Source organism: Myroides sp. N17-2 (assembly GCF_002286775.1).
In the GTDB taxonomy this organism is placed as follows: Bacteria; Bacteroidota; Bacteroidia; order Flavobacteriales; family Flavobacteriaceae; genus Flavobacterium.
Genome location: NZ_NSGJ01000007.1, coordinates 1 through 57671 on the forward strand (window position 1 = coordinate 1; position 57671 = coordinate 57671).

52 protein-coding genes are annotated in these 57671 nt (G+C 33.8%); 17 read left to right on the forward strand and 35 right to left on the reverse strand.

Annotated elements, in window-relative coordinates; translation table 11 throughout:
- Window positions 1–240: 240 nt before the first annotated feature.
- The 6 genes from CF599_RS04610 (at window position 241) to CF599_RS04640 (ending at window position 4700) form a co-directional block, all read left to right on the forward strand.
- The gene (locus CF599_RS04610; RefSeq protein WP_121964874.1) at window positions 241–1506 is read left to right on the forward strand and encodes a hypothetical protein; all 1266 of its coding nucleotides are present in this window, start codon (window positions 241–243) and stop codon (window positions 1504–1506) included.
- A 390-nt stretch (window positions 1507–1896) separates the two neighbouring features.
- Entirely contained in the window at window positions 1897–2415 is a 519-nt protein-coding gene (locus CF599_RS04620) for a hypothetical protein (RefSeq protein ID WP_121964875.1), read from the forward strand.
- Between the two features lie 2 nt (window positions 2416–2417).
- Entirely contained in the window at window positions 2418–2882 is a 465-nt protein-coding gene (locus CF599_RS04625; protein ID WP_121964986.1) for a transcriptional regulator, read from the forward strand.
- A 266-nt stretch (window positions 2883–3148) separates the two neighbouring features.
- The gene (locus CF599_RS04630; RefSeq protein ID WP_121964876.1) at window positions 3149–3379 is read left to right on the forward strand and encodes a hypothetical protein; all 231 of its coding nucleotides are present in this window, start codon (window positions 3149–3151) and stop codon (window positions 3377–3379) included.
- Window positions 3379–3657: a membrane protein insertion efficiency factor YidD gene (gene yidD, locus CF599_RS04635; RefSeq protein WP_121964877.1), complete on the forward strand. Its 279-nt coding sequence runs from the start codon at window positions 3379–3381 to the stop codon at window positions 3655–3657. The genes CF599_RS04630 and yidD overlap by 1 nt, the downstream gene beginning before the upstream one ends.
- Before the next feature lie 62 nt (window positions 3658–3719).
- A complete protein-coding gene (locus tag CF599_RS04640; RefSeq protein ID WP_121964878.1) occupies window positions 3720–4700 on the forward strand; it encodes a hypothetical protein in 981 nt (326 codons plus the stop codon).
- An 84-nt stretch (window positions 4701–4784) separates the two neighbouring features.
- On the opposite strand, the gene CF599_RS04645 is transcribed toward CF599_RS04640, so the two are convergent.
- The 3 genes from CF599_RS04645 to CF599_RS04655 are packed head-to-tail and all read right to left on the reverse strand — an operon-like array spanning window position 4785 to window position 8780.
- Window positions 4785–6380 carry a beta-carotene 15,15'-monooxygenase gene (locus tag CF599_RS04645; RefSeq protein ID WP_121964879.1) on the reverse strand — a complete coding sequence of 532 codons (1596 nt, stop codon included), beginning with the start codon at window positions 6378–6380 and terminating at the stop codon, window positions 4785–4787.
- A complete protein-coding gene (locus CF599_RS04650) occupies window positions 6370–7443 on the reverse strand; it encodes an HlyD family secretion protein (protein ID WP_121964880.1) in 1074 nt (357 codons plus the stop codon). The genes CF599_RS04645 and CF599_RS04650 overlap by 11 nt, the downstream gene beginning before the upstream one ends.
- On the reverse strand, window positions 7443–8780 hold the full coding sequence (locus CF599_RS04655) for a TolC family protein (RefSeq protein ID WP_121964881.1): 1338 nt from the start codon (window positions 8778–8780) through the stop codon (window positions 7443–7445). Before CF599_RS04655 ends, CF599_RS04650 begins: the two co-directional genes overlap by 1 nt.
- A 128-nt stretch (window positions 8781–8908) precedes the next feature.
- Between CF599_RS04655 and CF599_RS04660 the strand changes: the two genes are divergently transcribed.
- Window positions 8909–9697, forward strand: a complete 789-nt coding sequence (locus CF599_RS04660) for an AraC family transcriptional regulator (protein WP_121964882.1) — start codon at window positions 8909–8911, stop codon at window positions 9695–9697.
- A 40-nt stretch (window positions 9698–9737) separates the two neighbouring features.
- The gene (locus CF599_RS04665; RefSeq protein ID WP_121964883.1) at window positions 9738–10469 is read left to right on the forward strand and encodes a YARHG domain-containing protein; all 732 of its coding nucleotides are present in this window, start codon (window positions 9738–9740) and stop codon (window positions 10467–10469) included.
- Window positions 10470–10545: 76 nt separating this feature from the next.
- On the opposite strand, the gene CF599_RS04670 is transcribed toward CF599_RS04665, so the two are convergent.
- Complete coding sequence (locus CF599_RS04670) at window positions 10546–11469, reverse strand: hypothetical protein (RefSeq protein ID WP_121964884.1); 924 nt, start codon at window positions 11467–11469, stop codon at window positions 10546–10548.
- A gap of 262 nt (window positions 11470–11731) precedes the next feature.
- On the opposite strand from CF599_RS04670, the gene CF599_RS04675 reads away from it, so the two are divergent.
- The 4 genes from CF599_RS04675 to CF599_RS04690 all read left to right on the forward strand — a co-directional run bounded on the left by CF599_RS04675 (window position 11732) and on the right by CF599_RS04690 (window position 14912).
- A complete protein-coding gene (locus CF599_RS04675; RefSeq protein ID WP_121964885.1) occupies window positions 11732–11980 on the forward strand; it encodes a hypothetical protein in 249 nt (82 codons plus the stop codon).
- A 33-nt stretch (window positions 11981–12013) separates the two neighbouring features.
- The gene (locus CF599_RS04680; RefSeq protein WP_121964886.1) at window positions 12014–13753 is read left to right on the forward strand and encodes a tetratricopeptide repeat-containing sensor histidine kinase; all 1740 of its coding nucleotides are present in this window, start codon (window positions 12014–12016) and stop codon (window positions 13751–13753) included.
- The gene (locus CF599_RS04685) at window positions 13746–14417 is read left to right on the forward strand and encodes a response regulator transcription factor (RefSeq protein WP_121964887.1); all 672 of its coding nucleotides are present in this window, start codon (window positions 13746–13748) and stop codon (window positions 14415–14417) included. The genes CF599_RS04680 and CF599_RS04685 overlap by 8 nt, the downstream gene beginning before the upstream one ends.
- A gap of 156 nt (window positions 14418–14573) precedes the next feature.
- A complete protein-coding gene (locus tag CF599_RS04690) occupies window positions 14574–14912 on the forward strand; it encodes a hypothetical protein (protein ID WP_121964888.1) in 339 nt (112 codons plus the stop codon).
- 34 nt (window positions 14913–14946) lie between these two features.
- On the opposite strand, the gene clpX is transcribed toward CF599_RS04690, so the two are convergent.
- From clpX to CF599_RS04765, 14 genes are all read right to left on the reverse strand, one after another.
- Window positions 14947–16188 (reverse strand): ATP-dependent Clp protease ATP-binding subunit ClpX, encoded by a 1242-nt coding sequence (gene clpX / locus CF599_RS04695; protein WP_121964889.1) that lies wholly within the window; start codon window positions 16186–16188, stop codon window positions 14947–14949.
- A gap of 3 nt (window positions 16189–16191) precedes the next feature.
- Complete coding sequence (gene clpP, locus CF599_RS04700; RefSeq protein WP_121964890.1) at window positions 16192–16851, reverse strand: ATP-dependent Clp endopeptidase proteolytic subunit ClpP; 660 nt, start codon at window positions 16849–16851, stop codon at window positions 16192–16194.
- A gap of 92 nt (window positions 16852–16943) precedes the next feature.
- Window positions 16944–18266, reverse strand: a complete 1323-nt coding sequence (tig, locus tag CF599_RS04705; RefSeq protein ID WP_121964891.1) for a trigger factor — start codon at window positions 18264–18266, stop codon at window positions 16944–16946.
- Window positions 18267–18362: 96 nt separating this feature from the next.
- Complete coding sequence (locus tag CF599_RS04710) at window positions 18363–18719, reverse strand: phage holin family protein (protein ID WP_121964892.1); 357 nt, start codon at window positions 18717–18719, stop codon at window positions 18363–18365.
- A gap of 32 nt (window positions 18720–18751) precedes the next feature.
- On the reverse strand, window positions 18752–20374 hold the full coding sequence (locus tag CF599_RS04715) for a hypothetical protein (RefSeq protein ID WP_121964893.1): 1623 nt from the start codon (window positions 20372–20374) through the stop codon (window positions 18752–18754).
- Between the two features lie 18 nt (window positions 20375–20392).
- Window positions 20393–21646 (reverse strand): OmpP1/FadL family transporter, encoded by a 1254-nt coding sequence (locus tag CF599_RS04720; RefSeq protein ID WP_121964894.1) that lies wholly within the window; start codon window positions 21644–21646, stop codon window positions 20393–20395.
- A 1156-nt stretch (window positions 21647–22802) separates the two neighbouring features.
- Entirely contained in the window at window positions 22803–23582 is a 780-nt protein-coding gene (gene murI / locus CF599_RS04730) for a glutamate racemase (RefSeq protein WP_121964895.1), read from the reverse strand.
- A gap of 68 nt (window positions 23583–23650) precedes the next feature.
- A complete protein-coding gene (locus CF599_RS04735) occupies window positions 23651–24166 on the reverse strand; it encodes an OmpH family outer membrane protein (protein WP_121964896.1) in 516 nt (171 codons plus the stop codon).
- A gap of 44 nt (window positions 24167–24210) precedes the next feature.
- Window positions 24211–25563 carry an OmpH family outer membrane protein gene (locus tag CF599_RS04740; protein ID WP_121964897.1) on the reverse strand — a complete coding sequence of 451 codons (1353 nt, stop codon included), beginning with the start codon at window positions 25561–25563 and terminating at the stop codon, window positions 24211–24213.
- 31 nt (window positions 25564–25594) lie between these two features.
- A complete protein-coding gene (locus CF599_RS04745) occupies window positions 25595–28261 on the reverse strand; it encodes an outer membrane protein assembly factor (RefSeq protein WP_121964898.1) in 2667 nt (888 codons plus the stop codon).
- 12 nt (window positions 28262–28273) lie between these two features.
- Window positions 28274–29014 carry an isoprenyl transferase gene (locus CF599_RS04750; RefSeq protein WP_121964899.1) on the reverse strand — a complete coding sequence of 247 codons (741 nt, stop codon included), beginning with the start codon at window positions 29012–29014 and terminating at the stop codon, window positions 28274–28276.
- Window positions 29015–29728 (reverse strand): DUF6089 family protein, encoded by a 714-nt coding sequence (locus CF599_RS04755; RefSeq protein WP_121964900.1) that lies wholly within the window; start codon window positions 29726–29728, stop codon window positions 29015–29017.
- A gap of 136 nt (window positions 29729–29864) precedes the next feature.
- Window positions 29865–30755 (reverse strand): NAD kinase, encoded by an 891-nt coding sequence (locus CF599_RS04760; RefSeq protein WP_121964901.1) that lies wholly within the window; start codon window positions 30753–30755, stop codon window positions 29865–29867.
- Between the two features lies 1 nt (window position 30756).
- Window positions 30757–31425 carry a CBS domain-containing protein gene (locus CF599_RS04765; protein WP_121964902.1) on the reverse strand — a complete coding sequence of 223 codons (669 nt, stop codon included), beginning with the start codon at window positions 31423–31425 and terminating at the stop codon, window positions 30757–30759.
- A 93-nt stretch (window positions 31426–31518) separates the two neighbouring features.
- Between CF599_RS04765 and CF599_RS04770 the strand changes: the two genes are divergently transcribed.
- Both CF599_RS04770 and CF599_RS04775 read left to right on the forward strand, forming a co-directional pair.
- Complete coding sequence (locus tag CF599_RS04770; protein WP_121964903.1) at window positions 31519–32232, forward strand: pyridoxine 5'-phosphate synthase; 714 nt, start codon at window positions 31519–31521, stop codon at window positions 32230–32232.
- Entirely contained in the window at window positions 32232–33002 is a 771-nt protein-coding gene (locus CF599_RS04775) for an alpha/beta fold hydrolase (protein WP_121964904.1), read from the forward strand. The genes CF599_RS04770 and CF599_RS04775 overlap by 1 nt, the downstream gene beginning before the upstream one ends.
- A gap of 406 nt (window positions 33003–33408) precedes the next feature.
- On the opposite strand, the gene CF599_RS04780 is transcribed toward CF599_RS04775, so the two are convergent.
- The 3 genes from CF599_RS04780 to CF599_RS04790 form a co-directional block, all read right to left on the reverse strand.
- Window positions 33409–33918: a gamma carbonic anhydrase family protein gene (locus CF599_RS04780; protein WP_121964905.1), complete on the reverse strand. Its 510-nt coding sequence runs from the start codon at window positions 33916–33918 to the stop codon at window positions 33409–33411.
- 63 nt (window positions 33919–33981) lie between these two features.
- A complete protein-coding gene (locus CF599_RS04785) occupies window positions 33982–34986 on the reverse strand; it encodes a type IX secretion system membrane protein PorP/SprF (protein ID WP_121964906.1) in 1005 nt (334 codons plus the stop codon).
- 7 nt (window positions 34987–34993) lie between these two features.
- Window positions 34994–37663 carry a T9SS type B sorting domain-containing protein gene (locus CF599_RS04790; protein WP_254050239.1) on the reverse strand — a complete coding sequence of 890 codons (2670 nt, stop codon included), beginning with the start codon at window positions 37661–37663 and terminating at the stop codon, window positions 34994–34996.
- A gap of 114 nt (window positions 37664–37777) precedes the next feature.
- Here CF599_RS04790 and CF599_RS04795 point away from each other — a divergent pair, with 114 nt between their 5' ends.
- Window positions 37778–38677 carry a NifU family protein gene (locus CF599_RS04795; protein WP_121964907.1) on the forward strand — a complete coding sequence of 300 codons (900 nt, stop codon included), beginning with the start codon at window positions 37778–37780 and terminating at the stop codon, window positions 38675–38677.
- A gap of 127 nt (window positions 38678–38804) precedes the next feature.
- Here the strand turns inward: CF599_RS04795 and CF599_RS04800 are convergent, their stop codons facing one another.
- From CF599_RS04800 to CF599_RS04810, 3 genes are all read right to left on the reverse strand, one after another.
- A complete protein-coding gene (locus CF599_RS04800; RefSeq protein ID WP_143824790.1) occupies window positions 38805–40355 on the reverse strand; it encodes a hypothetical protein in 1551 nt (516 codons plus the stop codon).
- Between the two features lie 42 nt (window positions 40356–40397).
- Window positions 40398–41942, reverse strand: a complete 1545-nt coding sequence (locus CF599_RS04805) for a hypothetical protein (RefSeq protein WP_143824791.1) — start codon at window positions 41940–41942, stop codon at window positions 40398–40400.
- Window positions 41943–42528: 586 nt separating this feature from the next.
- Complete coding sequence (locus CF599_RS04810) at window positions 42529–44808, reverse strand: inorganic phosphate transporter (RefSeq protein WP_121964910.1); 2280 nt, start codon at window positions 44806–44808, stop codon at window positions 42529–42531.
- A gap of 260 nt (window positions 44809–45068) precedes the next feature.
- On the opposite strand from CF599_RS04810, the gene CF599_RS04815 reads away from it, so the two are divergent.
- On the forward strand, window positions 45069–47072 hold the full coding sequence (locus CF599_RS04815; protein ID WP_121964988.1) for a thioredoxin domain-containing protein: 2004 nt from the start codon (window positions 45069–45071) through the stop codon (window positions 47070–47072).
- A 3-nt stretch (window positions 47073–47075) separates the two neighbouring features.
- Window positions 47076–47843, forward strand: a complete 768-nt coding sequence (locus CF599_RS04820) for a mechanosensitive ion channel family protein (protein WP_121964911.1) — start codon at window positions 47076–47078, stop codon at window positions 47841–47843.
- 119 nt (window positions 47844–47962) lie between these two features.
- On the opposite strand, the gene tsaB is transcribed toward CF599_RS04820, so the two are convergent.
- From tsaB to cyoE, 11 genes are all read right to left on the reverse strand, one after another.
- The gene (gene tsaB / locus CF599_RS04825) at window positions 47963–48634 is read right to left on the reverse strand and encodes a tRNA (adenosine(37)-N6)-threonylcarbamoyltransferase complex dimerization subunit type 1 TsaB (RefSeq protein ID WP_121964912.1); all 672 of its coding nucleotides are present in this window, start codon (window positions 48632–48634) and stop codon (window positions 47963–47965) included.
- On the reverse strand, window positions 48631–49884 hold the full coding sequence (locus CF599_RS04830) for an efflux RND transporter periplasmic adaptor subunit (RefSeq protein ID WP_121964913.1): 1254 nt from the start codon (window positions 49882–49884) through the stop codon (window positions 48631–48633). The genes tsaB and CF599_RS04830 overlap by 4 nt, the downstream gene beginning before the upstream one ends.
- A 6-nt stretch (window positions 49885–49890) precedes the next feature.
- Window positions 49891–51330: a TolC family protein gene (locus CF599_RS04835; RefSeq protein WP_121964914.1), complete on the reverse strand. Its 1440-nt coding sequence runs from the start codon at window positions 51328–51330 to the stop codon at window positions 49891–49893.
- Window positions 51331–51423: 93 nt separating this feature from the next.
- The gene (locus CF599_RS04840) at window positions 51424–51654 is read right to left on the reverse strand and encodes a hypothetical protein (protein WP_121964915.1); all 231 of its coding nucleotides are present in this window, start codon (window positions 51652–51654) and stop codon (window positions 51424–51426) included.
- Between the two features lie 15 nt (window positions 51655–51669).
- On the reverse strand, window positions 51670–52209 hold the full coding sequence (locus CF599_RS04845; protein WP_121964916.1) for a DUF420 domain-containing protein: 540 nt from the start codon (window positions 52207–52209) through the stop codon (window positions 51670–51672).
- A 16-nt stretch (window positions 52210–52225) separates the two neighbouring features.
- Window positions 52226–52849 (reverse strand): SCO family protein, encoded by a 624-nt coding sequence (locus CF599_RS04850; RefSeq protein WP_121964917.1) that lies wholly within the window; start codon window positions 52847–52849, stop codon window positions 52226–52228.
- Window position 52850: 1 nt separating this feature from the next.
- Complete coding sequence (locus tag CF599_RS04855; protein WP_254050240.1) at window positions 52851–53510, reverse strand: hypothetical protein; 660 nt, start codon at window positions 53508–53510, stop codon at window positions 52851–52853.
- Window positions 53511–53587: 77 nt separating this feature from the next.
- Complete coding sequence (locus CF599_RS04860; protein ID WP_121964918.1) at window positions 53588–53944, reverse strand: cytochrome C oxidase subunit IV family protein; 357 nt, start codon at window positions 53942–53944, stop codon at window positions 53588–53590.
- 18 nt (window positions 53945–53962) lie between these two features.
- Entirely contained in the window at window positions 53963–54943 is a 981-nt protein-coding gene (locus CF599_RS04865; RefSeq protein ID WP_121964919.1) for a cytochrome c oxidase subunit 3, read from the reverse strand.
- Window positions 54944–54987: 44 nt separating this feature from the next.
- Window positions 54988–55572: a cytochrome c oxidase subunit 3 gene (locus tag CF599_RS04870; protein WP_121964920.1), complete on the reverse strand. Its 585-nt coding sequence runs from the start codon at window positions 55570–55572 to the stop codon at window positions 54988–54990.
- Window position 55573: 1 nt separating this feature from the next.
- Window positions 55574–56488, reverse strand: a complete 915-nt coding sequence (cyoE, locus tag CF599_RS04875; protein ID WP_121964921.1) for a heme o synthase — start codon at window positions 56486–56488, stop codon at window positions 55574–55576.
- Window positions 56489–57671 lie beyond the last annotated feature (1183 nt).

Sequence of the window (57671 nt, forward strand, 5' to 3'; positions counted from 1 at the left end):
TCTACTAAAAACTCAGGTAAAATCATTTTTATAAACTCAATATAGTTTTCCACGTTTATTATTTATCATTACAAAGATCTGTAGTTTTTAATTCACACACAACTTTTGAGATTGATCCACTATTTTCACTCGAAAATAATTATAAATCATTCAAATTCAGTTAATTTAACAGTATTCATAACACGTGAACTAAATTAAATTCTTATTTTACTATAACCTCAAATAGTAATACTTAAGATTATGAGAATTAATACATTTAATGACCTCGTTTGGGCTATTCAAAATGGACAAACGGAAATTGAAATTAGTAGAAGTATCATTTGTAACTACAGTATCTTATTACCTGAAGGAGTAAAGATAACTGGTAAGCCACAAGAAAACAACGAACTACCCTTACTCTCCTTTCAGCATTCTGATGGAATAGGCGTAAGTGCTAACAATAGCATTAAAAACCTTAATATAGATGTTCCTGTTGATCAAAAGGCTATTTTTAATACGATTGTTCAAAAAGATCTTGGAACATTTACCTTTGAAAACTTATTCATCAAAGGTCAACTTTCTATCATTACTAGATTAGGAGTTGAAAAAGCAAATATTGTAATTGACAATGTTGATATTCATTCTGCAGATACTAGACATTATTTAGAGCAACCACAAAAGTACGGTTGTAATGTGCTACAGGGAGCTTTGACGATCTACAATATCAGTGCAAATGCCAATAGTCTGATATCTGTCGCTGTAAACAATTTAAGTATTGGAAGAAAGAATGCTCCTGTATCAGGCTCTGGTATTTTCATCTCAGGATTTGGTGATGAAGGAGGAAAAACACTTATCTCAAAATTACATACAAAAGCAGTTTACTCTAATGGTAAAATTCCTTTGGGTGTAGCAGATTATATTACTGCAGGAGTATTTGTTTTATATGGTGCTCACGCTACTGAAGTCATTACTGATGGAGAGATTATAACTTATGGTGTCAACGATATGGTTTTGGACGTTTGGGGAAGTGTAGATGATTGGACAAGTAATGCTCCTGTAATTTCGTATGGACCTAGTGGAGTTGGTTTTGTGAATTTTGGTATTGTAAAAACCTTTACACTAAATGCTCCTTTACAAACTTATGGTTTAGGTGCAAGAGGATATAATCAATATGATGGAACAGTAAATAATATTTCATTTCAATCTATTGAGACATTTGGCGATGGCTCTGTAGCTATACAAATTAGCAAAAAAATAGGTACGCTTACGATTAATAAAAATATCACCACCTATGGTTCGGTTGGTAGTTCTTTAGTAAAAGGAGTTTATGTAGATCTACCTGCCTATGCTTTAAGTATAAAAGATGGAGGGTTAGCAACGGCTATTACAGTAAAAGGAGATATTATAACTTATGGAGATAATGTAGTTTCTTACATTGTTGAAAAAGGAGGTAATCCGGGTGTACTGACTGTAGGTGGTAAAATAACTGCAAATGGGAAAAATTCTCAAATAGAAAAAATACAGTAACTATTCTCAATATTAAAAAATAATAGACAAGTTATATCGCTTATTACAAGCTTAAACCCAGATTACGCATTAGCCAAATACTGCAAAGCAATTCTACTTCATAGTTCTTTCATTAGCTCTAAAACCATACTATAGTATGCTTGTATCACTAATTCAGACCTACCTTGTATAATTACTTTTCGTTTATATGTCTATCGCGTAATCTGGGTTAAAACAACATATACTTCTTTAAGTACAAATAATCCTAAGTTAACGCTTAGGATTATTTTTTGGGGTAAACTCAAAAGCTCTGATCTCAACATTAGCACTAACAATCAATAATTTATACTTTTAAAATTATACATATTGTATAATTTTATTTATATTTGTATAACACAACATAGTCCAAGTATGAATGTAAAGATTTTAAAAATCGATAAAGAAGTTTTAATAGATGCTAAAATACTAGATTCAAAACTTGTAAAAATGAGCCTACCTTCTATAAATGAAGGATGGAGGTTTAACTTTAATAAACACACAAAGAGAAAAGGCTTTGAAACCTATATTTTAGTATCAGCAGAAAGCTTAAACACAATAGAGGGCTGCCTAACTTTTGAAATGAAAAAGAAAGTAGAACCTTATATGGCCTATATAGAACTTGCTCCACACAATAAAGGTACAAAAAGAAAACACTCTGATATTGCAGGTTGTCTTATTGCTTTTGCTTGTAGATTAAGTTTCTTAAAAGGAGAAGATCATTATAAAGGCTATCTTGCATTTGATGTCTTGGAAGAAAATAAAGAAAACGAAGTTAGGTTAATGACAGTCTATTCTAATAAATATAAAGCTTTAAGAATAGGTAATTCAACAACTATGATTATACCTCCTGAGGGTGGACAAAAGCTAATTGAAGAATTTTTAAATAGATGATTATGAAAGCTAAAGAAATTCAGGTTACAGAGATTTGGAATGACAATAAAAAAGCAAATATAAAGGAAGCTATATTAGCTCACGCAAAGACACAATCCAAAGAACAAATATTGACAAATAAGTTACTTGCTATACAATACAGATTAGAAGATTACATAGAGAGTGATACTAACTTAGAAGTTTTAAAGATTCTTGATTTTGTAAAAATGTACTTAGAAGTACTTAACCTAACAAAAAAAGAACTTGCTACTTGTTTTGAAATGCAAGACAGTAATCTACATAAGTATCTAAATGGTGAGCGAAAACTAAATGCTACATTGGTTTTAAAACTAAGTGCATTCTTTCACACACCTCCAGAGCTATGGTATAGAATTGAAGTAAAAAACGAACTGATTGAACTCAATAAAGAAAAAGAAAATATAGCTTCTTACCAAAAGTACGACTACCGTAATTTAGTGGAGATGTAATCTATATACAGAGTTAATCTCACTTCAAATAGAAATAATCCTAAGTTAACGCTTAGGATTATTTTTTGGAGTGAACTCAAAAGCTCTCATCCTCTCTACTTTATTTATCTATTTCTAAAAAGATTATTGCGTTTACGGTTTTCCGTATTCTGAATATCAAAAAGTTATATATGTTTGTCATCAACCAAATATAGTATTCTACAATCACATTGATTTACTGAATACATACCAACTAAATAATAAAACAATTTAAACACTTAAAGATTATGAAATACAAAGTAGTACCCTTCGTTGCATCTATTGATTCTAAAAATGGAACATCAGATCATGCTGCAAATCAATTAGAAACATTAATTAACCATTATGCATCAGATGGATGGGCATATGTGAGACTAGAAAGTGTCACTACATATGTTGGTGCAGATAATGGATGTTTTGGATTTGGTGGTAAGCCAGGCTATACTACAACGAGACAAATGATTGTATTTGCAAAATAATGAAATACCTCCTACTGTTGGTGATTAAGACATATTGGTTCTTAATACCACCTAACAAGAGAAGAAAGTGTATTTTTAAAAAGAGCTGTTCAAATGCTGTATTTGACGACACTATTAGTTTTGGCTTTTATAAAGGAATACAAACATTGTTATTTCGCATCAGAAATTGCAATAATCATTTTGATATAGTAACAGATACTCATTCAAATGAAAAGAAGATGTACCTAAAAAGTGGAACTGTAATTTCAGAAACAGAAATAGCTGAGCGGTTATTGTAGGTTGTTTACATTAACTATTAGACACTCAAATAATAATTAGAAGTATAAGTAAATTAATCAAAATGGCAACAATCAATGGTTTTATCCGATCATACGGAGCAGCAGTAAAAAGAGCAGAAAGAGAACAACAAAGAAAAACAAGAGAAGCTGCTAAAAAATTTAAAGCACAACAGAAACAGATTGAATTCAAAAATGTAGCACTAGCTGTAAAAGAATGGAACGAATACATTACAATCATAAAGTCACTTCATATAGACGCTAGTGAGAAAATTAATTGGCAAACCATCAAATATACTTCAAGACCAATTGAACCAAACTACTCTAACAATAATGAAATTCAAGCGCAGCAAAAACTAAACAACTACAAACCGAGTATGTTTGATAAATTACTTGGTTCTACAAAACGTAAAATAACAAAACTAGAGAATCAAATTCTACTAGCAAAAAGCAAAGACAATACATTCTATCAAAATCTCTTAAAAGAATATGAGGCCAATCTAAACGAATGGAATGAATTACAAAAAATGTCTATCGGAATTGAGAAAAAAAGCACACAAACTTATTTAGATGTCATAAAATACTTTGAACCCTTTACTGAGATTTCAGAATTAGGTTCTCAAATACGCTTCTCATTTGAACAAAATCATATTGAAATAGATATATGCACAAATAGTATAGATATTATTCCTACCTATGAACTTAAACAAACTACAACAGGAAAGCTTTCAAAAAAAAATATGTCTAAGACTAACTTCTACGAGCTTTACCAAGATCATATCTGTAGTGTTGTTCTAAGAATAAGCAGAGAAATATTTGCTCATTTACCTGTTGATTTTACAATAGTAAATGCTTTATCAGAAATGGTAGACCCTCAATCAGGACATTTGGAAAAAAAAGTAATTCTATCAGTAAAAGTTATGCCTGAAACAATTGAAAAGCTAAATCTATTGACGATTGATCCATCTGATAGTATGAAAAACTTTATTCACAATATGAATTTTAAAAAAACACAAGGTTTTCAAGCTGTTGAGAGGATACAATAAATAATAACTTCAAACGGGATTTATCACTAAAAAAAGCAGCAGAGTAAAGGACTACCCTGCTGCTAAAGAAAGAAAATATAAAAACTAAAAAGGCGATACGGTTCTTGATTTTAAGTAAACCCACGTTTTACTTAAATAGGGAGTGAAGATCACTAAGATGACGATCACTAATAATAGCCAACTCAGTATCTCGAAGTAGTCCATCGCGTACCTCAGCTCTATTTGTTTACCGAGGTCAGATAATAACATCTTCTCACTGGCTTTCTCCGCTGGCGTGTGTAATAATCCCCTGCTCTGTAGCTTTGCGGCATTCTGAGCGAGCTTACCTTGTAAGATAGGGTTAGACCAATTTAGGTAATCTGCAAAGCGATTTAAGTGTTGCTTAGAGCTATATAGATTATAATAATTCATAATCGCGATACTACACGTATATCCGAAATAGCGCACTCCTAAACACACTGCCGCAGCAGATGCTCCAAGAGATACAGGTACAGATGCCACACAGTAGATAATAGTAGGTACCATCAGTAGGCCTACGCCTATCCCCTGACAAAACAACAAGGCGTAGTAGTCATCCGGATTAGCGGTAGGTGCAAACTGCATATACATTCCGATGTGAAATAAGAACAAACAGATAAAGCCCAAACTCCATATAAAGCGAATAGGGCGACGTTTGATCAGCCACACACACGCAATGATTACGCCTAAGACAAGTCCTATTAGATTAAACACATTAAGGTAAGAGAGGTGTCTTGGGTCTAAACGAAGTGAGTTAACAAAATGTACATTCGTAATCCCTGAGGCAAAACGACAAATATAAAGAATGAATAGTAGGAACAATCCTATCTTAAAGTTGCGGTACTTCCATACGTGCCAATTGATATAAGGTCGCTTCAAGTGTTTCTGACGCCATATAAATACAGCAAGTGTAACCAATATCCCTAAGCCTGCTAATCGGATATCTCTATCTTCAAACCAATAATACTGTTGCCCATAAATAGTGATATAACCAAACAGCACTACCGCTACAGAAAACAACACAAAGCTCTCCCAATCTAAGCTATACAACGGCAACTTGCGATTTAGACGGACGAAGCGCATCGTCAGCATAATGAGTATTAACCCTGGTATAAAAGAGAACGAGGCTACTTTATACAAAAAAGAATAGTCATACTGATCTACTAAATCTGAAGTAATCAATTGGTTAAACGGGGTAGCACAGATTAAGATTCCATAGAAACAAGAGAAACTAATCTCTCGTGCTTTTGAACTCTCTAGGCGGGCATATAGTGTCGAAATAGACAGATTAACGGTACTGGCAAACAACATCCCTTGCAAAAAACGAATAGGAAATACAATACAGAGAGCCTGCACATTATACAAGACAATACACCCTATGATTTGCAATACATTAAAGATAATAAAGTATTCTTTCGTCGCTAAGAATGTAAAGAAACGACGTTCTAAACTATAGAACGCCACAAAGCCTGCATAGAGTAGCGATACGGAAAACTGTATATCTCGTGGATCACATCCAAAGTACCCTGCCGCTGCTGTAGCATTAGCAGCAGGCAGGAAAAAAAGGACGATACTCGGCATTAAAAGTACAAAAAGAATGACGTGTATCATCCACTCTGGAATCCAATCAACGAATAACTGAGAGGTTTCGTTATTTTGCATTAGTTTGTTTTTTAGCGATAAAGGCATTGACGTTCATCCCTGCTTTTAATAACTCTTCTGATTCGGTAGGAGAGGTAATCTCTATACGAACTGGGATACGCTGTACGATCTTCACAAAGTTACCCGTGGCATTATCCGGTGGCAAAAGAGAGAAGCTTGATCCTGTAGCCGGTGCGATAGAAATAACCTTACCTATAAACTTGGTATCAGGATACGCATCTACCACTACATCTACTTCATTACCCACATGAATATTGCGAATTTGTGTTTCTTTAAAGTTGGCAATAATCCACTTAGGTGTTTCATCATTTACGATATACGTCAGCACTTGTCCTACCGAAATCATTTGTCCCAAGTCAATACTGCGTTTCCCCATTCTCCCGCGATACGGAGCAGTAATTACAGTATAACCTACATTGAGGTTCTTGTATTTTTCTAATTCTTGTAGTCGTGCTATTTCTTTTGCTACTACATTTTTTTGAGCTTCAAGATCTGCTATACCTGCTGTGGCAGCTCTCGCATTCTCTACACTACTCTTATAATCACTCTGTCCTATGTTTAGTTGAGCTTGTTTCTCTTCTAACATTTGCGCTGTAGCCGCATCAGCCTCATATAATTTCTTATATCTGTTGTAATCTAACTCTTGCTGGCGATACTTAGATTCACGCCCTTGTATTTGACTTTTGGCAGCCGCTGCAGATTGAGACAGCGTATATTGACGTGCTTCAAGCTCTTTGACCTGTGCATATTGCTTTGCGATTTCAGCAGAAGTAGCCGCTTGATCATAGGTATATTCTCTATTGTCTACGACTAATAGGGTATCCCCTTTATTCACGATTTGGTTTTCTTCAAAACGCACTTCTGTCAAATACCCACCTACACGAGAGATAACAGGGTTAATATACTCTTGCACCTGAGCATCATTGGTTTGTTCATATTTCCAATAAATCCATAGTGTGCGAATTCCCCAAATACTTCCAACAAAAATAATAAGTAAGGCAAGATAGCGCGTAATACGTGTGATTAGGCGGTCAGTAATTTTGATACGAGTTTTAATATCCATTATAATAAGCCTTTAGCGAATTGAAGAGTATAGTATTTATATATGTTGTCTAATTTGGCAGCTTCTAATTCGAACTGCGTTTGCAAGTGTTGTACATCTGCATCCAATAAATCGGTGAGTAGCGATATCTTATTGAAATATGTACTTTTAATAATCCGTGTGTTCTCAGCTGCCTGTGTCTTATTCTTAGTACAAACTTCTATCTGCACGAATGACTCTTGATAGCGCAAATAAGCCTGTTGAACCTCTTGTTTTATCTGGTCTTGCACATTTTTATGTTGTAGTTCTTCTTTCTCGTATTCTAAAGCACGACTGCGAACTTTGTGTACATTGTGATAGAGGTTAGAGATCGGGAAAGACACTTGTACCCCAATCGTTCCTAAGCTATACCAACTCGGATTATAGGGATAAAGAAATATCTGCGGGTTCGCCATCGTGAAGTTTCCGATTAATCCGATACTCGGCTTGGTATTCGCTTTTACCTTTTTCTGTTCTATTTCACTTAATGCCAAATCTTCTTCTGACAACAGATGCTTAAACCCGTGCTCTAAAGCGATGTCTAATGATGTTTCATAAGGCTCTACTGTAGTCATATCCTCAAAAGAATCCTGTGTTTGAATAAAATCGGTATCCTTATACCCCATAAGCAGGACAAGCTTCTGGTTCTCAATCAGCATATCATTGTTAATTTGTACCAAGGTCATTTCTCTTTTCGAAATCTCCATTGTAGCACGTAGCACATCACTCTTAAGCACGACACCGTTCTTATACAGATGTTCTATTTCTGCCAACTGCTCCTTGTGATCTGCAATATCAGAAGTGATGACTTTCTTAAACTTAGCCAATCTCGCTAATGCCAAATAACTTCTAATCGCTTCAAGGCGTACCTCTGACTTCGTCATATTCGCTGTAATACTTGCCTTGTTCTCAAGTGTCTTGCGTTCTTCTATTTCAAGGTTCTGACGATTACCACTATACAGGTTCAGATACATTGATACTCCTGTATTATAAAGAGTATGGATAACATCGTGTTGCTCAGGCTTATTAAATAACCCATCGGTATAGACAGGGATATTACTTGCCTTCTCAGCACGCCCAAAAGCATTAAACACAGGGTATCTCCCTATCTCAGCATCTCGTGTATTCTCTCGTCGAATCTCTTGCTCTTTATTTTGAATCAATCCCCTTTTACTATTCAAGTCTGTCTGTTGCCAAACTTCATTAAGTGTTATAGACAGTGTATCCATCTGTGAAATAGAAGGTGATACACGCTGGCAATAACCTGATGTAATACAGCTGGCGAGTACAGCTAAGAGGTGGAGTTTTCCCGGTTTCATAAGTGGTTCTTAAAATCGCACAAAAGTAGAGCGAGTACGTTATACCTTGTACTTCTTAAATAGTCAACTTTTTATCCAAAACAGACAAAATCATTGTACTTTTGCTTACCCAATAATCTGTACTTATAATGAGAATCATTGATTCGTTAGAATTTATCGACAGTAATGAAGACGGTGTCTTTATCACACATGAAAAATCTACCAAGCGATATCCCCTACACCAACACCAAAAAGGACAACTTACCTATGTAGAGGGAGGTATTACGTATGTCACTATAGATAGTGTCACCTATGTCGTACCTGCTAAATATTTCTTTTGGATCCCAAAAGGAGTGCCTCATATACTGAGGTTGAGCCACTCAGCGACAGTCTTGCATTCGCTGTATTACTACACACACGATGATGATAAAGATCCCTTTTATACTAAATTAGGTATCTATGGAGCATCAGATCTATTGATAGAGATGATTGGGTATACTGCCTGTTGGCACGATCAGATGGTAGATCATAATACTCCTAATTTCGTATTTCTACAAGCATTAAAGAATATCTTACCTACGTTTATAGATAAGAATATGCAATTACAATTGCCGTTTAGTGATAATCCGCGTATGATCAAGATTACGGATTACTTAGATGTACACTTCGGACTGCCATTAACCTTAACGGATATAAGCAGTAAGTTTAATATGAGTGAGCGTTCTGTATCACGGTTATTTCAGGCAGAGTTACAAATCTCCTTCTTGCAATATTTAAAAACACTACGCATCGTGAAAGCAATAGAGCTACTGATGAAAACGGAACGCTCAGTAAGCGAAATAGCAAATGCGGTAGGCTATGTGACGTTAGGGTCTTTTAGCAATACCTTTTATGAATTTACAGGTATGCGTCCCTTAGAAATGAGGAGGAATAGGTAAGTATATTTTACTTACTTTTATTCTCTTAAATATCAATGCTATGAATTTAAAAAACCCATTTAAACAACTGCTAATAGGGTGTTGTACAGTTGTATTCACATTAACCTCAACAGGGATACACGCTCAATCCAAGAAATATACAGAGAAAGAGTTAACAACAATGTCTGTAGAGGAACTTGCCTTACTGCGCAATGAAGTATTAGCTCGAAAAGGCTATGTGTTCTCTAACAGCATCTACTCAAGCTACTTTGAAATGCAGAAGTGGTACAATCCTGCCAAATCAAATAGCACAATCATATTAGATGCTAATGAAAATGCTCAGGTCGATTTAATCAAAAAGATAGAGAACCAAAAGAAAGCAATGCGTACTAAAGCTATTAGTGATCTGAAAGAAATAAAGAAAGCGGTGAATGCTAATAATAAAGCATTGTTTGACAAATATGTTTTTGACAAGGAAAATAGAGATGCTAACCTAATGGATAGCTTTAAAACTATACTGAACACTTGTAATCTAGATGGAATTAATTGGACTAAAAACCAAGGTTTATACAAAGTAACAATCGATAACGGAGATGCTGTTTCGGTAATCTATATTAAATTCAGCAATACACAAGTTATTTTATCTGAAGGGCGTATAGAACATAGTGAGATATTTGGAGACTTTAGCGATGGTTATTCTTCTTATGAATCAGAAAGTGAATATACACAATGGTTTTACTTCAACATCACAGAGCAAGGACTGAAATTTGTCAAATGGGATATGGCAGGATAACGAATACCCATCAGAATAATCGGAATCTATATAAAAAGAGGTTAGACAGTACTATTACTATCTAACCTCTTTTTGATTACTTACATTTAGGATAAATATATTTATTTAAATGATACTGAGTAATCGCTTTTAAAGGTTTACCAAGTGTAGGATGTACTCCTGTGCCTGGGCTACTAAAATATTCATGTCGGTTATCTCCTATTTTAGCAAACCACACTTGTGGTTTATTCTTTTTAAAGAAGACCGTATTACAGTCAACAGTGATTTGTTTAAAGTTATCTACTACGCTTTTATCATACGGTACAGGTTCACTATTTGTACCTGCGAAACTCTGTATAGTGGCTTCTCCACAGTCATAAGCAACATATTTATCATCCTCCCACTTCATACATTTATCAGTAGATAACGTATTACTAACTACTGCTCCTCCACCTACCATTAAGACTATGCTAGCTACTATCGCTAATAGTCTATTCTTAGATTTCTTCTTTTCTGGTGTAGCTATAGGTGTTGTGGTTTCTTTAAAAGGCTGAACTGGAGGTACTCTAATCTTTTCACTTACTATCTCTTCTTTTTCTTCAACAATAGTAGAATCCACATGCTCTTCCTGCACATCAACTACATCTAAAGTACTTCTTCTAAACTTGCCGTAAGGGCGGAGTTCATAATCATACATTAAAGCGACAATTTCTAGTACAGCATGGTTCTTAGATGTATCAGTCTTTTTGCCTAGAAAGCTCTGAATAGGTTTAAACCACCCTAATTCAAATCTATTAATACTCTTAACAATATCATTTAACTCAGTGCTATCACCTCTAAAAAAATCTTTAAGAACTATTTTATCGTCAGGAGATAAATCTTCTTTACACAGTCCAAGACAATAATTTCTCAATTGTGCAGGTGATGGAGATAACAGAACTGTGTACTGAGGTAAATCTTGAACTTTATTAATATGTTGTTTTAAACTATCTGTATAGTCATTAATCGTTAGTATGGTCATAATTACAATTCAATGTAAAACGGAATTATCAGAATCATCGGAATCATCAGAATTACAACACATTAACCTTATCAAGTCGGCATTCCTTTGTCCTGTCGAAAATCAGATATGTGTTGTGATGTTTCAAAAGTACGAAACATTTATATGGGTTGCTTACTCGTGAGATTAAAATAACAAGGAAGCCATTTTATGTCACGACGAGCAGCTCGCTTCCCTCAACATCTATTACTGCCTTTCGCATCTAACATAATACATAAATAAGATGAAAAAATCAGTACAAGTAGCTATGCTATTAGGCGTAATCACATTATCAATGGTAAGCTGTGATAAAGATGACAACCAACTTCAGATAAAGAAAGAAGTTAAGGCGAATGGGGTAGATGACGAAGAGGAAAAAAATGATCTAGGTAATACTCCTATTAAACCACCTAAATATACCAAAAACATTACTGAAGAAATGGAAAAAAATGATCTAGGCAATACTCCTATTAAACCACCTAAAATTCAATAGTTAGATATTAAATAAAAACACTAAATTCGAAGAATGAAAAGACACCTACACACTTTTTGTTCTTCGAATTTTCTCTTGGCAACACTTTTACTGTTATCTATTTGTTCTTGTCAAACAAAACCAAATAATTCTACTGATAAAAAAGAATCAGAACTAGCTTATAATTATCAATACAAAGCAGATAGCTTATACAATATAAATAATTTAGACAGGGCTTTTAGCTCTTTCCTACAGTCTAATTTTTACTTTAAAAACATTCAGAAAACAGAAAGTATTACTTACAATAATCTTCGTATTGCAACAATTTATTTAACAATTGGGGATCCGAATAGTGCACAGGAACTTATCACGAAAGAACTAGATAATATTGTTGATATGGATAATTCTTTTAAAGTTTACCTATATAATTCATTAGCTAACTGTTACGCAGAATTACAAGATTATTCAGAGGCTATTACCTTTTATAATTATGCCATCAATAAATCAAGTACAGAAATAGAAATAGCAATAATAAATAATAATATAGCTACAAACAACATCAATCATAAAGAATATTCTAAAGCAATTGTTATACTCAAAGACATAACTTCTTCTAATGTATTTAAAGACTTAAAAGAAGAACAAGCAAGAAGTTTAAACAACTTAGGTAAAGCACTCTATTTACAAGATAAAACACAGGGATTACAAGAACTTAAAGAAGCCTTGGCTATAAGATTAGATAATGTCAATCAAGATGATATCTATAGAAGTTATATTAATCTAGCTGAATACTATACTTTAAACAAAGATTATAAATCCGCACACGACTATGCGCTAAAAGCATATCAAACTTCAAAAGACTTCAAAAGCAAAAAAGATAAACTTACAGCTTTAGAATACTTAATCAAATCAAGTATTACTAATCCAACCCAATACTACGCTGATTACATCGAATTATCAAAACAAATCGCTACAGAAACACAGCAAGCGAAGAATCAATTCGCTAAGATTCGTTATGACTTCGAACAACACGAAAAAGAAAACATAAAACTAAAGCTTGATCTACAACATAGTGAATTAATGGTCACTAGACGTAATAATGCATTACTAGTTACCTTTATATCACTTCTTTTAGGTGCAGTGGTTATCTCTTTTATCTACAGAAAGATCAAGTATAAACACCGCCTTGATAAAATACAGCAGGCTTACCTTACCGAAACAAAGATTGCTAAGAAGATACACGATGAGTTAGCTAATGATGTTTTTAATACACTGACGTATACCCAAAACTTCACGTTAGATACGCCCGAGACTAGAAGCCGCCTAGTGGAAGACTTAGAAAGTATCTATAAAAAGGCAAGGAATATATCACTGCAACATAGCTCTATCGCTACTGATGGAACGTTCTCTACTCACTTAACGAACTTGTTTAATGAGTATAATACTCCTGACTGTCAAATTATAATCACTGGACTAGAGAAGTTTGATTTTAGTCATCTAGACAAGAATCAGAAGATCACAATCTATAGAGTGATACAAGAGCTGTTAGTAAATATGAAAAAACACAGTATGGCGACTATTGTGGTATTTAAATTCAGTGAAGAGAATAATTATTTTAAAATATTTTACTCTGATAACGGCGTAGGAATCATACAGGAGAAGATTAAGTCTAAAAATGGACTGCTAAATGTGGAAAACCGTATTACAAATATTGGAGGAACATTTATATTTGATCACAAGAACCAATTAGGTGTGAAATACAATATCCAATTACCAAAGAAGAACTATGTTTAAAAAGATATTAGTAGTTGAAGATTATGACAGTATCAATGATGGTATCGTTAAAGCTTTATCTGAAAATACGCAAGCAGAGACATACAGTACAAAGTATTGTGACGACGCTTGGCTAAAAATACAAAGTGCTGAAAAGAATGGCGCTCCGTTTGATTTAATTATCTCTGATCTTTCTTTCGTAGAAGATTACAGAGAGACTAAGCTAAAAGGAGGTGCCGACCTGATTAAATTAGTACGTGATCACAATACGGACATTAAGATTATCGTGTACTCTATAGAGATTAGATATATTGAAGTTACTGACTTAATCGATCACTTAAAAGTAAATGCTTACATCAGTAAAGGTAGAAATAGTATAAAGGAATTACTCTCTGCTATCACTTATATTAGTGAGGAAGGAAATCTTCCTTATCTATCTCCTGATATTAAAGAAGTAAAGGACAATCCTTCAGCGCACATCTTACACGATGAGGATTTACTTATACTAAGGTATCTCTCTGAGGGGCTATCACAGAGTGATATAAGTATCAAACTTAAGGAAGATGATCTAAATATATCAAGCACGAGTAGTATAGAGAAGAGAATAAGTAAGCTTAGAGCTTCATTTAATGCGAAGAATACGACTCATCTAATCAGCATTGCAAAAGATATGGGAATCATCTAATACCTTATATCTTCAAGCCTGCCATAATAAGAATGAATTGCTAGTACATAGCAGTCAATAAATATTTTGACATAAAAATGCACTAAATGAGGTTTTCCGTAAAACACTATCAGTAATAGCTTATAACTTTGTCCTATTATTCGTTATAAATTATTTATGCAGAAGTATATTTACGTATTGGTAACTGTTGTTTTCACACTATTTTCTGGTTGCAATCAAGGGCAACACGCATCTACTGAAAAAACAAAAGAAGACAAGGAGTATCTGGTCGAAATAGACTCTCTTTTATCTACTTATGACACGCACGCTACCGCATATAGAGATTTATATATAAAGGCGCTCTACGGCGATAAAACAGCCCTTAAATCATATTCTGATTTAATGTTAGAGGTTAACGCTTTAGACAACAAATTAGAATATCTAATTAGTCAAAAGAAAATAGCATCCAATCAACTCAAAAAATATATGAACTTGAAAAAGAAGTTTATGCAATAAAAAAGAGGCTGTCCCACAAGACAGCCTCTTTTCTTTATGATGCAACTTCTAATCGTTGCAGTAAATTCTTATTTAATGCGTGAACTGTATAGTCTCTATCCACATTAAGTTCTTTTATTTCATCTTGGCTAGGTAGTTCATACATAGCATCAGTTAAAATAGCTTCACATAATGATCTTAATCCACGTGCACCAAGTCTATACTCAAGAGCTTTATCTACAATGTAGTCTAAAGCTTCATCTGTAATCGTAAACTTAATACCATCCATCTCAAACAATTTTTCGTATTGTTTAATCAAGGCATTCTTAGGTTCTGTCAAGATAGCACGTAAAGTAACTTTGTCTAACGGATCCATGTGCGTTAATACAGGTAGCCTTCCTATAATCTCAGGGATTAACCCGAAATCTTTAATATCTTTAGGAATGATGTACTGCATTAGGTTAGTACGATCTACTAATTCACCCTCTACTGTAGACTTATATCCTACAGCTTGCATATTTAAACGCTTAGAGATGATTCTCTCGATACCATCAAACGCTCCACCTGCCACAAAAAGAATGTTCTTTGTATTCACCTCAATAAACTTCTGATCTGGGTGCTTTCTTCCTCCCTTAGGTGGAACATTCACTACACTTCCTTCAAGTAATTTTAATAACGCCTGTTGAACACCTTCACCAGATACATCACGTGTTATAGATGGATTATCACTCTTACGAGCGATCTTATCTATCTCATCAATAAAGATAATTCCTCTCTCTGCTTTCTCTACATCATAATCAGCAGCCTGTAATAACTTTGTCAAAATACCTTCTACATCTTCCCCTACATATCCTGCTTCTGTTAACACAGTTGCATCTACGATAGCTAAAGGCACATTAAGCATTCTAGCAATAGTCTTAGCCACTAAAGTCTTACCAGTACCTGTCTGTCCGACCATAATGATATTACTCTTCTCTATCTCGATATCTTGCTCACCATCATTCATCTCTTGTAAAAGACGTTTATAGTGATTATATACAGCTACAGACATCACCTTTTTAGTTTGATCTTGTCCAATAACGTATTGATCTAAGAAATCACGGATCTCCATTGGTTTCTTAAGCAATAAATCACTAGATATATCTCCTAACTGTTTTGATTCTTCTTCCTCTAGCACGATCCCATATGCTTGTTCCACACATCGGTCACAAATATGAGCATCTATACCTGCTATAAGAATATTAGTATCAGATTTAGCACGTCCACAGAATGAACATGACATTTCTTCTTTAGCCATAAATTATTTTCTAATTAAAACCTCATCAATCATTCCATACTCCTTAGCTTCCTGAGCGATCATCCAGTAATCACGGTCACTATCATGGTGTACTTTCTCCATCGATTGTCCAGAATGTTTAGAAATGATTTCATATAACTCTGTTTTTAACTTCATTATTTCACGAGCAGTAATCTCGATATCTGAAGCCTGTCCTTGAGCACCTCCTAGTGGTTGGTGGATCATCACACGAGAGTGAGGTAAAGCAGAACGCTTACCTTCAGCTCCAGCACATAATAACACAGCTCCCATAGAAGCAGCCATACCTGTACAGATAGTTGCTACATCAGGTTTGATTAATTGCATTGTGTCATAGATACCTAATCCAGCATAAACACCTCCACCAGGAGAGTTCACATAAATACTGATATCTTTTTCGTTATCAACACTCTCTAAGAATAACAGCTGCGCTTGAATAATGTTAGCCACATAATCATCGATAGCTGTACCCATAAAGATAATTCTATCCATCATCAGACGTGAGAATACATCCATAGATGCTACATTCATCTGTCTTTCTTCTATAATATAAGGTGTCATGCTACTTACGATTTTATCGTAGTACATGCTATTTATCCCTTGGTGCTTAGTAGCAAACTTTTGAAACTCTTTACCGAAATCCATATTCTTCTTCAATTTATTTAATATTCAATAAAAAAATGAGCGCCTTTCTTGTGACAGAAAGACGCTCAAATATACTTATTTTTTTCCGGATATTATTCTCCGTACATTTCCTTAACGAAATCTTTGTAAGAAACTTCTTTTACTTCAGCTTTTACTTTTTCATTGAATAAAGCTAAAACTTTTTCGTTCATTACTTGCTCAGAAATACGTCTTACCTCATCTTGGTTAGTCATTACTCTAGCTACGATATCTTCTACTACTTTAGCTTCAGGTTCTAATTGACCGAATTGAGCCATTTGATCCTTGATTAATTTAGTAGTGTATTCTTTAATTTCAGCGAAGTCTAATTGTAAGTCAAATTGAGACATTACTTTTCCTTCTACTAATTGGTAACGTAAACCTTTTTCAGATTTAGCATACTCAGCAGCAGCCTCTTCAGCTGTCATTGGAGTTTCACCAGCATCCATTAACCATTTAGTTAAGAAAGCAGCAGGCAATTCGAAAGTAGCGCTTTCTAATAAATGCTCATAAACATCGTTTAAGAACTTTTGATCAGCTTGGCTTGTGAATTGTTTTTCAGCATCCTCTTTGATTTTTTCTTTTAATTGCTCTACAGATGTTACAACACCTTCTCCGAACAATTTGTCAAATAACTCTTGGTTTAATTCAGCTTTCTCAGTTTCATTGATTTCATTGATAGTAAATACTACATCAACTTCTAATCCGTGAACTTTATCGTGTCCTATAGCTAAAACTTCCATTAATTTATGGTCATCTTCAAATAGACCTTTAGTACTTACAGTAACTTGGTCTCCTACTTTCTTACCAATAAATTTCTTTTGGTTAGTTTTAGTTCTGATATCGCTTACAGCGATTTTAACTTCATTGTTAATTCCCTCTTCTTCGTTAGTAAAAGTACCTACCATTTCTGATGTTTCTTCTACTACCTCTTTAGAGATCATTTTTCCGTATTGTTTTTGGATAAACTCAACTTGCTCATCTAGCATAGCGTCATCAGCTACAACTTTGAACTTCTTGATATTGTTTTTACCTTCTAAGTCTAAAGTAAACTCAGGAGCTAATCCTAATTCAAAATCAAATTTTAATACATCAGCATCCCAGTCAATATCATTAGCAACTGGTAATGGATTTCCTAAAATATCTAATTTCTCTTCTGTAAGGTAGCTACCTAATTTCTCTTGTAAAATTTTGTTTACTTCTTCGAACAATACAGCTTTACCATATTGTTTAACGATTAAACTCATTGGAACTGCACCTTTTCTAAATCCTGGAACGCTTGCGTTCTTTTTGTAGTTAGATAAAACGTTATCTACATTTCCTTGGAAATCTTCTTTAGCAAGCTCGATAGTTACGATTGCATTAAGAGCATCTACGTTATTTCTTGTGATATTCATTTTTGATGTATTTACATATAAAATTGGGTTGCAAAAATATATTATTTTTACAACCCAAACAACTTTTTAAGTAATTGTATTTCAACTATTAATTTTTTATCCTCTTCTTGGCTCATCTTTTTGCAAAAAGCCATTTACGATAGATTGACAAAATGTCAACACTATGCTAAACAACATCGCATACCAGAATCCATTTACTACGAATCCATCTACAAAATAAGCTCCTAATTGTATAATACAAGCATTGATGACTAGTAAAAACAATCCCATTGTCAAAATAGTCGCAGGTAATGTTAATAATACTAATACCGGTTTTAAAAACATATTTAAAAGCCCTAATGCTACTGCTACCCATAATCCAGTAGTGTAATTATCTACATGTACACCTGGCAAAATGTTAGCTAATAATACAACTAGTACTGTTGTAATCAATAATCTTACAATAAATCCCATATCTAATTTTTTCTATAAAATTAAACAGTTTTTTATTTATTACCAACCACTAATTCAGGTCCTGGATAAACAGCTGGGTTAACTAGTGGAATACTAGCTTTATAGTGCTTATTAATTGTTCTTAAAATCTCTGAAGCAATAAACGCATATCCTCTCGCATTTAAGTGAACACCATCTAATGAGAACATCACTGTATTTAAGTTACCCATTCCTTTAAAGTAATCTGCAGTATAGATCTGGCCATCTTCTACTCTTAATCCAGCCACAGCTTTGTTTAAGATATCATTCATATCTGCCACCGCTAGACCTTTACTAGCAGCAGTTGCTTTGATAATAGCATTAAACTGTACAGTCGCCTCTTTAATATTAGCTTGCTCTACAGGATTAAGTACAAAGGCATCACTCATAGGGAATGACACTCCTATTTTCAACATACCATCCATTGCTGGGTTACCTGTTGATTGAGGTAATGCAGCTCCTATTTTTGCTCTACTTGTTAATAACATCAAATCTTTAGCAGTAGCATGTCTTGCTTGCCCATAAGAGATAGCTATAAACTTAATTTGCTCTGGTGATAACTTAATAGGAAATAAACCTGCACCAACCGCTTGAGTTAATCCACCTTCTAATAAAGCTGACATATCTACTAATGTCTTGTCTTGAATTAAAAGAGGGGTAGCTGAAGTTTTAGAAATCAACTGAAGTCTATCTCCTTGTCCTCCTTTAGCTAAGATTTGTTTTAACATTCCTATTAACCCATTTAACTGATCAATATTTGCTTCTCCGATAAGTGTAGGAGATAACGGATTATAAGGAACAGTAGTAAAGAACGGAATAGCAGTAACATCAGGTATCGTAGCTACTACACCTTTTGCTCCTTGAGAAGTCAGAGTTGCAGTAATTCCTTCATATACTTGTTTAAACACTCCTGCGTGAGTGATATCGTTAGAACCATATTGCTTAGGATCTAATCCTCCTAATTTATTTTGATCTTTCCCTTCCCCACCAGAAGTAGCATAAGCTAATACGTCATTAGCTCCTATCCAGTTAGTAAAGAATGTAGGCTTAAGACTCATCGCATCCCCTAATACAGTAGCGTTCTCATCCGTAGCTGTACGTACGAAATAAGGGTTAGCTGTACCATTTGATAATCCAGCTAAACTACCATAACCAGAAGCAATTAAATGGAAAGTCTTCGCTCCAGGCACACCAGCATTGTGGTATGCTTTTTTCTGTTGTTTAGTAGCCTCTATTGTTACAGGTTTATTAAGATTCTGCGGTCCTAATGGATTTCCATCAGCTCCTGGCATCATATTAACAATCATTCTACTTGGAAATCCAATATTAGGTTGCCCTGCAAATAATAGTCCCCCGACATTATTAATATCATCTTCATAAGATGGCTGAGTAAATTCCCCTCCTCCTACTATTTTAAACTGACCTGCTAATATATTAGGAAAAGAATTCTTCTGACCAGATCTATAAACTGTTCCGTCCATAAATCCAGAAGTAAGTGAGTTACCTACTGCCACATATGAACTAAAGTCAGCCTCACCTGCACTATATGTACCAGAGTCTATCTCATCTTTTATAGATGGTTCACATGAAGCTAATAAAGCTACAGCTGGTAATAGTAATAAATATCTTTTTTTCATGATTTCTCTTTAATTAAATTAAAAACTATAGCTTACTCCTATACCTCCGCTTGTCACAGCAGATTTATATGTTCCTCCGAAAGACACATTATGCCCATCTTCCATATAATAGTCATAACTACTGTTAGTATCACTAAAGTGTAGGTAACTAAATGACAAGTCGATTCCTATACCGTTCTTAAATTTATAACTAAGTCCCCCTGTATACGCACGTGAGTCATTACGTGGAGTTTCAGGTGCGAAATATCCTTTTTGTACTGGACTCTCATCATAATACCATCCTGCTCTCAAAGTTAATTGCTCATTCATAGTATACTGCAATCCAAAACGATAAGTACTAGAGTCTTTATAATTACGTGGATTCTTAGATGTACCAATAGCTGTATTACCAACAAATTCTATATCTAATGATTTATATGCAGTCCAGAAAGATCTATTGTAATCAAATGCAAATAACCATTTTTTCCAAGTATAAGAAGCACCTACTGTTAACTCAGCTGGTAAAGGCATTTCTGCTTTGATTTTTCCATCCTTAAATATCCCTTGTCCGAAACCTGGTACATCATGGAACTTAGATTTACCATCTGTTTCGTCCATTATGATTTTAGAACGATAGTTAAGTCCTAATCTTAAGTGATCATCTACATTAACTAAATATCCTGCTGTCCATCCCCAAGCCGTTACATTCTTAGCTTCTACCGTTACATTCGTTCTGTTCCCTTGCTCATCAGTCATACTACGAGACAAGTTCTTATTAAACGTTACTCCTCCATTAACGAAGATAGGTCCCCCTCCAAAACTGAAGTGTTTACTAACTTTAATTGCAATAGTAGGTTGAAAATAAATAGCTTTTAAATCAATATTATTAACTAAATGAGAACCTTGCCAGTCTTTATCCCATTCCACTTTACTTCCGTAAGGTGAATATACAGCTAGACCAACTGTCATCCAATCTGTAGCCTTATAAGTTCCATAAAGGTAAAAAGGTGTACCTGGATTACGAGTTTCATTTTCCCATCCATAAGTTTTATTTTGGAACTTCGTATCAGCTACTAAATAACTAACACCTCCAGCAAAGTTAAACCTATCCTCCGAATAAACAGATGCAGCAGGATTGAAGAATATCGATTCCGCACCATTGCCTATGACTGCTACTCCTGTATGTCCCATTGCAAGTTGTTTGTTCCCTTGCATTGCAACTCTATACCCCCCAGCGAAAGCTGATGTCGATATCAAAGTAAGTAGAGACAGTGATAATATTTTTCTTATCATAATTAACTGTTGTTTATAATTCGTTTATTTCAAATATATACAGTTCTACGAGTTTTACAAATATTTAAGTCTAATTTTAACATACAGATTCTTACTTTTTAATTATTATTAAAATAAAAAGCAAATAAACCTAATTTCGCCCTTTAGAATTAACTAAAACAAACAATTATGCATGCATACATTAACACCGCATACTCTTATATTCTAAAACAAAAATTATATTATTGCTAATTCATTGATAATCCACACTAACTACTCTTATTTTAGAGTATACTAATCCTGATTTATTCACTTCAAAACTTATTTCAACTATTATGCTAGCATAAGTTGACCTATTGATCCTTTGTTTTTTTGAGACCAAACTCTTTCTTAATTTAATAACAAACTACTGTCTCATTCCTAAAACCCATTTCACTTAGGTTATTTCACACATCTATATCTTATCAAGAAAACTCTCCAATTACATCAATAACTTTATTTTTACTTTTTTTTAATTAACCCACTATATTGACCATAAAAATCAATATTAGTACTCCATTAACCTTCTTTTTTCTGCAATTCCCCTTGCGATTAAGCCTTTATGGAGTCCTAATCTAATTTTTTATTCATTTTTTTAAAACCAAAAAACACATAATCAACTAAAAACATGACAGTTAACAAAAAACAGTCAATTTTATAACAAAGCTACAACACCCTTTTAAGTCAATGAAATAGGGGTTTCATAGCTAATTCTAGGACAATACTAGGACAATGGTAGGACTATAACTGGGCAAATAGACATTTTGCCCAAGAATTCACCTCTTATACTTCCGCTATTCATCTCTAACGTCTCCTTTAACCCAAAATCCGCATTAGCCAAATACTACAAAGCAATTCTACTTTATAGCTCTTTCATTAGCTCTAAAACCATACTATAGTATGCTTATATCACTAATTCAGACCTATCTTGTATAATTACTTTTCGTTTATATGTCTATCGCGTATTTCGGGTTTAACCTAAAAAAAGATTTCGATACAAAACGAAAGCACTGAGTAGATTATAATACAATCTTGCTTAACAATCTTGCTTAACAATCTCTTATACAACTCTACTAAATAACAAGAGGGTGATGAACTATGTTCATCACCCTCTTGTTATTTTAAATATCTTTATTTCTTAGAAATCTCTGTATTCTACAATTCCTGATTCAGGAGTAAATGTTTTTAATATTTCTATATCTGTATTACTAAAAAAATAATTTGCACCTGCACTTGTGTTAGTGGTCAGGAGGTCTAATTTCTCTAATACCTCTTTAGTATGTTTAGCTACTGCTTTTCCTGAATCAATAATCTTAATATCAGCAGGAATAATTGTTTCTATTATAGGCGTTAAATAGGGATAATGTGTACACCCTAAAACTAGGGTATCAATTCCTTGATCTACCATTGGTAATAAATAGGAAGTTAACAATGCTTTCATTTCATCAGAATGTAATCTTCCTGTTTCAATAAGAGTGACTAGATCGTAGCCTATTTGCTCGATGATTTGAGTTTCAGGGTACAACTTTACTTTAGAAGCAAAGAAATCACTCGTAATCGTTCCTTTAGTTGCTAGAATACCTATCTTCGAAGTCTTCGATAATATAGTAGCTGGTTTAATAGCAGGTTCTATACCTATTATAGGAATAGAATATTTCTCTCGCATTTCTTCGATTGCATTAGTTGTTGCTGTATTACATGCAACAACAACAATCTTACAACCTAGTGAAAGTAGATAGTCAATGTTCTTAAACGAAAGATCCACAATTTCTTGCTTAGATTTTATTCCGTATGGTGCATAACGTTGATCACCTATAAAAATAGTATCTTCATTAGGCATCAAAAGATTAATTTCTTGCCAAATAGTTGTTCCTCCGATGCCAGAGTCAAATAAACCTATAGGATTGTTCTTAGTCATATACAAATATAAAAAAACCACTCTGTAATAGAGTGGTTTTGATTATGTTTATTTGTCTTTAACTAAAATTAGTTAACTCCTAATTCTTTTTTTACATCTACTAAGATGTTAGTTCCATTAGCTAATAAAACACCTGAACCAGTAGAAGAATCTAATACATACTCATATCCTTTAGCTTTTCCAACTTTTTGAATAGCAGCTAAAGCTTTCTCTAAGATTGGTTGAGTTAACTCAACTTCTTTCTTTTGAAGTTCTTGTTGAGCTGTATTTTGAAACTCTTGAATTCTTTGTTGTAATTGGTCAATTTCTTTTGCTCTTTCTTCGTTTTTAGCATCACCAGCTGTAGCAGCTTCACCTTGATACTTTTGAATTTTAGTTTGGTACTCAGACATCATAGTTGAGAAGTTTTTCTCATATCCTTCACCGATTTTCTTTAATTCAGCTTGAGCATTTTTCATTGCTGGTAATTCAGCCATTAAAGCTCTTGCGTCAACGTGTGCTACTTTAGATTGAGCCATTACAGCAGTAGTACTAACTCCAAAAAACAATGCAGCTGCCATTAATAAAGATTTCATTTTTCTCATCTTTCTCGATTTTTGATTTATTTACTTTATATTTTATTGTTATTCTATTTTTTGCTTGCCTCCTCGGCTTGTTTTCTTGCTTCTGCTTGTCTCTTAAGAATTAACTCCTTACGATCGTCTTGTTCTTTCTGAGCTCTCTGACGTCTTTCTTCGTCTTTACGCACAGCCTCGTCGATCATTTCTTGTCTGCGTTTAAGAGCATCTTCACGTTTGCGTTTTTGCTCTTCATCGCGCTTCTCTTGAGCTAATCTGCGCTCTTCACGAAGTTTTTCAATATCTATGGACGGTTTTTTAGAATCTTGATCTAACGCATTTTGCTTTCTGCGTTCCATCTCTTCTTTTAACAGTCGCTCACGTTCAGCCTTAATTCTATCTGCTTCACTTTTTTGAGCCTCCATAGCTTGTACTTTCTCCTTCTTGATTTGCTCACGACGCTCAGCAGTCTCCTGACGTTTCTGTTCAGCTTCCTCTTCACGTTGCTTAATAAGTTCCTTTTGTGCAGCTACCTTTTCACTGATATCATTACTTTGAGTCCCTACTTTTTGTTGAGATGAAGCCTCTAATTGACGTTGCTTGATTAATTCATTACGAGCATCTATTTTATCCTGTCTTTGTTGTTTAAGAATATTCGCTTTTTCTAATTGCTCCTTAATCCTTTCTTCCCTCTGACGGATAGCATCTTGCTCTCTTTGATAATTCACATCATTCGCTCGCTCATCATTTAGCTTCTTCTGCTCAATCTTCATTAAGCGCTCAGCTTCTTCTTTTCTACGTTGCTGCTCTTCACGTCTACTTTGTCTTAATGACATTGCATCTTCTTTCTCTTCCTCTTCTTCTACAGCCTTAGCTTCAGATCTAGTCATTCCCTGCTTACGACGTGCAGTAGCAAGTCTACGTAAAACTAAGTCGCTAATATCGTGTTTTTTTGTAGCAATTACCATAGTAGCCTCAGAATTTTTATCTAACACGTAGTCAAACTTTCGAGCCTCAGCTATATCTTCTACTACAGCGAACACCTGATCTTGAATCGGCTTAGCTAACATGATCTTTTGAGTAATCAAATCACCTGATGTCCCAAATCGCTTTTGTTGATATTGAAAAAGTTCATCTTCTAATATAGATATCTCCTCTTCTTTCTCATCTATAAGCTCTCTAGTTAACAAGATTCGTTCTGCTGCTAAGTTTTCTTTTAACTTCTTAATCTCAGCTTTCTTCTTATCTACATCGCCTTTCCACGCACCTGCTCTCTCATCTAATTGACCAGTAGCTTCTAAATACTCAGGAGTTTGACTTAGGATATACTCCATATCAATGTAGGCTACACGAGCACTACCCCCTTGAGCAAAAGAACTTATTATACCAAAAAAACTAAAAAATACAGCTAAATACGTTTTCATCTTAAATCATGTTTATTATGCTACTAGCACATTAAAACGACTGCCCAAGAATGAAGTGTGTTTCAAATCCATTTCTTTTTTGCTGTCCTGTAACTGGATCGAATCCATAACCGAAATCGATACCTAACAATCCAAACATTGGCATAAATACTCTAACACCGAATCCCGCAGATCTTTTTAATTCAAAAGGACTATACGTTTTAAACGATTCAAAAGCATTACCAGCTTCAGCAAATGCTAATACATAAACTGATGCACTTGGTTTTAATGTAATAGGGTAACGTAACTCTAACGTAAATTTGTTGTAAATAGTACCTCCGATTTGTTCTCCTCTATCATTATATGGAGTTAATGTTTGGTTTTTGTACCCTCTTAACTGTACAACCTCACGTCCATCTAATGAATAATTCGCTAATCCATCTCCACCAACATAGAATCTTTCGAAAGGAACTACTCCTCTATTACTATTATAAGCCCCCATAAATCCAAACTCTCCTAATGCACGTACTACTAATTTATCATAAATAGTAGTGTACCAGTCTCCTTTAAATTTAAGTTTATAGTACTCTAACCAGTTAAATTTCTTTTGATCGACTTTAGCAACATCTGCTGTTGCATCTTCCCATCTATTTACTGGTCTATAATTTTCATCTAAATATGTACCTACTGGTATAGCTACTCCTGTTGCAGGGTCAACTGCTCCAGCTTTAGCACGTAATTTATACTCTTCTTCGTTACCTAGGTTTTTATAATCAACATTGTTAAACAATGAGTATGGTGCAGTAAACTTACCACTCACACTAAAGAAAGAACCATAAGTAGGGAAGATCGGGTCGTTACCACGGTTATCACGTCTTAATTCGATTTGATAAGCTAAGTTACGAGAAGCCCCGTCTCCGAATGTAAACAATCCAGTATTATAGTTTTTCATATTATAATATTGGAAACTCAATGTATGTGATAATACGAAATTATCATCTGGTACATTTAATTGTTTCGCAATACCAAACTGAATTGTAGTAATGTCAAATCCTCTACTTCTATCTGTACGACGATTCACATAATCGTATAAACTTTGTGTACTATAAGCTACAGTACCAAAGAAGTTGATTGGTTTACGTCTACCAAACCAAGGTTCAGAGAAACTAATACTATATGTTTGGTAATATGTACTTCCTTGTAAACGTAATGATAGTGACTGTCCATCTCCCATAGGGAATGGTTTATAAGACTTCTTATTAAATATATTTCTCAACGAGAAATTATTAAATGAAAGTCCTAATGTACCGATGAAACCTCCTCCACCGTATCCACCTTGTAACTCTACCTGGCTAGATCCCTTCTCAGTTACTTGCCAGTCAATATCTACAGTACCCGCACTTGGATCTGCATTTCTAACATCTGGCACAATAGCCTGAGCATCAAAAATATTCAATCCTCCAAGTCTACGGATAGTCTCCATAACAAGAGATTTACTCCATGTTTCTCCTGGACGAGTTCTAAGATCTCTGTGTATTACGTGGTCATGTGTATTATCATTACCTGACGCTGTAATATTATTAAACTTAGCGATAGGTCCTTCTACAATTCTAACTTCAAAATCAATTGTATCATTCGCTGTTCTAACCTCTACAGGGTTAATGTTAGAGAATAAATAACCATTGTTTTGATATAAGTTAGTTATATCATAAGCATCTGGATTAGTTTTATCAGCAATACGCTTATCTAATAAAATACCATTATAAACTTCACCTTTATCAATACCTAATACTCGTTTTAATTGACTATTAGTATAAACAGTATTTCCAAGAAAACGAATATCACCAAAGTAATATTTGTTCCCCTCAGTTACGTCAATATTAATAGTAACTCTATTAGTCTTAGGATTATAATTAGTTGTATCTGCAACAATACGTGCATCACGGTAACCTGTCTCTTTATATTTATCAACAATCTTACCTAAATCCTCTTCGTATTTAGCTTTGATAAATTTAGACGGTTTGAATATACGCAATGGGTTAAAAGGGCTACGCTCTTTCGTTTCCTTCATTGCTTTTTTCAATTTCTTTTCTGTTAACTGAGAGTTACCATCAAAAGTAATTGCTTCAATACGCACTTTTTTACCTTTATCTACTCCTACCACTAAATCTACCTTTCTACCAGTAGAGTCTGAAGGAACCGTATTTAAAGTAACTTTAGTATTAAAGTATCCGTCTTTCTTATACTTATTTAATAAGAAATATTTTGTAGTAGATAAGAAGTTATCATTAACTATTTTTCCTCTAGTTAACTTAGCTTCTTTAATAAGTGCTTCTGATTTTGCTTTCTTATATCCCTTTATTTTAACACTGTTAAGACGAGGAAGTTCATTAAGCGTAAGCTCTACATTAATAGTATCTCCTTTTATAGATGTTTCATAAAAGTTAATATCAGTAAATGAACCGACATTCCATAACTTCTTAAGAGCATGGGAAATTTCTTCTCCAGGCACTGTTATTTTCTGGCCTTTTGAAAGCCCTGTAAAAGTAACTATCGTTTGGGGATTTAAGCTAAATTTTCCTGTCACAGTTATGTCCCCTAACGTATATTGTTTAGGAGCTTCAAAAGAAGGGATTTTTATACTATCCTGAGCTTGCGCGTGGGTGTATACTAAACCTGCGATAAACAGTGCAAAAAGTGATGTACCTTTTTGAAACATTAGATTTGTTTTTTATTTTATTTGTTCACTTGTTTTTCCAAACCTTCTCTCCCTATTTTGATAGGTTAGAAGGGCCTTGTAAAGTTCTTCTTCCGTAAAATCGGGCCAAAGAACTTCTGTAAAATATAGCTCAGAATAAGCGATTTGCCAAAGCAAGAAATTACTTATTCTTTGCTCTCCACTTGTTCTAACTAATAGGTCAACATCAGGTAGATCATTCGTGTAAAGATGATTATTTATAACTGATTCGTCAATATCAGCCTCCGAAATTAAGTTATTTTTAACTTTAAAAGAAATTTCTTTTACAGCATTTATTAATTCTGCTCTAGAACCATAACTCAATGCTAGTGTCAATGTCATGTGTTTATTGTCTTTTGTATGATCAATAACCTCTGCCAATTGTTTTTGCACTTGCTCTGGAAGTAGCGATAAATCACCTATTGCTTTAAGCTTAATGCCATTTTTTGTAAATGTGGGTAATTCTTTCTTTAGAGATTTCACTAAGATTTTCATCAACATCTCAACCTCAAACTTAGGTCTATTCCAATTCTCTGTTGAGAATGCATATAATGTTAAATGCTTAATTCCTAATTTAGCACACTCACTTATAGTAGTGCGCACAGACTTAACGCCATTTTCATGACCTAGTGTTCTTAAGAATCCTTTCTGCTTAGCCCATCTTCCGTTACCATCCATAATAATGGCTAAGTGAGCTGGTAAGTTGTTAACGTTAATTTGTTCTTTCAAATTCATTTAATCTGCACAATAACATGGATTCTTTCCAAAAGTATAACTTATTGATATACTTGAATAAAAAAACCAATCGTTTCCGTTTTTTCCAAAACTATAAGACTTTCTATTTGCCTCTGCAGGACTACTACCATCTAAATTATTAGTAAATGTATAGTGTGCAGCTACCTCAGCATTTAGATTTATCTGTGGAGTAAGTCTTAACTTTAATCCTCCTGCAAAAGGTATTGCCATTGAATTCTTCTTATCTCCTTTTACTAAATCTACACTTTCTGATTCAAATCCTTCTATAGCCGTACTCGGTCTATAATAAAGATCATTATATCTAATCCCTGATACTCCAAAAAACAAATATGGGGTGAATCCAAAGTTCTCTTCATGTAAGTCAAATTCAAAGAAGTTAAATTCAATCCCTACAGCCAACTGCTGTACTGTATTCGTAAAACTATAACCTCTTTCTTTTCTACTTCCCATATCTGCCTTAGCGTCATCACCAGATATCTTATGATTAGAATAACTAAATCTAAATGAGTGACGAGGGCTTCTATTCCAACGATAAAACACATTATACCCTACATCTTTTGGTGCTATAAACTGAGTAGAACCAACATCTCCCACATAGTTAGAACCACCTAACCCAACACCAAATTCATGGATCTGAGCCGTAGCAGTAACTGTTGTAAGTAGCAGTATTAGAGATAATAGAATTTTATTCATTCTGTTAAAATAATTTACAAATATAGTGATATAGACATTTAAAAGTCTTTTTTTTTCTCAATGTTTGAATCCTTGAGAATTACTCATTGTGTTTTAAACGCTAAATCTACTGAAAAAGTATATTGTTTATTGACTTTTAGTTTCTTTTATCCTCTCCCCAAAGTAATTTATTTCTCAACGTTTTTATAAAACTCTGAGATGGGAATTCTACTAAGTCTACTGTAAATGGTGCTTTAGTTATTATCACCTCCGTTTCATTATCAACTGTTTTTGTAGTAGTATCTAATGATACTAAAAACTGCTTCTCGCGTGAACTTACTTTTAACTTAATAGTCAAGTTGTCGCGTATTACTAAAGGTCTTACATTTAAATTATGTGGAGCTAAAGGCGTCAGTACAAAACATCCTGTCTCTGGTTCTATAATAGGACCTCCGCAGCTAAGTGAATATCCTGTAGATCCAGATGGTGTAGAAATAATCAATCCGTCAGCCCAATATGTAGCTAAGAATTCATCATCTAAATAAGTCTCTACGGTGATCATTGAAGTAGTATTTTTTCTAGATACTGTCACCTCATTCAAAGCGTATTGAATTTCAAACTCATTATTCTTCTCTGGTAAGCATTCTAAACTTAACAATGATCTTTTAGATCTCTTAAATTTTCCTTCAAATAATAAAGGAATATGTTCTTCTAAATTATCATGCTGTACATTAGCTAAAAAACCTAATCTGCCAGCGTTAATACCAACAATAGGTATATTCGTATTCTTAATAAAATTAGCAGCACGAAGCATCGTCCCATCTCCACCTACGCTAATAAAGAAATCTACTTCACTAGTCAAAGGATTTTCTGTTCCAAACGTCTTATATTCCTCTAAAAGAATATTCTCTTCTTTCAATAGACTGTAAAATTCTTCTTCAAAAATAACTTCAGTATCTCCTCCGTATTGATTGAATAAGTTAAATAACCTACGTACTATATTCTGTACAATAGGCTTAGCAGTCTGTCCATAAATCGCAAACTTCATATTATATGTTTAGATATTTATTAAGGTATTCTGTTCTTTCCTTGAGATCATTAAGATGTGTATCCTCAGAAAGTGTGCTTACTATATCATAACCATAACGTCTTAGGTCATCTAAGATCGTTTTTGTATTGATACCATTTGTTTTTATTAGTACTTGTGTACGATAGTTAACGTTAGATAATAACATCAGTCCTATCATACGAGCATTATTTCCCTCTATAATTTGAGCTATTTCAGAGAAGCTATACTCATCATATCCTTTCTCGATAACAAAAGTCGTACCTCTCTCATCAAAGAACATCGTTTTACTCCACTCGTTTAATAGATAATCTCGGCTATACACCCCTTTAATATTCCCTTCATCATCTAGTAAAGGGATTGTATTGGTCTCACATTGATTAAACAAATCAAAAAAATCAAATGGGTTTAAGTTAGAAGATTCTAGCAAGTAAAACTTTTCTAAATCATACATAACATCTTGTATACTGCTATCTTCATCAGCTGTACTAATGTCCTCTGTATTTATATTACCTATCCATATATTATCCATATTCACCACAGGGAGGTGTGAAAAGTTGTTTTTCTCTAAAAATGGCAGAATATCTTTTACAAGTGTATTCAGCTTACAGACTGGATAATCTGTCAATAGAAAGAAGTCTGGAGATAACATAATTCAAGTTCTTATTTAGAAGTGCAAAATAATCAAAAATAAAACAATAGACGTTAATTATAGTTTGTATTTTTGTGTTTAAAACCAAAATATATGACTAAGCTATCTGTTAATATCAACAAAATTGCTACTCTAAGAAATTCAAGAGGAGGAGATGTTCCTAATTTATTACAAGTAGCAAAAGATGTTCAAAAGTTCGGTGCACAAGGAGTGACAATACACCCTAGACCAGATGAAAGACACATCCGTTATCAAGATGCACGTGACTTAGTAGATGTAGTCTACACAGAATATAATATAGAAGGTAATCCTATGGATAACTTCCTTAACCTTGTATATGAGTGTGCTCCTACACAAGTAACCTTAGTACCTGATGCTGTAGATGCATTAACATCTAATGCGGGATGGGATACCATCAAGCACAAGGCTTTCTTACAAGAAGTAATTCAAGAGTGTAAATCTCGTAATATCCGTACTTCGATCTTCGTAGATCCAGTACTAGAAATGATAGAAGGTGCTAAAATAGTAGGTGCAGATCGCATCGAATTATACACTGAAGAGTTTGCTGCTGAGTATGCTAAAGGTAACGAGAATGCTATCATTCCATATACTAAAGCTGCTGAACTAGCTAATGAACTAGGATTAGGTGTTAATGCAGGGCACGACTTAAGCCTTGACAATATTGAATTCTTTAAAAACAATATTCCCAACTTATTAGAAGTATCTATAGGTCATGCGCTAATAGCAGAGTCTTTATACTTAGGTCTAGAAAATGTAGTGAATATGTATATCCGTAAATTACAATAATGGCAGATATTTTATACTCTAAAATCGAAGGTGAAGGCATCCCAATAATCGTAATGCACGGATACATGGGTATGTCTGACAACTGGAATACTTTTGGGAAGCAAATGGCTGAGATCGGATACGAAGTACACTTATTAGAGTTGCGTAACCACGGTCGTAGCTTCCATTCTAACGATTGGTCTTATGACTTTATGGTAGACGATGTTATCCGCTATATGGATCATCACGCTATATGTGACGCTATCGTCTTAGGCCACTCTATGGGAGGAAAACTAGCAATGAAATTAGCTACCCGTTATCCTGCCAAAGTAGAGAAGCTAATCATAGCTGACATCTCACCTAGAAGTTACGCACCTCATCATCAAGATATCTTAGCAGCTCTTAACGCTGTAGACTTCTCTGTCAAACCAAGTCGAAAAGAAGTAGAAGAGATTATTGCTTCACATATACCTGAAGCTGGTACGCGTTTATTCTTACTAAAAAGCTTGTACTGGGTAGAACCAGGCCAACTTGGTTTCAGATTTAACCTAGAAGCATTTAACAACAATGAAGATGCTGTAGGTGAGGGTGTAGAAGAAGGTGCAGAATATACTGGTGACACCCTATTTATCAGAGGTGGTAATTCTAAATACATCCAAGAGAAAGATGAAGTACTTATCAAAGAGCACTTCCCTAACTATATGATTAAAACTATTCCTAACGCAGGACATTGGCTACATGCAGAAAACCCGCAAATGTTCTTTGATATCGTCAAAGAATTCTTAGGATAGTACTATAGTATCATAAATACAATAAGAGGTCTAGTGCAGTATATGCACTAGACCTCTTATTGTTCTAATATAGAATGCTATTCTAAACCTTATTAGTATACAATAAGATTTTTATACTATAAATTAAACGCTATGAATTTACCCATTGCATACGATATATGATAAGAAAAGAACGCACCTACGGCTAGTATACAAAATAAATAACAAACAATTTCAAATTTAGAATATTCTCTTTTCATCGTTTTCTTTTAGTTAATTGACTACAATATAATTAATTAAAATTAAAACATCAAAAAACTTTACATTAATTAGATATTACTAGTTTTGAAATCCGTAATTAATTTACTCTCTAAGTTCACAATGCCGAAGGCAAACAATTCCTAATTTTTAATTCCTAATTCCTAATTTACTTGTACCAGCTAGAGTACATTACATAGTTATTAGCGATACGCTCTACTTCACCTGCGAAATCCGAAGCACTAATATCCTTTACTTTCTTAGCAGGCATACCTGCATAGATAGCACCTGATTCTACTACTGTATTCTGAGTTACTACAGCCCCAGCTGCAATAATAGTATTGCTGTGCACTACACAGTTATCCATCACGATAGCCCCCATACCTACAAGTACATTATCATGTATCACACAGCCATGTACCATAGCATTGTGACCTATCGAAACATTATTACCAATCACTGTAGGGTGTTTTAGATATGTACAGTGTACAATAGCTCCATCTTGAATATTTACCTTATCCCCAATAGTAATTGAGTTTACATCACCTCTAATAACAGCATTAAACCAAACACTACAATTCGCACCAAATGTAACATCTCCAACGATAGTAGCATTCTCAGCTACATAGCAGTCCTCCGGTATCTGAGGAGACTTGCCTCTTATTTCTTTTATAATCATAATATACACAAATAAAAAATCCCGATAAATATCGGGATTTTTTTATGTATTCTGTTACTTACATTAATCTTTTGCCGTAGGACAGTTACACTCTAAACTTATGCGTTTAGGAAAAATATTAAACCCTACAGTGAACTGATGAAAACCACCATCACCGAAAGTAATATCTCCCATTAACTTCGTATAAGCATAAGAGAAATTAACTCCTTTATAGCTTCCTCCTAACATTGGAGATATATATTGATACTTTTGTGACTTTGATTTACCATCAACGAAATAATCAGTTCCATTAAAGTTAGAACGGAATGAAGCTCCTGCCCATACTTTTCCAAATTCAAACTGTCTATATATTTTCATATTTATATCTAAAGCGAAGTCTTCACGTTCTTCAGTATATTGCGCCATTACAGAAGGCTCATATATCCACCCTGTTCCATAGCGAATATTACCGAAGGCATACCCTCCACCTAAGATATACTTCCTAAAGTTATTACTTTCAGCATCACTATACATCTTGCTCTTACTTGATACAGCATTCTTCACTGTAAACATAGAGAAGAAGTTTTGGTAGTGGTAAGCAGCTCCAAAATCTACAGCGAAGTAAGAATCTTTTAATTCAATACCTCCAGCAATATTTGGATCAAACCCTCCGAACTCAGTCTCATCTAATTTAGTCTGAGCAAAACCTGCACTCAGACCGAATGACAATTGATTCAAATCATATCGTGACTCACTAAATGTGATATGGTGAGCATAGGTAGCTTTAAATCCTGTCTGTGAGTGATACCCATTCTTATCATTAAACCCAATAATACCAATAGCTGACTGATCAGTTAATCGAGTACTTGCATTTAAAGTCATTAGACGTGGAGCATCATCTACTCCACTCCACTGCTGTCTCGTAGTGAACTTTACATTTGTACTATTCTTAATCCCAGCCATAGCAGGGTGTATAAGATAATAGTTATCTGCTAAATATTCAGAATTTACTGTTAGTCCTTCTTGCGCAAAACCAATCTGTGAAATCAATAATGCTATAGCTAAATAGCGCTTCTTTATTATATTCATAACCTAATTATCTTTTTAAAGAAAAGTGTCCTTTATAACTAACCTTCTGTCCGTTTTTATCATTTGGCGCTTTATAATCATTCACAAACTCTACAGTGAACCAATAATCCGTAGAAGGCATAGCTTTTCCATTCCATGTTCCATCCCATCCTTCTGTAAATGGGCTTAACTGTTTTAGTAGCCTTCCTGATTTATCATAGATATAAATACGAGCTTCTTGATGTCCTTTTAATCCTGGGATATTCCAAGTATCATTATACCCATCCCCGTTAGGAGTGAAATACTTAGGAAAACCGAATACTGAGAATGTTGTAGATGTAGAACAGCTAGTAATTTTATTTCTTGCACGTACGCTATGATCACCAATTGGCACATTATAAAACTGATTAGATTGTTGGAATCCACCATTATCTAAAGCAAATTCATAATCATTAACGTCTCCACCAACGATTGAAAGTTCTACTTTAGTCTCACCTTTCTCATCTATCTCCATACTATTAATCATGCCTTTTGCGTCAGCATCTTGCACTTCTAAAATAGGAGGTGCAAAGACTGTCCATACATCCGTATCAATCCCTTTAGACTTAGCGTCTTTAAAAGGCTCTTCCTCAAATATCACATCAGCTCTATATTTACCAGCTATACTTCTTGATAATGTAGCCACCTCTCCAGGACCTACTACTTGATCTACAATATCATTTTCATAGTTTTTCAAAGGCAGAAAACAAGTGAATTTTTGACCTGTAAAAATATCTGTACAGCCATCAACTACCTCAACCTTCCACATAACTTTTACTGGATATTTTGAAGTATTCTTAAACTCTAATTCAACAGGGTTAACATTGCCATTAATGTCCTGACATAAATAAAGTGGGCTCTTTGAAGGTATATTAGTTACAGGGATATACTCAATAGAAGGCATTGTCCCAAGCGTTATATAGAACTCCACGTAATTACTTGCTTTACAGTCAAAACCATCCTCCATTATAACTCTAGCAAACAAAGGCCCCTTTTTTTCTCCCATTTTGATAGGATACGCTGTCACCATAGTTTCATCCATACGTTTATCCATTTTTGCATCAGCATCTGATTTATAATAAACGACTCTTATTTTATCTGTTGGGTTTAAATCAGCTATATTCTCCCAAGAAGACTTTCCTTTTACTTCGTTTTCATTCTTTCTCAAATTAACACTATACGATAAAGTATTAGTTTCAATTTGATAAAATGGAGTAATACCTCCACTTACTTCACCAGACTTCAAAGTTTCGGTATCATAACCTAAAGACACATAAAACATTGCTGTACTAAAACTCTTCTTTTTTAAATCTGTTAATCTTGCCCAGATAGGTTTAAATTGATTTTGGTCGACTACAATCTCTACTCCTACTATTTTATTCTGGTTACTATCAGCATCCGCTTTACTATTAAAATAATCAATTGTGAATTTATCAGTAGGATCAAAACCTTCTTCTTGAGATTCTTCCTCGGTTACGATTGTTCTTCCATCTGCAATAACAACTGTTTGATCTGTTAAAGGAATATTTTTCGAAGGTCTATCCTCACAATAATAAAGGTTACCCAATTTAGGTATTAAAGGTTTATCCATCACTTTTAAAGCAACAGATTTACCACTCTTCACGCAAAAATTCTTTGTTAAATTACTTACAATTCGACTATAAACAACAGTTCCATCAACTACTTCTAAAGCTTCCGGAGTTGGTATTACATTAATTCCTTTTTCTGAATCATCTTTCGTATTATAAAATGTAATTGTATAATAATCAACATTATCTCCTTGTAAAATTATTTGTTCTTTAGCGGTATTTAAATTAAAGACACCATACTGTGTACCATCTAGATCTTCTTTACTTTGATTAACTACTAGACTAACTTCATTTGGGTTCAATTCAAACGACTCAGTATATAATCTAAAACTTCTACTTCCTTTTTCATTAGTTCCAGATAAATCTATCTCTACAAGTACTTCTGTATTATTTTTAGCTTTATAATTAGTTAAATCACCTATTAACTCGAATCCATTAACAGAAAGTTTAACTGACGTTTGTCCATAATAAAGTTCATTACCTATTCTTGATAAATTGAAAGTCCCTTCATCATTAGTATCTGCACAACTATATAAATTAGGTAATTTGACTAATCTCTTTGATAAGTCACAATTTTCATTTGTCAGTACCAAATTGAAGCTTTCTAAATTATATTTTGTATTATCAATTACAGAATACACTTTTAACCATATTATTCTTTCTCCTGCTACAGGTCCATGAATTTCCAGTCTATCATTTAAAAAAGCATTATTATTGTTTCTAGCGTCATTTTCGGTATTGAAAAAACTATACTTATATCCTTTTGGCACAATAGCATTTCCCTCACTGTCTACAACACTACCACTATTTTCATTTCTAATAGCATCACCTAAATAAACTATTACTCTATTAGTCACAGGAGCATTAAATGCATCTAATCCGGGCAAACATTGCTCTACATTAAACGGCTTCCCAAACTTCACCTCTGGTTGTGGTTCATCTTGATCGTTATATACCTCAGCTGTTTCTTTATTACCCAGATAATCAAAAGGGTTTGTACCTCCTACAACGGCTCCTACAGATAGGAACCCTGAAAGTACAAATAATGAAAGCCACATTCTTTTGCCCATTTTATCGCTATATTAAATTGTTAGTGCTTACTAATGTTAATTAATTGTTTAAAAATATTATCTTCGTGACACTTAGCATTTTTCTTTGCTAATTTTGAAAAAAACTAAAATAATATGTCAAAAATACAAATTCAAAATACGTCAAACCCTACTATTATAAAATTTGTTTTACCAGATTTCATAACTAAAGGTGAAAACTACGAGTTTAAAAATATAGATGAAACTGCAGAATCGCCTTTAGCAAAGGAATTATTCTTCCTTCCTTTTGTTAAAACGGTTTATATCTCAAATAATTTCATTGCCATCGAAAAATTTTCAATTGTCGAATGGGATGAAGTAAAAGATACAGTTGCAGATCATATAGACCTATTCTTGGCTAAAGGTAAGAAAATCCTAATAGATTCTAAAAAAGAAATAAAAAAGCAACCAATTACTATTTATGCTGAGTCTACTCCAAACCCATCTGTAATTAAGTTCGTAGCTAATAAATTATTAACAAAAAAAGGAGTAGAATTTAAAAACATAGATGAAGCAAGTGCTTCACCTCTTGCTAAAGAGCTATTTAAGCAGTCTTTCGTTAAAGAAATTTTTATTGATGAGAACTATGTTTCTATTTCTAAATATGATGCTTTTGAGTGGGATCAACTAATCAATGTTACTCGTGGATTCATCAAAGAATTCTTAGAAAATGGTAACTTAGCTGTAGATGAATCTTTAATCACTGACGCTAAAGCTATCGAAGAAGAAGCAGATAAACACTTTGATACATTAGACGAAAAGTCTCAACGTATCATCAATATCTTAGAAGAAAACGTGAAGCCTGCTGTACAAGCTGATGGTGGTAACATTGCTTTCCAAAAATATGACCAAGATACAAACATCGTATATGTATTATTACAAGGTGCTTGTAGTGGATGTCCTTCTTCTACTTTCACTCTTAAGAACGGTATCGAGGGAATGTTAAGACATATGCTTAATGATGAAGCTATCATCGTAGAAGCTTCTAACGGATAATAAACTAGATTAAATATAATAAAAGAGGGTAGAACTTAACAGTTCTACCCTCTTTATATTATATCTATTTTAAATTAGAATAGAGTCTTCGTTTTATATAAAAATTTAAACCATTCTGTTTTTAATTCTATTCCCAATTTCTCCATTGTATTAAAACTCCTGTATTATCCTTTCTATCATATTCTAATTTAAACATAGGAGTATACTTTGTTTTATAGTTACTTAAAGTAGCACCCTCCGCGCCTCTTATAGCAATAGTCTTAATTCCTGACGAAAACTCTAACAACGGGAGTTGTTTTACACCATCTACTTTGTTCTCGAAAGTTGTACCATTTTGAACCATAATCCCGCCTTTATACAGACTAATAGTAACCATTGCTTCTTTAGCTGTAGAAGAATTAATTTCATACCACCATGCTGACATACCAATCTCAATCTGATTAGAACTATTTGGATACTTAACTAGTATATCGTTTAATTTAGGAATATTCACATATGATGTTTCTGATCCCGTTTTTCTCTCATCTCCTGCATAGAACATATACGCAATTCCGCCAACAGTCTGCGAACCAATAGCACTACTTATAAACCCAACTGGTTTTTTATCAACCGCAGAAACATTAGATTTCAAAATCTCAGTAGCAGAATCAATATCAACATTACTATTAATTAATCCACCTGGCCCATATTTTATAACCATATAATCAAATGGCGGTAGCACCCTATATTCTTTATTTTGTTCTATTTTTATAGTTCTAATTAAACCTGGTTCATTTATATGACGTACTCTAATTTCTCCAAAAACACTTCCTGTTGCATTTTGTCCTCCTACCTTTACTGTACCTAATTCAAAAACCAAATGCCCTCTATCATTTTTAGGAGGAATTGTCCAGTTAAATGTTTCTTTAGAATAATCAACTAATTCCCAATTCACATCTCCTCCGATAGGCTCTATAGCAGTACTTGAATTTACCACCCCATTTACACTTCCTTCTCCTACTCTAAATATTTCCTTATTGATTTTTAACTCTAAGTTACTCACTAATATTTGTGCTTGAATATCTGGTTTGTCAACTAATTTAAAAGTATACGTTTTATCTCCAAAAACAGTTGCAGATCTTGTAAATGTTAATCTACTACTTTTTCCATTTTGAAGAGTATTTATTGTAGAGTTCCCATCTAATCCAGAAGTCGTCATATTCCAAGCTTGCCCACTTTTACCTGTTGTAAGTATCGCTTTATCAGTCGACTTAACTTCAGAAAGAAATATATTACTAGGAGTTACTTCAATAATATTATTACCATCATCACCTGTTAAGGGTCTCCACAACTTCCCATTCCAAAAATAAATTCCCAATCCATTACCATCTTTTAAAGTAGCATTTGTATTAAACACTACTAATCCAGCATGTATAGCATCCTGATATCCCTTATCATACCCTTCTGTAAACATTGGGTATAACATATTCACATCTCTCAGACTCACTCTAGGCAAAGACATTCCTTTGTTGGCATTTGTACCTGATCCCCCTACATTCTCAATATTCTTAACTTGTAACAGTGCTCCTGCTACAGGAGGCTCTCCAGTCCCTATTGTTATTTGAGCAAGTGCCCTACCTCCAAACCCTAATAGTATAAATAAACTACACAGAATTGATAATGTTTTTTTCTTTCTCATTTCTCTTTTGATTTTAAAAGTCTCTTTTGATAAAGTCATAATTTATTCCCAAGCATTCCATTGTATCAGCACTCCAGTATTATCAACTCTGTCATATTCTAACTTATACATTGGAGTATAATATGTCTTATATGTTGCTTGACTTGCCGAATCTCTTCCCTTTACAGCTATCCTCTTGGGTGCAGACGAAAACTGCAATAATGGCATCTGTATTACATTGTCAATTTTATTCTCGAAAGTAGTACCATTCTGAACCATAGTACCACCTTTATATAAACTAATAGTAACCATGGCTTCCTTAGCAGTAGAAGCATTAATGGCAAACCACCATGCTGACATTCCTACTTCTATTTGATTAGAGCTTGCAGGATACTTCCCTAATATTTCATTTAACCTAGGTATATTTACATAAGATGTTTCTGACCCTGTAGTCTTTTCATCTCCAGCATAATACATATAGCTAATACCATTTGCAGAAGCAGAGCTTATAGTTGCCCCAACATAACCTACAGGCTTTCCATCGACATCTCTGACATTTGATTTCAAAATCTCAGTAGCAGAATCTATATCAACTGTAACTCCATTAAGGGGACGACCAGGTTCATACCTTATAACCATATAATCAAAGGGTGGTAATACTCTATATTCCTTATTCTGTTCTACTTTGATTATTTTAACCAATCCTGAATCGTTTATATGACGGACTTTTATTTCGCCAAAAACACTAACTCCCCCATTTCCTTTTACTGCTCCCAACTCAAAAACCAATCTACCTCCTTCATTCTTTGGATGTACTGTCCAATTAAATGCATCTCTAGAATAATCAACTATTTCCCATTTTGCATCTCCCCCGATAGGCTCTATAGCAGTACTTGAATTCACAACTCCATTTCCGCTTCCTTCTCCCACCCTTATAACTTGCCTATTGATCTTTAATTCTAAATTACATACTTCTAGTTGTCCTATTATATTAGGTTGATCTCTCAAAGTGAATGTATATATCTTATCTCCAAACTCCGTATTAGACCTCAAAAAGGTCAATGGTGTACTTTTTCCCTTTTGAATATCACTAGTAGAGGAACTACCATTCACTCCTGAAGATGTAACATTCCAATTTTGTCCACTTTTACCAACTAGAACTGTTGCTATATCAGTAATTTTTATCTCTGACAAAAAAAGCCTCGTGGGATTTATATCAATCATATTACCTCCATCTTCTCCCGATAGAGCTTTCCATATTTTCCCATCCCACAAATAAATTCCAACCCCATTACTCTTTAATAAATCAACATTTGTATTATACACAACTAATCCAGCATGTACAGCATCTTGAGATTGTTTATTATATCCTACAGGAAACATAGGATATAACATATTAATATCTGTTAGGTTTACTCTAGGTAGTAACATTCCTTTATTAGCATTAGTGTTAGCTCCACTGACACCTCCTACATTCCTAATCTGTAATAGTGTTCCTCCCACAGGTGGTTCCCCTATTCCTATTGCCACTTGTGCTGCCACCTTACCGCCTAGGATTAGTAAAAAAAACAAACTACATAAGACTGATAAAAAACTCTTTGTTCTCATTTCACTTACCTTTTAAAAAACAACATATCTCGCTAAAATTACCTTTGCTATTTATTAGTATAACTATCATTAATTTTGAATAATAGTTAACAAAAACTTTAACCAATTTTAATTATTAATTCAAACTACCTCAAAATAAAGATAATTATCACTATTAAAAACACAATTAATTACATTTTAAATATTTATTATACAAATTTAACAAATTATACCCGCAAAACAAACACATATTAGTTTAATAATTCAAACAAACACCAACAGTATTAGGAGCTAATGGTATAATTCAAAAAAGATTGTAATTGATAATGGCATTCTTTCAACACTTCCTCAACATTCCCTGAAGATTGCTACCTAGACGGAGCCTTTTGTTGAAGCATTCTTCACGTAATCTTCAAGCCATCTAAAAGAAGAAAGTTTTAAAAAAAATTCTACTCATCTTCTAATTAGTAAGTATATTAACGAAGAACACACCTTGTCCATCTCTCAAAAAAGAAATGAATAAGGGGTGTTTAAAAAATTATATCACTTATAAACACGAAAAGGGACTACTCTCGTAGCCCCTTCTCTCACTTAAATTAAATATAGATTAGTTCATTCGAATGAATGACTTCCTCTTAACATCTGTCTCGAAATCTTTAAACAACTCTAACAATCCAATTGTAGATTTGATTAAATCATCGGTTTCAAAAAGAATAGAGAAGTATAACTTACTATTCTTCGGGCTTGTTTCAGTAGTACGAATACGTATAATCTGCTTTTGGATTAACTTATCTACTGTCAAGATTAAATCTTCTTTTTCACTAAGTATCTCATCTATCTGAGAGAATTTCTCTTCTGTGAATAGAACTACTATTTTATCAAATAAAACTTGTAGTTTTTTATCAATTAGTTTAAGATCTCTAATCTGATTAAACTTAAGTTTTTTATGGTTGTTATCTACGTGAGCATAACTATTCTGTGCGATGAAGTTAATTGCTTTAATCATATCTTGAAGATATCCTAATGTCAATATATAGAACTTACTTGCTTCTACAGATGTCTCATCTAAATTTTTAATAAAGAAATATACATTTCCTCTTAAATCATCTACTTCTTTCTCAAGCTTCTTAAGTTGCTTCTTACTTTTCTTAAGCTCATTAATATCTTGAAGAGCTACACCGTCTACTACTACAGTAAATAATTCATTTGCTTTAGTAATCACTGATGCTACTTGAGCCGAGCTCTCTGATGCTACCCCTTGAATAGTCATAATATCGACTTTATCAAGCTTAGCCTCTTTATCTTCCTTCTCTTTTGATTTTTTCACATAAGACTTATTACTTCTATAAAGTAATATCCCTACTAAGATTAACATACTTACTAAAGCATATATCTCTCCTATCTTTAATATATAAGCGATAACGAATGACGCAATAAACGCCACTATAGCAGTTATAAACCATCCTCCTATAACATTAAATACTCCTGCTACTCTATACACAGCCGAATCTCTATCCCAAGCTCTATCTGCAAATGAAGTACCCATCGCTACCATAAACGTAACATAAGTCGTTGATAATGGTAGTTTCATAGATGTACCAATAGAAATCAAGATACTCGCCACGATCAGGTTAACTGATGCACGTACCATATCGAATGCTGGTTCATCTTTTCTAACAGTATTTTTAGGTTTCTTAGGAAGTTCAAAACGCTTGTCCATCTTAAGCTGTAAAGACTTCGGTAAGAAATAATTCACTCCCATTCCGATTAACACCATCCCTCTTACTATCACTTTAGAGAGAATATTAGGTGAGAATTTCTCTTCTGTTGTTCCTGTATCTTGTCTAGCTAAGCTCATCTCTGTCTCGATAACGTTCTTTGCCTTCTTAGATGTCCATAGTGTGTACACCATAACCACACCTGCTATTAATAGAAAATAGAAAGGCGCAACAACATTCTCCTCAGCCAGTTTACCCATCATATAAGTATCTGGTGACTGTCCTGATTCCATAAAGAAACCAAATGATTGATAAGCAGCAATAGGAACCCCTATAAAGTTAACCAAGTCATTACCTGCAAAAGCTAATGCTAATGCAAATGTCCCGATAACAATAATCACTCTAAGTATGTTTAACTTAAAGATACTCATTAAGAACTGTGAGAAAAGCGTCCAGAATACTAAACTTATTCCAATAATCGTTAACTGGTTACCACCTATCCAAGTACTTGTTTCTTTAGTAATAAAGCTCGCTCCTTTTAACCCTTTAACAAGAATAAAGAATGTAATAGCAGTAATAGCTACTCCACCAAAGACAGCTCCAAAGTACTTTAATTTTTGTTCTACTTGGAACGTAAAGATTAACCTAGAGATATACTGTACTAAGGTACCAAGTGTGAATGAGAGAATAACCGAGAGTAGTATACTGACGACTATTTCGGTGGCCTTCTCTGTATTAATATAATTAGGCAATAAGGCAAGGCTGTCATTATTAGCCATTAGTTTTACTATTCCTAAACATACTGCTGCTCCTAATAACTCAAATACGATAGATACCGTAGTTGATGTCGGCAATCCTAAAGAGTTAAACACATCTAGTAGCAATACATCGGTGATCATAACCGCGAGGAAGATGACCATAACGTCATTAAAGGAGAACATACTAGGGACGAAAATACCACTTCTGGCTATTTCCATCATTCCTCCAGAAAAAAGTGCTCCAACTAAAATACCTAGTGAAGCGACTATCATTATCGTTCTAAATGTAACTGCCTTAGATCCTAGGGCAGAATTCAGAAAGTTAACAGCATCATTACTTACCCCAACAGTTAAATCGATAATGGCTAATACCCCTAAAGCTATTAGCATTACAATAAAAATCTGTTCCATTATTATTATATTTAAATTAAGTGTAGGGCAAAATTGATTATAAAAAACTAGACTGATGTTAAGCTAACGTTATCAATGGTCATTTATCATTTTATTGATAGCTCACATTTGACTACTTTTGTTCTACCCTAAATCAGTAGAAAGTGTTTAGATAACAATAGATACCATAAGAATGTCACTCTATTTTGTCCATTTTATTCACAACACACACTTGTTACTTCATTTAAGGTTCTGATAATATGAACATTCAACACAACAATATGAACACACTTCACTTAGAGACAAGCCCTTATTTGCTTCAGCATGCACATAATCCTATTCACTGGAAAGCGTGGAATCAAGATACCTTAGCATTAGCAAAACGACAAGATAAACTTCTCATAGTAAGTATAGGATACTCTACATGTCACTGGTGCCACGTTATGGAGAAAGAGTCTTTCGAAAACGAAGAAGTTGCTTCTATTATGAATGACCATTTTATCTCTATTAAAGTGGATAGAGAAGAGCTTCCTCATTTAGATAACTTCTGTATGAAGGCTGTGCAAATTATGACTAAGCAAGGGGGATGGCCTCTTAATGTAGTCTGTCTACCTGATGGACGACCTGTCTGGGGTGGAACATATTTTAGAAAAGATGCTTGGATAGATTCACTATCACAACTACATAGCTTATATCAAAACAAAAAAGAGACGGTATTAGACTTTGCAAATCAATTAAATGAAGGAATTACTATTCTTAGTCAAGCTCCGATAGCACAACAAGAGAACAGATTTAATATCGATATTCTACTAGATAATTGGAAGAAGAGTTTTGATTGGGAATATGGAGGATATAACAGAGCTCCTAAGTTTATGATGCCTACAAATTTACTTTATCTACAGAAAAAAGCTGTTTTACATAAAGATTCTTTGCTAGAAGACTATATAGATCTTACGTTGACTAAAATGGCGTGGGGTGGCTTATTTGACACAGTAGAAGGTGGGTTTTCAAGATATTCAGTTGATCATAAATGGCATGTGCCTCACTTCGAAAAAATGCTTTATGACAATGCTCAACTCTTATCTGTCTATGCTGATGGCTATAAGAGAACGAACAATAATCTGTATAAAGAAGTTATTGAAAAGACAATCACTTTCATTGAGAAGAACTGGGCAAATGGAGAAGGTGGATACTACTCTGCCTTAGACGCAGACAGTCTTAATACTGAAAATCACTTAGAAGAAGGAGCTTATTATGTATGGACGATAGATGAACTAAAAGAATTAGTAAAAGATGACTACGCTTTATTTAGCATTGTCTTTAACATCAATGCTTTTGGTCATTGGGAAGAAAGTAATTACGTCTTAATTCAATCTATCCCTTTAGAGCAAATCGCCAATGAACAAAATATATCTTTAGAGGAGCTAGTTCAAAAGAAAATAACTTGGGAACATACTTTAAAAGAATACCGTGATCAGAGACCTAAGCCACGTCTAGATGACAAGTCCTTAACTTCTTGGAACGCGATGTATATCACAAGTCTATTAGATTCTTATACAGCTACTAAGAATAAATCGTACTTAGATCAAACAATCCGTTTATACACTTTCATTCACACTAAACTGTGGAGTGAAGAGGATGGACTACTGCGTACTTATAAAAATGGAGAAGCGAAGATAGAGGCTTTCTTAGATGATTATGCCTATTATATACAGGCACTACTAAACCTATTCGAACACACTGGCGAACAACATTATGCCATTGAAGCGAAGAATATCTTAGACTATACTTTAGATCATTTCTTAGATAGCAACAGTAAATTCTTCTTTTATAGTAAACACACTAAGGAAGATGTGATAACTCCAGCCATAGAAGTGGAAGATAACGTCATCCCTTCGTCTAATGCTATTATAGCTATGAATTTAGTTAAACTAGGTGTGTTATATGAAAATACCTATTATACTACATTAGCGACTTCGATGACAGAGACTGTTCTTTCTATAGTAGACTATCCTTCCGCATACTCTCATTGGTTATTAGTGGATCTATATTTTCAACAGCCAATAGAATTAACTTGGGTAGGTAAAGATGCTTTACAACACAATCTAGATACCCGAAGTCAAGTCTTGACTAGAACATTAGTTTTTAGTACAGATAATCTCTCGACTATACCTTATCTAGCTAAATATGAAAGTACTGAGAATACTTTACACTATATTTGTATGGATAAAGCTTGTCAAGCTCCCAGTACCAATCCCCTAGAAATAGCAAAACACACCTTATAACAAATGGAAAAATTAGATGCACTATTAACTCGATATATTGAGAAGTTTATGGCGTATGTACCAGAGATAGTTACCTCGTTGATTATCTTAGGAATAGGTATGTACCTAATTCGTTTCTTACAGAAGTTAACAAATAAGATATTTCTAAAGCGCGAAATAGACCCTACATTTGCTAGCTTTATTCTTGATGTGCTTATCTGGGGATTGAGAGTTTTGTTATTTGTCATCATTGCTTCTAAGTTAGGAATACAGACTAGCTCATTTGTTGCCATAATTGGGGCGATGAGTTTAGCGATAGGTCTATCTTTACAGGGCTCACTGAGTAACTTTGCTGGTGGAGTATTGATTATTTTGTTCAAACCATTTAAAATAGGTGATGTAATAGAGGCTCAGGCTGAAAGTGGAAAAGTAGTAGCTATACATATCTTCTCTACTCAAATACTAACTTACCAAAATACGGTTATCTACATTCCTAATGGAATTCTATCTAATGGCAAAATCAAGAATATAACGCAAAATAACCTTAGAAGAGCAGAAGTAGCTGTACAAACTACTCTGTTAAAGAACACCAATGATTTTATCGATCGCCTTCAACAAGAACTAGATAATTATGACAAAGTTTTATCACAACCAAAACCAAGGATACTGATAAAAGAACTCCTAGACACTAAGATAACGTATAATGTACAGGTATGGGTAGAAAATGACAATTACAACACAGCTTGTTCTTATGTATTATTAAAAGCAAGAGAAATAAGTGATACGATGTAACTTTCACTATGTTATAACGCTAAAAAAGGTCTAATATGAAATTCCATATTAGACCTTTTTTGTATTTTAAGAGATAACAATCCTATGTCCTTAAACGCACTATAATTATCAACTACTGATTACTTCTTTTTTTGAATCAACACGAAATCTTTTAAGTAGAATGGCTCAAAGTAAGCTACATCTACGAATTCGTCCTTCATATACTTCTCGTACGCCATTGCCCCCATTTGCCATGCTGAAGGATAAGTCACATCCAGATAATAGATAAACTGTTCTCCTGACAACACTTCTTTACACTTCATCGCTCCATCTCCTATTAAGTGCAATTTCACATTTGTATATGTTGAAAATGTGTGCTCATCAACTACAATAGCCTCAATAACTCCTTGCTTCACATAATTTTTATCGAAAGGAACTGCAAACACTTCCATTCTACGAGCATCTAACATCGGAATAATCAACCCTTCAGTTATCTCGATTTGTCTTGCTAAAATCTCTAAAGTATCTAATGCTATTAATGGAATAGATAGTCCATAACAAAGCCCCTTTACAGAAGATACTCCTATGCGTAAACCTGTATATGAGCCTGGCCCCTGACTAATAGCTATTGCAGACAAATCTTTTAATGTCTTGTTATTTTCTTTTAGTATGTCTTCTATATATACATGTAGTTTCTCAGCGTGAGAGAAGTTCTCCTCAGCTATTTCTTTACATGCTACTACTTTTCCTGTTACTGATAAAGAGACTGAACAATTCTTAGTTGCCGTCTCAATAGATAAAATCGTTATCATTTTTCTTTTTTACTTTCTACTTCTACCTTAGCCCCATGTTGAAGTGTTCTACTAACTGTCGAATATGGACCAGTTATTATGACATCCTCTTTATTTAGGCCCTCTAATATTTGGATATTACTATCGTCTTGTATACCTGTTTTGACAAACTTAATCTTTGCTACACCCTTGTCATTCACAAAGACTGCTTCTCTCATTAATTCTTTATCAAAAATCTTGTTTTCTATTTTATTCATAATAGTATCTGTAGGTGTCTTCATCACTACAGCACTTATAGGAACAGCTAAGATATCATTCTTAACATTAGTGATAATATCCACCGCTGCTGTCATACCAGGTCTAAATGGCGAATAATTCTCTATATTATTATTAAGCAAATCTTCATAAGACTCGCGTAATATTTTTATTTTCACTTTAAAAGTAGTCACTTGATCCGCTGATAAAGTAGCATTAGATGCTGAATTGGAAATACTAGTTACCACTCCTCTGAACTCTTTCTTAAGATAGGCATCCACATTAATACGCGTCTCATCACCTAACTTTACCTTTACGATATCATTCTCATTAATATCTACTTCGACCTCCATACTATTAAGGTTGGCCACACGTAATATCTCTGTTCCTGCCATCTGCTGTGTTCCTAATACACGTTCTCCAAGTTCTACATTAATCCTAGAGATAGTACCATAAGCCGGAGCATAAATAGTAGTACGCAATAAGTTTACTTTTGACTCCTCTAATGAAGCCCTAGAACTCTCTACACTATAGAATGCAGATGATTGGGCTGCTTTAGCTACTTCATAAGTACGCACTATCAGATCCCACTCTGAGCGAGAGATCACCCCCTTATCATACAGTTTACTATTTCGATCATAGTTAGACTTCGCTTCTTTCAGCTGCGCTTCAGCTTGAGAAAGACCTGCCTTACTAGTAGCTAGCATTGCCTCTACTCGCTCCATCGCAGAAGTATATAACGCAGGATTAATTACAACTAGGAGATCACCCTTTCTTACTACCTGTCCTTCTTTAACTGGCAAAGTTATGATTTCTCCAGAGACTTCTGGAGATATTTTAATCTCTATTTCAGGCTGTATTTTTCCTGTACCTGACACAGTTTCTACAATATTAGATTTATCTAACTTTACTGTCTCTACTAGTGTCACTTCCTCTTCCTTACCAAATACAAATTTAGCTAAGACTAAGCCCGTGATAATAACAATACTGGCTATTATTATGTATTTCTTCTTCATACCTTGTTAGTTTTTAAATAATGGAATACCAAAATAATACTCTAGAATCTTCGTCTTAAAAATGTATTCATACTTAGACTTTAATAAATCTGACTGTGCAGTAACAAAAAGTGTCTGATTTTGATTTAACTCAAAGATATTAATCAAACCTACTGAATAACGTTCCTTAGCATACTCTAAAGAGAGTTTTCTAGCTTCTAAACTCACATTACTTGCTTCATATTTCTTAAGTGCACTTTCTGTATCTGTATAAGCCTTAAATACTAATTGCTCTAAATTCAACGTCTTTACTTCACGTTCATTCTCTACCTGCTTCAATACTAATTTTTTTAACTTGACATTATTTCTAGTAGCGAATCCATTAAAAATTGGCACCCTTAAACTTAATCCAAAATTAGAATTAAAATTATCACTAAACTGATTAAAGAAAGAATTAGGTCCTCCGTAAACGCCCATACTATTAGTACGTACCACACGTTGGTTAGTTCCTTCTACATATCCTACTTCACTAGTAGTAGATAACGGTTGCATTCCCACTAATCTATCAGTATAATTGATATTTGTCCCTAAATTATAAAATGCTTGTAGAGTTGGATTATACGCTGCTTTTGCTATTTTAACCTCTTGTTCTGCTATATGTACATTAGCATCAGCAGTTTTAAGATCAGTAAGTGCTTCTATTGCCCTATCGGTTATATCTGAAGGAGTATGCGCTAACATATTAGATTCACCTACTTCATAATCTTTATCGACGATATCGAAAGATTCATATGAAGTAATCTGTAATAATTGTGCTAAGTTTAATCTAGCCATAACTAACTCATTCTGCGAGATAATTAGGCGTTGAGTATCGACAGCTACTGTAGCTTGAGATTCTAATAAGTCGCCTCGAGGTACTACACCTGCATTCACAAGTTCTTGCGTACGCACTTCTTGGCTTTGATCATACTCTAATTGTGTCTTATTAGTTTTGACAAGCTCCTTATTAAAGAGAATTTGTAGATAAGAATTGATCACATTTAAGGCGATATCTTCTTTCATCTTCTGCAATTTATACTGAGAAGCCAAATGAGATAGTCTAGCCATAACCAAAGTATTCTGCTTGCGAAGACCACTATACACATCTACATTTACACCAAGGCCAAAAGTAGTTGTTTGTATAGTTTGACTTTCTATGGCGCTAGTGGTACGATTAGGTTGATCAGATATAGTCCAAGAGTGATTACCACTTAAATCAACATTAGGCATAAAGTTTCCTATAGCCATATCTTTATTAATCGCAGCACTCTGTTCATCTAGTTCATATTGCTTAATACGGATATTATTCTGTATAGCATAATCAATACATTTCTCTAAAGACCATAATGCATTCTCCTGTCCATAGCTTTTATAGCCAGAACTAGATATAAGTATACATAGTGCACTAAGTAAGAAGTAATGCTTCATACTCTATAATTGGTTTTACGTTGGCATAAAGCCAACAACGTTAGTATCAACTATAAAGTAATAAAAAAAACCGCTAATATTAGCGGTTTTTTGTTATGATTTTGTATTTCTTTTGTTTTTGTAGACTTTATAGCTAAAATACATTGCTAGTCCGACTAGTAAATATGGAAATATCATCAGATAAACGATTCCGTCATTTACAGCTTCAGCTTTCACGCCTCCATCTTCGGTTTCTAATGTTGCTCTACACATAGCGCATTGAGCAGAAACTTCTTGAGACAAAAAGAAGATAGACAGTAGAACTCCCCAACCTAACTTTTTCATATCGTACGAATAGTATTAATTAATATAATATGGAGAAATCATCCAATAAACGATAACCCCTGTTACAGCTACATACATCCACATAGGATAAGTAATACGAGCTAGTTTCTTATGTCTAGCATAAGATCCTGAAATACCGCGCACAAAAGTGAACAATACAAAAGGAATAATGATAATAGACAAAAGAATATGAGTGATAAGAATAAAGAAATAAACATATCTAATCATTCCCTCACCTCCAAACTTCGTCTCTATAGAAGTCATATGGTACGCTACATACATCGCTAAGAAAGCAACCGAACAAGCAATACACCATTTAATCAACTTTTCATGCAGCTGCTTATTCCCTTTCTTAATAGCTGCAACTGCTAAAAATAACAATACTGCAGTAATCCCGTTAATCGTTGCATAGATAGGAGGCAAAAACGATAAAGGCTTAACGTCATATCCTAACTTTTGCAAATTAACTGTAAACAAAATAGCTACTACTACAGGTATTGCAACTGATAATACCCATATCCACTTATTATACTTCTGTTCTGTATTTGATTCCATTTTATCTTGTTGATGTTTATTCGTCTAATAATGCCTTAATATCCTCTTTTAACCAAGCTACTCCCTCATCAGAAGTACCATCATAATAAATAATAGGATTACCATGCTCATCTTTACGACTGCGGATATTTCCTTCTTTATCTATAAGAGCAAATAATCCTGAGTGTTCAAAACCTCCTGGTGATTCTGGATTGACACCTGTATACAAATTAAACTTCTTCGCTAAGTCATAAATATAAGTAGCATCACCAGTCATCATATGCCAATATGGATTCTTAACACCTAATCCATCAGCATGTGACTTAAGAGCCTCCACAGTATCACGTGTAGGATCTATCGTTATAGATGCAATACCAAAGTCCATCTTACCGTAGAATGCTTCTTGAAGTTTCATCATATTAGCATTCATAATTGGGCAAATAGTAGGACAATTAGCAAAGAAAAACTCTACTACATAGACTTTATCTTTATAACTATCATTATTTATTGTTTTATTATTTTGGTCTACTAATTCAAACTTAGGTGCTGTACCTACAAGAATCAAGTCAGCTTTCTCAAACTTTTTAAGAATCTTAGGCACTGCCCAGATACCAAATATTAAAATAATAAGCGAGATCCAGATATATGATTTGTCTTTCATATTATTGTTCTTTAGAGTTTAGTTTTTTATATTTTTTTAGTGCCAATCTATACTCAGCTAGTACTACTTTGACATCATCCATCATATCGTTGTTTAACTCCGCGGCAGATATAGTAGAGTATCCCTCTTTATATTCGTAAGCACCTACTTTATTGTTTCCCTTACGTCCACGTAGGTTACGATCTTTATCAATGATATACACATTTGCACTTGCTAAATCAGCATCTAACTTTCCTACTAAACCTAGTGAATTATAAAACTCCTGTATTTCCTCTGGTTTTAAAAACACATAGTTCCAATTAGACATATCAGAGATAGGGCTAAGATCATCCACTACTTTCTGAGCTGCCTCTTCACTACCATAAGGTAACACCATCACTAACTGAAAATCTTCAAAGTCAAGGTAGCGTTTATAAATCTTTTGATTTAAGTTAAAAGCATCCCCTCTATCTCTATATAAATGCGCTCCTGGAAATCCAAGTACAGTTATCTTTCCATTTAAAGTAGGATTCTTATTTAAAAGGTCTTTCCCTTTAGGTAAATCATTTACCCCCTCAGTAATGATAGGCAAACGTTTAAACTGATTAACACCTGTTGCAAAGAATAAATATGCACAAATAGGCATAACAAATAGCAACGTTAGAATTAAATATTTCTTCATTTTGACATTATGTTGACTAACTAACAAAAATAAAAAAAGGCGGTCAATAAACCGCCTTTAAAATATATAATATCTTATTAAAATATCCACTTATACTGTGAGTTATGGAACACTTCATAGATGTAATTACCTTCTGTTAATACCAGTGCAATTAAATAAACACATAAGAAAGTAAGAACACCAGCTACAGACCATCTTAATGATGCTGTTTCGTGCTCTAAGTGCATGAATGCCCACATAATATAATATGCCTTAACTATAGTCAAAATAATGAAAATATAGTTTAATATACTCAATCCGAAGATATGAGCATGATGTAAAGAGTCTGGTTTAATAATACCTAAAATAACCTCTACTATAGTAATAAGAGACATGATAACGAATACTGTCCATATTCTCTTTTTATTTGAATGATATGCTCCTTCTGCTGCCATTTTTCCTTATTTTAAAAATTAAACTAAATAGAAGAATGTAAATACAAACACCCAAACTAAATCGACAAAGTGCCAGTATAATCCTCCTTTTTCAACCATCTCGTAAGAACCTCTTTTTTGGTAAGTTCCAATCAATACGTTGAAGAATATAACGATGTTAATTAATACTCCAGTAAATACGTGGAATCCGTGGAATCCAGTAATAAAGAAGAAGAAATCACCAAAAGTTTTGTGTCCATACTCATTGCGGATTAGATTAGCTCCTTCAACTACTAATACTGCATCTCCGATACGCTTAACAGATTCTTCTCTTGTTAAGATCTCTTTGTGCTTAGCATCTGTAGTTAATTGAGTTCTAATTCTCACATTTGGATTAGCCTCAAAACCTGCTTTTACTTCTGCAATAGAATAAGTAGTAGTCTCTGGTCCTTTAACAAACCAAGTCCCTTTTGCTCTTGTTAAAGTAGCCTCATCTCTATTCGGATCAACTTTAGCAAAATCAGCTAATGCAATTTGCTTTCCATCTTCCCCTACGAACTGTAAGATAGACCCTCCACGAGTCTCTACTGCTCCGTAAGTTCCTTTAATAAAGTTTTTCCACTCCCATGCTTGTGATCCCAAGAAGACTAATCCTCCGATAATAGTCATAAACATGTAAATAGCCACTTTATTCTTTTTCATTTGATGTCCAGCATCTACAGCTAATACCATAGTAACTGAAGAGAAAATCAAAATAAAAGTCATCAATGCCACATAGAACATAGGTGCTTCTACACCATGTAAAAATGGAAAGTGATTAAATACTTCGTCTGCAATCGGCCAAGTATCCATGAATTTGTAACGAGTAAACCCGTACCCTACAAGGAATCCACAAAAAGTTAATGAATCTGATAATATGAAATACCACATCATCATTTTACCATAGCTTACTTTTAGAGGCTCATTTCCTCCACCCCAAGTAGTTTCTTTAGTAGCTGCTGTAGTAACTGTCGCTCCCATAAAATGTTGTTAGTTATAAAGTTTTCAAATTTAGTTTATTTTTTCTATTTAAAGAATGTAAAAAATAAAAACAAATAAATCCACAATAAATCCAAAAAGTGCCAAAACCATGCACACAATTCAATTCCAAGATATTGCTGTGAATTATACTTTTGTTTAAAATGATTATAAATTACATACAATAGTGATAAAAGCCCTCCAGCTAAGTGAGCTACGTGTACTATTACGATCACATATAAAAATGATGTTGTAATGGTACTCTCACTTCCTGTGAAGAAATATCCCATTGATACTACTTCGTTAAAGCCTTTGAACTGCAAAAAAACGAATAACAATCCTAATATCAAAGTAGAAACTAGATAAGTAGTCGTTTTATTGCGTTGATTTTCTTTTATTGCCTTAAATGCAAGGTGAAAAGTAATACTACTGATGAATATTACGATTGTACTATATAAAAAAGAGTTTGGTAATTGAAAGTCTGCTAACCAGTCTGGACGTGATTTACTCACCACATACGCACTTGTTAAACCTGCAAACACCATCATAATACTCCCTATTCCGAAAAGCATCATTACCTTTAATGCTTTCCCTTTTCTTTCGTATTGTTCTTGAACTGTGTAATCCTCCATGTTATCTTAAAATTTTATCAAGTATATAGATTATCTGTATCAAAGAAATATACGTTACACTAACTAACATCAGTGAACGTGCTGCTTTATCAGTTCTCTTCTTATACAGTTTAATTCCTGCCCATAACATCCATAGACCAGCTAAAAGAACTAACACTGCAGATACAGGTGTTAGATACAGCCTACCCGTCATTCCAAATACAGGGAATACAGAAGCTATAATTAACCAAATAGTATATAAGATGATTTGTGTTGCTGTTTTTGAGTCTTTCTTTCCTGTAGGTAACATTGAGAAACCACCTCTCTCATAGTCATCATATAAGAACCAACCAATAGCCCAAAAGTGAGGGAATTGCCAGAAAAACTGAATGATAAATAATGTACCTGCCTCGATACCAAAATTATTCGTTGCCGCTACCCATCCTAACATAAATGGTATAGCTCCAGGAAAAGCACCTACGAATACTGATAACGGAGTTACAGTCTTTAACGGTGTATATACACTCGTGTACAAAAAGATAGAAATCGCACCAAACATTGCCGTTTTTGGATTCACCATATATAATATGGCAATACCTGCAATAGTTAACACACTAGCTAAGATAAATGCCGAACTAGGCTTCACTCTTCCTGATGCAATAGGACGGTTCATTGTACGCGTCATTTTTGCATCTAAATCTCTCTCTATAATTTGATTGAATACATTCGATGCTCCCACCATACAGTATCCTCCGATAGCTAACGCTATTACTGTAGTGATCTCAATACTTGCTAAATCGGGTATAGCTAAAAAGTAACCAGCTATGGTAGAAAAAACTACGCTGAGTGCCAACCCCATTTTAGTCATTTCTTTAAACTCCGTCAACACAGAAGTTGACGTATTTTTTTCAGACGATAAATTCAAAGCTGTTTTCATTTATTTTTAATGATGTGCAAATATAGGTCATTTTTTAAAAACAATCCTTAAAAACAAACAGTACAGCCTTAATATAACGCTTTTTTAAATATCCTCAACCTTTAGTGTTCTAAAAAAACAACATGTAAACAAAACAACACTTTCACAAAAGAAACTAAGGTGATAATCATAAACAACTACGATTGCTATGCCTTAATTAGTACTTCTAATACTAAGTTTTAACATATTACTTTTTTATACCCTCATCTATTAATCATCTTAACGTCAGATCTACTACTCTTTCATCCAAAAACAAACTACAATTCATCTGAATATTACAAGTTCACAATAGTCAATTCACACTAAATCCTCTGCTAAAACGAATAACCTAATCACAAAATCTACACTTCCCCCTCAATCTATTAATCCAGTACAACTAACATCTAACTGCTAAACATCACCTCCCTTTTACACCAATAAAAACACATTTGTTTTTTTTAAAACAAGGTCCTTTTTTACCTTAAAATTGAAACTATTGATATTCATATGCTGATTTTTTTATACAAAATCTCTATATACCACATAAATGATACTCCTAATCAACTTTTTTACACATTTTTTTCAGGACAGAAACAAATCAACAAATTAACAATCAGTATCTTAACTAAAAAACTCAAATTATCAATTATAGCTATAACACCCTTTAACCCCAGTGAATTCGGACTCTAGTGTGAAATACTAGGACATTTCAAGGACAATACTAGGACAATAGTTGGGTAAAACAGGCTTTTCTCCAACAATACTCCTTTTATTCTTCCGCTATTGTTCTCCTATTAAACACTCCTGTGAAAATTACATTACACAGAGATGTGATTATATCATCCCTCAAATAAGTTGATTTACTCTTTTAGCTATGACATACTTAATTTTGATCTTTTTTAAAATTCCAATATTAGAAGTACTCACGTCACACATAAAGAAGATCAATTCATCTTATTTGTGCTGATCTGTTTATAGAAGTAGAAAAACTAAATGCAGAGTATGAATTTGCACAACATTACAAATTGACAAAGAGAAGGTAATCTCAACTACAAAAGGAAGTTATAGATATAGGTATAAAACTATTTAGAACTACTAGGACATTTATATCTGTAGAAAACAGAATAATACAGTAGACTAAACTAATTTTAATTGATAAAATGGA

Excerpts from the sequence above, each read along its gene's own strand:
- CF599_RS04690 (WP_121964888.1), top strand. The coding sequence starts at position 14,574 with ATGCAGAAGTATATTTACGTATTGGTAACTGTTGTTTTCACACTATTT.
- CF599_RS04855 (WP_254050240.1), bottom strand. The coding sequence starts at position 53,510 with ATGAAGAAATATTTAATTCTAACGTTGCTATTTGTTATGCCTATTTGT.
- clpP (WP_121964890.1), bottom strand. The coding sequence starts at position 16,851 with ATGGATTTCGGTAAAGAGTTTCAAAAGTTTGCTACTAAGCACCAAGGG.
- CF599_RS04640 (WP_121964878.1), top strand. The coding sequence starts at position 3,720 with ATGGCAACAATCAATGGTTTTATCCGATCATACGGAGCAGCAGTAAAA.
- CF599_RS04835 (WP_121964914.1), bottom strand. The coding sequence starts at position 51,330 with ATGAAGCATTACTTCTTACTTAGTGCACTATGTATACTTATATCTAGT.
- CF599_RS04845 (WP_121964916.1), bottom strand. The coding sequence starts at position 52,209 with ATGGAATCAAATACAGAACAGAAGTATAATAAGTGGATATGGGTATTA.
- CF599_RS04685 (WP_121964887.1), top strand. The coding sequence starts at position 13,746 with ATGTTTAAAAAGATATTAGTAGTTGAAGATTATGACAGTATCAATGAT.
- CF599_RS04750 (WP_121964899.1), bottom strand. The coding sequence starts at position 29,014 with ATGAATTTGAAAGAACAAATTAACGTTAACAACTTACCAGCTCACTTA.
- CF599_RS04805 (WP_143824791.1), bottom strand. The coding sequence starts at position 41,942 with ATGAGAACAAAGAGTTTTTTATCAGTCTTATGTAGTTTGTTTTTTTTA.
- murI (WP_121964895.1), bottom strand. The coding sequence starts at position 23,582 with ATGACTAAGAACAATCCTATAGGTTTATTTGACTCTGGCATCGGAGGA.
- clpX (WP_121964889.1), bottom strand. The coding sequence starts at position 16,188 with ATGGCTAAAGAAGAAATGTCATGTTCATTCTGTGGACGTGCTAAATCT.
- CF599_RS04790 (WP_254050239.1), bottom strand. The coding sequence starts at position 37,663 with ATGGGCAAAAGAATGTGGCTTTCATTATTTGTACTTTCAGGGTTCCTA.
- CF599_RS04650 (WP_121964880.1), bottom strand. The coding sequence starts at position 7,443 with ATGGATATTAAAACTCGTATCAAAATTACTGACCGCCTAATCACACGT.
- CF599_RS04850 (WP_121964917.1), bottom strand. The coding sequence starts at position 52,849 with ATGAAAGACAAATCATATATCTGGATCTCGCTTATTATTTTAATATTT.
- CF599_RS04870 (WP_121964920.1), bottom strand. The coding sequence starts at position 55,572 with ATGGAGGATTACACAGTTCAAGAACAATACGAAAGAAAAGGGAAAGCA.
- CF599_RS04630 (WP_121964876.1), top strand. The coding sequence starts at position 3,149 with ATGAAATACAAAGTAGTACCCTTCGTTGCATCTATTGATTCTAAAAAT.
- cyoE (WP_121964921.1), bottom strand. The coding sequence starts at position 56,488 with ATGAAAACAGCTTTGAATTTATCGTCTGAAAAAAATACGTCAACTTCT.
- CF599_RS04785 (WP_121964906.1), bottom strand. The coding sequence starts at position 34,986 with ATGAATATAATAAAGAAGCGCTATTTAGCTATAGCATTATTGATTTCA.
- CF599_RS04760 (WP_121964901.1), bottom strand. The coding sequence starts at position 30,755 with ATGAAGTTTGCGATTTATGGACAGACTGCTAAGCCTATTGTACAGAAT.
- CF599_RS04645 (WP_121964879.1), bottom strand. The coding sequence starts at position 6,380 with ATGCAAAATAACGAAACCTCTCAGTTATTCGTTGATTGGATTCCAGAG.
- CF599_RS04720 (WP_121964894.1), bottom strand. The coding sequence starts at position 21,646 with ATGATAAGAAAAATATTATCACTGTCTCTACTTACTTTGATATCGACA.
- CF599_RS04820 (WP_121964911.1), top strand. The coding sequence starts at position 47,076 with ATGGAAAAATTAGATGCACTATTAACTCGATATATTGAGAAGTTTATG.
- CF599_RS04780 (WP_121964905.1), bottom strand. The coding sequence starts at position 33,918 with ATGATTATAAAAGAAATAAGAGGCAAGTCTCCTCAGATACCGGAGGAC.
- CF599_RS04840 (WP_121964915.1), bottom strand. The coding sequence starts at position 51,654 with ATGAAAAAGTTAGGTTGGGGAGTTCTACTGTCTATCTTCTTTTTGTCT.
- CF599_RS04765 (WP_121964902.1), bottom strand. The coding sequence starts at position 31,425 with ATGTTATCTCCAGACTTCTTTCTATTGACAGATTATCCAGTCTGTAAG.
- CF599_RS04775 (WP_121964904.1), top strand. The coding sequence starts at position 32,232 with ATGGCAGATATTTTATACTCTAAAATCGAAGGTGAAGGCATCCCAATA.
- CF599_RS04810 (WP_121964910.1), bottom strand. The coding sequence starts at position 44,808 with ATGGAACAGATTTTTATTGTAATGCTAATAGCTTTAGGGGTATTAGCC.
- tig (WP_121964891.1), bottom strand. The coding sequence starts at position 18,266 with ATGAATATCACAAGAAATAACGTAGATGCTCTTAATGCAATCGTAACT.
- CF599_RS04680 (WP_121964886.1), top strand. The coding sequence starts at position 12,014 with ATGAAAAGACACCTACACACTTTTTGTTCTTCGAATTTTCTCTTGGCA.
- CF599_RS04665 (WP_121964883.1), top strand. The coding sequence starts at position 9,738 with ATGAATTTAAAAAACCCATTTAAACAACTGCTAATAGGGTGTTGTACA.
- CF599_RS04865 (WP_121964919.1), bottom strand. The coding sequence starts at position 54,943 with ATGGGAGCGACAGTTACTACAGCAGCTACTAAAGAAACTACTTGGGGT.
- CF599_RS04710 (WP_121964892.1), bottom strand. The coding sequence starts at position 18,719 with ATGGGATTTATTGTAAGATTATTGATTACAACAGTACTAGTTGTATTA.
- CF599_RS04815 (WP_121964988.1), top strand. The coding sequence starts at position 45,069 with ATGAACACACTTCACTTAGAGACAAGCCCTTATTTGCTTCAGCATGCA.
- CF599_RS04675 (WP_121964885.1), top strand. The coding sequence starts at position 11,732 with ATGAAAAAATCAGTACAAGTAGCTATGCTATTAGGCGTAATCACATTA.
- CF599_RS04755 (WP_121964900.1), bottom strand. The coding sequence starts at position 29,728 with ATGAATAAAATTCTATTATCTCTAATACTGCTACTTACAACAGTTACT.
- tsaB (WP_121964912.1), bottom strand. The coding sequence starts at position 48,634 with ATGATAACGATTTTATCTATTGAGACGGCAACTAAGAATTGTTCAGTC.
- CF599_RS04625 (WP_121964986.1), top strand. The coding sequence starts at position 2,418 with ATGAAAGCTAAAGAAATTCAGGTTACAGAGATTTGGAATGACAATAAA.
- CF599_RS04745 (WP_121964898.1), bottom strand. The coding sequence starts at position 28,261 with ATGTTTCAAAAAGGTACATCACTTTTTGCACTGTTTATCGCAGGTTTA.
- CF599_RS04770 (WP_121964903.1), top strand. The coding sequence starts at position 31,519 with ATGACTAAGCTATCTGTTAATATCAACAAAATTGCTACTCTAAGAAAT.
- CF599_RS04670 (WP_121964884.1), bottom strand. The coding sequence starts at position 11,469 with ATGACCATACTAACGATTAATGACTATACAGATAGTTTAAAACAACAT.
- CF599_RS04660 (WP_121964882.1), top strand. The coding sequence starts at position 8,909 with ATGAGAATCATTGATTCGTTAGAATTTATCGACAGTAATGAAGACGGT.
- CF599_RS04740 (WP_121964897.1), bottom strand. The coding sequence starts at position 25,563 with ATGAAAACGTATTTAGCTGTATTTTTTAGTTTTTTTGGTATAATAAGT.
- CF599_RS04655 (WP_121964881.1), bottom strand. The coding sequence starts at position 8,780 with ATGAAACCGGGAAAACTCCACCTCTTAGCTGTACTCGCCAGCTGTATT.
- CF599_RS04620 (WP_121964875.1), top strand. The coding sequence starts at position 1,897 with ATGAATGTAAAGATTTTAAAAATCGATAAAGAAGTTTTAATAGATGCT.
- CF599_RS04800 (WP_143824790.1), bottom strand. The coding sequence starts at position 40,355 with ATGAGAAAGAAAAAAACATTATCAATTCTGTGTAGTTTATTTATACTA.
- CF599_RS04610 (WP_121964874.1), top strand. The coding sequence starts at position 241 with ATGAGAATTAATACATTTAATGACCTCGTTTGGGCTATTCAAAATGGA.
- CF599_RS04860 (WP_121964918.1), bottom strand. The coding sequence starts at position 53,944 with ATGGCAGCAGAAGGAGCATATCATTCAAATAAAAAGAGAATATGGACA.
- CF599_RS04715 (WP_121964893.1), bottom strand. The coding sequence starts at position 20,374 with ATGAAAAAAAGATATTTATTACTATTACCAGCTGTAGCTTTATTAGCT.
- CF599_RS04795 (WP_121964907.1), top strand. The coding sequence starts at position 37,778 with ATGTCAAAAATACAAATTCAAAATACGTCAAACCCTACTATTATAAAA.
- CF599_RS04830 (WP_121964913.1), bottom strand. The coding sequence starts at position 49,884 with ATGAAGAAGAAATACATAATAATAGCCAGTATTGTTATTATCACGGGC.
- CF599_RS04735 (WP_121964896.1), bottom strand. The coding sequence starts at position 24,166 with ATGAGAAAAATGAAATCTTTATTAATGGCAGCTGCATTGTTTTTTGGA.
- yidD (WP_121964877.1), top strand. The coding sequence starts at position 3,379 with ATGAAATACCTCCTACTGTTGGTGATTAAGACATATTGGTTCTTAATA.